Raw genomic sequence first — 54,816 nt, 5'->3', positions numbered from 1 at the left:
CGTGCGCACAAGAAGTGGTCGTCCCCCAGGACGCGGGCTGCTGCGCCTTCGCCGGCGACCGCGGCATGCTGCACAAAGAACTCACGGAATCGGCAACGGCCAAGGAATCCGCAGAGGTGACCGCCCGCCACTTCGACGCCCACCTCTCGGCGAACCGCATGTGCGAGGTCGGCATGGACCACGCCACGGGCGGCCGGGGCTACCACTCGGCGCTAATGGCCCTGGAGCGCGCCACCCGGCCGTAAAAGGCCGCCCCGGAAGGACGCTAAGGAGCCGATCGCAGAGCGAGCTACGAGGACGCCGGCACCGGCGCGATACGGCTCAGCTTCAGCTCGGTCAACGGCTTCTGCCGTGCCGCTTCCCGCAGCTTCCAGCCGTACTCGCCCGCTCGCTGCGCCACATAACCGGCGCCCAGCGCACGGTACTTGCGCAGCGGGATGTCCGTGTGCGGGTCCTTCCACTTGTCCGACCACCGGGCGAGCGCCTTCTCGACCCGCGCCTGGTAGAAGGCCGCATCCCCTTCGTGGCGGAGCTCGGGCAGGGTGACGAACCAGCGGGGCCACCAGGGGAAGACCGCGAACACCACGTCGAACAGCTTCATGTACCCCGCCTCCACGCCGGGTATCCAGCTGATCAGTTCGAGGACGAAGCCGAGGGCCACCAGCGCCAGCGAGAGCACCGTGCACACGGCCCAGTGCACCGGCGCATACACCGTGGTGAGCAGGAACTGACACGTCAGCCGGGTGGTGCCGCGAACGGGCAGCGGATCCCAGGACGGGTCGCGGTGCATGAGTTTCTCCCGGGCAGGGCCTGAACGGACGGACACGGGCCGCCCGGCGCGGGCGGCCCGAACATATTGTGCAGTGCCGTTCTCCGCCCCCCGTGGCGGGGGTGTCTGGCCGGAAAGCCGTGCGGAAGTCCATGCTTCCGCGCGAAGAGTCCATTCGGCACTCTTGTGCCCCGCGCTTCCCAACCGACAAGGTCCTTCCCGAGGTTCACGCATCCGACGCGCACCAACGCTCTCGTGGAGGACCGATGAACGAGACACCGCACCAGCATCAACAGTCCGGAGAGAAAAACGGGCGCGAGGAGGCCGGGCCCAGCCGGCGCTCGGTTCTGTGGGGCGCCGGGGCCGCGGGGGCCGGGCTCGGGCTGGGCGGGCTCGGGGCGGGCAGCGCCGCCGCCTCCCCCAACTCCCCCCGCACCGCGGCCGCCGAGCCCGCCCGCAAGGGCAAGACCATGATCGGCGTACCGTTCGAAAGACGCAGTACGGTGCGGGTCGGCATCATCGGCCTGGGCAACCGCGGCATGGGCATGCTGCCGCTGTACCTGGCCGTTCCGGGCGTGCGCGTGGTGGCCGTGTGCGACCCGGTCAAGGAGAAGGCGGCCAGGGCCGTGAAGGTGGTGACCGACGCGGGCCATCCCGCGCCCGCCGTCTACACCAAGGGCGACCACGACTTCGAGAACCTGTGCAAGCGCGGCGACATCGACCTGGTCTACATCGCCACGCCCTGGGACTGGCACGTGGACATGTGCAAGTCCGCGCTGCACAACGGCAAGCACGTGGGCGTGGAGTGCCCGATGGCCATGCGCCTGGACCAGCTGTGGGAGCTGGTCGACCTCTCCGAGCGCACCCGACGGCACTGTATGCAGCTGGAGAACTGCTGTTACGGCAGGAACGAGATGCGGGTGCTGCGGATGGCGCACGCGGGCCTGTTCGGCGATCTGCTGCACGCGGCGGGCGCGTACAACCACGACCTGCGCCAGCTGATGTTCGACCCCACCTACTACGAAGGCCCCTGGCGCCGCCTGTGGCACACCCGGCTGCGCGGCGACCTGTACCCCACCCACGGGTACGGACCGATCGCCAACTACATGGACGTCAACCGCGGCGACCGGGTCCTGCGGATCTCCAGCTTCGGCACCCCGGCGCTCGGCCTCGCCGAGTACCGCGCGGCGCACATGCCGCCGGGCGACCCGAGCTGGAAGGAGTCCTACATCGAGAGCGACCGCACCTTCAGCCTCATCCAGACCGCCAAGGGACGGGTGCTGCGCCTGGAGCACGACGTGTCCACCCCGCACCCCTACAGCCGCATCAACAGCATCGGCGGCACCAAGGGCGTCTTCGAGGACTACCCGCCGCGGATCTACATCGAGCCGGACCACACCAACGACGAGTGGGGCGACTTCAACCGCTACGCCGACTGGGACCACTGGCTGTGGAAGGAGCACTCCAACCCGCCCGGCGGCCACGGCGGCATGGACTACATCATGGTCTTCCGGCTGATCCAGACGATGCGGCTGGGGCTCGTACCGGACTTCGACGTGTACGACGCGGCGACCTGGTCGGCGCCGGTGCCGCTGAGCCACGCCTCGATCAAGGCCAAGGGCGCCCCGCAGGAGATCCCCGACTTCACCCGCGGGCTGTGGAAGAAGACCCGACCCGGGGTGGACTCGCCCAAGCCGACCACCTGACACGGCGCGCGAGGGCAGGGGCCCGGCCCCTGCCCTGTGCGGTCAGGCCGCCAGGTCGGCCCGGTCCCCCATGACCACCACCGGGTGCTGCGCCGGATCCAGGCCGCGCAGCAGGTGGGCCATCGCCGGCTTGGGGACGCTCACACAGCCCGAGGTGCCGCGCCCGTGGTCCGGATGCAGCCAGATCCCGCCGCCCCTGGACTGCCCGCGGGGCCGCGTCGGATCCAGCGGTGAGGTGCCGCGCAGGCGGTTGTAGTCGATCGCGATCACGTAGTCGAAGTCGTGGCGGGTGTAGGCGGGCCAGTACGGGGGCGGGGTGAAGGCCCGCGAGTGGGTGTACGGGAGCCGGGCACCGGGGTCGGGCAGCACCCCACCCGCGTCGGAGAGGGTGAACACGCCCACGGGGGTGCGCAAGTCGTTCTCGCGGTGGTCGGCACTCCAGCCGTTCCTGCCGTTGTGCCCGGACCAACTGGCTTTCCTCTCCCACCCCTTGGCGTTTCGCTGATACCACGTCACCACGGCTGCCGGGGAGTTCACGCCCTCGCCGCGAACGGTCACCACCTGGCGGGAGTCCTCGGGGATCTGCGCGCCGAGCCGTGGTCCCACGTCCGGCAGCCGGTCGAAGGGGTGCGTACGCGCTGGTGCCCCGGCACCGTGGCCCTTCTGCCCGCCGTCCTCACCACCGCCGCCGCTCCCGCAGCCCGCCACAGCGAGCAGAGCCGCCGCGACCGTCGCCGCCATCCGCACCGCAGGACCCGATATGCGCATGGCCTCCATGGTGACACCGCCCCCGGCCGACCCAGCGGGCAAGTCCGGCCAGTCCGGGCGATCCTGGCCGGTTCCCCCGCGCCCGGCGGAAAACCGTTTGAACTGGCCCCCCTCGGCGCGCCAACCTTCCAGAGCCTTCGACTCGCCGCCCCTCCCCGCTTTCCGTGCGGCCGCTTCGCCCTGCCCGCCTCCCGAACCCCGCCCCCTTCCGAGCCCTGCCCGCCTTCCGACCCCAGTCCCCCACCGAGCCCTGCCCGCCTCCTGAACCCCCACCTTCCGACCGACCCCCTGGGACGTCATGCAGATCCGCGACCTTCCGCACGCCGACCCGGGCGTTCCGGACGTCCGCTCCGGCGGCAAACTCCTGCTGTGGCTGTACCGCAGACAGCTCGGCGGCCAGGCCAAGGCCCTGGTGTGGGGCCTGGTGCACACCGGCGCCGTGGCGGCCTTCCCGCTCCCGGTGGGCGTCGCCGTACAGGCCGTCGTCGACCGCTCCGGTGGCCGACTGGCGCTCGCCGGTGGCCTGATGGTGCTGCTGGGCATACTCGTCTCCCTCGGCGACACCATGCTCCACCGCGCGGCCGTCACCAACTGGATCGTCTCGGTGGCCCGGCTCCAGCAACTGCTCGCCCGCAAGACCACCGAGCTGGGCTCGGCGCTGACCCGGCGGGTGGCGGCCGGCGAGGTCGTCGCCGTGAGCACCGGCGACCTGGAGAAGATCGGCTGGTTCGTCGAGGCCGTCTCGCGCTTCGGCGCCGCGGCCCTGACCTCCGTCGGCGTGTGCGTGGCCCTGGTGGTCTACCAGCCCGCGCTGGGCGGCGTGGTGGCCATCGGCGTCCCCGTACTGGCGCTGGCCGTCCTGCCGCTGCTGCCGCCCGCGACCCGGCGCGCCGACGAGCAGCGCGAGAAGGCCGGTTACGCCACCGAGCTGGCCTCGGACACGGTCGCCGGGCTGCGGGTGCTGCGCGGCATCGGCGGCGAGGAGCTGTTCCTGGGCCGCTACCGCCGCGCCTCCCAGGACGTGAGGCGGGCCGCGGTACGCAGCGCCCGCATGTGGTCGCTGATCTCCGCGGTGCAGGTGGTGCTGCCGGGCCTGCTGCTGATCGCGGTGGTCTGGTACGGCGCCGAACTGGCCCTGGACGGGCGGATCACGGTCGGCGAACTGGTCACGATCTACAGCGCGGTGGCCTTCCTCCTCTACCCGCTGCGGCACTTCGAGGAGATCGCCATGGCGTACTCCTTCTCCCGGCCCTCGGCCAAGCGCGCCGCCCGGGTGCTCGCGCTGAGCCGGCCTGCGGGCGGACGGCTGGAGACCTTTGGCGCGCTGCGCGGCGACCTGTACGACCCGGTGAGCGAACTGCGCGTACCGCAGGGCACGTTGACGGCCGTGGTCTGCGGCGACCCGGACCTGGCCGGGCGCCTGGCCGCCCGGCTCGGCGGTCACCCCGCCGACACCGAGGAAGCCGCCGCCTCCGTCCTGCTGGGCGGCACCGCCCTGGACGATGTGCCGCGCGACGCGGCCCGCGGTGCCGTACTCGTCCAGGACAAGGACCCCGTCCTGCTCTCGGGCACCCTGCGCGAACTCCTGGACGTGCCCTGCGGCGGGAGCGTGGACGCCGACCGGGCACTGGCGGCGGCCCAGTGCGGGGATGTGCTCACCGCGCTGGCCCAGGCCTCCGTCGACGAGACCGGCGACCCGATGCGCAGCCCCATCACCGAGCGCGGCAGGTCGCTCTCCGGCGGCCAGCGCCAGCGTCTGGCACTGGCCCGCTCCCTGGTCACCGACCCCGAGGTGCTGGTGCTGGACGAGCCGACCAGCGCGGTCGACTCGCACACCGAGGCCCGCATCGGGGACGGGCTGCGGGAGATCCGGGCGGGCCGTACGACGGTGCTGCTCACCTCCAGTCCGCTGCTGCTGGACCGCGCCGACCGGGTGGCCCTCCTCACCGAGGGGCGGGTCACAGCGGTGGGCACGCACCGCGAACTGCTGCGCACCGACGCCGGATACCGCGCCGTGGTCACCCGCGAGGCCGACCCCGCCGAGGACACCCCCATCGAACACGCCAAGGTCGCGCAGGGACCCGAGCGCGGCAGCGCACACGACCGTGCCCGGACCACCGCGCACGACCAGATCGAGGAGACCGCATGATCGGCCTGGCGCCGCCGGAGCACGATCCGGACGCCCCGCAGACCGCGACGACCCTGCCGGTCGGCTCGCCCGCGACCGTACGCACCTACGTGGGCGGGCTGATCCGCCGCCACCGCAAGGCCTTCACCCTGCTGGTCACCGTCAACGCCGTCGCGGTCGTCGCCTCCATGGTCGGCCCGTACCTGCTGGGCGGGCTGGTCCAGGACCTGTCGGACGGCGCCCGCGAGCTCCACCTGGAGTACACCATCGGCCTGTTCGCGCTGGCCCTCGCCATCCAGACGGTGTTCGTACGGCTCGTACGGCTTCGCGGGGCGATGCTCGGCGAGCGGATGCTGGCCGATCTGCGCGAGGACTTCCTCGTACGGTCGGTCGCGCTGCCGCCGGGCGTCCTGGAGCGGGCCGGCACCGGCGATCTGCTCTCCCGTATCACCACCGACATCGACCGGCTCTCCAACGCGATGCGCGAGGCCGTGCCGCAGCTGTCCATCGGCGTGGTGTGGATCGCGCTGCTGCTGGGCGGGCTCACGGTGACCGCGCCGCCGCTGGCGCTGTCCGTAGTGGTCGCGCTGCCGGTGCTGATCGTCGGCTGCCGCTGGTACTTCAAGCGGGCGCCGAGCGCCTACCGCAGCGAGGCCGCGGGGTACGCGGCGGTCTCCGCCGTGCTCGCCGAGACCGTGGACGCCGGGCGCACCATCGAGGCGCACCGGCTGGGCGGGCGCCGTATCGCGCTGTCCGAGCGGCGGGTGCGCGAGTGGACCCAGTGGGAGCGCTAACCACACCCGGAGGCACGGCCTGACCTGCGTAAATGCAGAAAAAAGCCCCCGCCCAGCGTCCCGGACGGGGGTGCGAGACTGGCTTATCAGGAGGAGAGCCCCGGCCGTTCGCGACCGGCCAAGGGGCCGCGTTTCCGAACTACACCAGCCCACGCAATGACCACGGTAGGGGCTCGACCCGCCCCCTGTCAGCCGTCTTTCTGGTCGTCGCCCTTCGGCCACGCGACGCCGTCTAGGTGCTCGTCCAGCTCCGCCATTCCGGGCCCCTCGAACAGCCGCGCCTGTGCCTCGTTCGCCGTCAGCTCCTCGCGCGCCGCCTCCTCGATCTCCGCGACGGTCACGCCGACCGCACGGGCCAGCTTCTCGACGTCCACCACGGCCACGCCGCTCGTGCGGATCAGCGCCGCCGTCAGACGCAGGGTGTTCCTGGCCTCCTCGTCGCCGTCCACGTCCCACCCCGCCGACCGGGCCTCACCTAACAGCCAGGCCGTGAACGGGGTGTCATTGATCTTGAATTCGCGCTCCATGACGACAGGCTAGGCGTCCCAGCCGTCCGCCGACAGGAAGAAGTACGCACGTCCGTCCTTGGGGTGCGTGTGCTCCTCCAGGTACCCGTACCGGGCCATAGCCCGAAGCGTCGTCATGTGGCCCACGGCCTGCCCACTGTTGCGGCCCTGCGCCGCCCGGAGGATCGTCCCCCAATGCCGCTCGCTGCTCGTCCCCTTGATCAGCGGTTCCGGCTCGGGCTCCGACCACTCAACCGGGTGCAACTGGACCCACGCGTCAGGGTGGTTGTACGACGTCGTCTTGCCCCGCTTCAACGTCCGCTCCGCGTCCGTCACGAACCGGGCCAGCGGGGGCAGCAGATCCACCGTGGCCGCCGCCCGCGCGTCCTCGTCGGCGATGCCCTCCAGATGGGCCACGAGCGCCCGCGTGAGCGCGTTACGGACGTCGGTCTCACTCTCGGCCACCCCCTCGCCTTCTCCGGCCTCTGGAGCCGCCGTGAACGCGTACGTGTAGCTGATCCGGTAACCCATGCCCCGGAGCATACGAAAGGCCCCGGTCGGCCGTCCGGGGGGAACCGGAATCGGAGGCCAACCGGGGCCGATCCGTGCGCCCGGAAGGGGGGTTGGGCGCTCGGTCCGCGCCGCCGGGGAGGCCGACAGCGCGGGGCTTTCAGACGCGGGCGCTCTGCTCGCGCAGCTCAGCTAGCCGACGCTGGTACAGGGGGCCGACCGCGTGCGCGCCCCTCTCCTGGCTCGGCGTCGCCTGCTCGATCAGGTGATGGGCCGCCGCCTTGAGGTAAGCCGACCACGCCAAGACATGCTGCTGAGCGGGCCGCCCGCACTGCTGAGGCTCGCCGGGGAGGCACAGCGGAAGATCCGGACCGAGCTTGTTGGCCGCGTGCCGGACGTACCGGGCGATCGTGGCCCACTCCTCCTCGGTCCGCTGTACGGCGCTGTGGTTGCCCTCCATGCCCCAGGGGCCGAAGTCGTCGCCGTGATCATGCATCTGTGCTCTCCCTGGTGATCTCAGCCGGGTTAGGCGGGTGCGCCGATCGTAGCCGCCGCCATTGCGGCCTCGGCCTCCTTCGGGTCGCAGTGCCCCACGGACGGGACGCAGGGCCCGCAGGGGCCGCACATGGGGAGGAACTGCGGCGGGGTGCACGCTGCCGCCCCCGGCCCGTGTACGGCCGCGATGTCGGCCGCTACGGCGGTCATCTGCTCCCCGCCCCAGATCTCCGCCAGCGGGGTCTGGAGCACGTTCCCCAGGGTCAGGAAGCGCCCCAGCACGCACGGCCAGACGCCGCCGTCCGGGCCTATGGCGCACTTCTCGTGGGCGCAGTGCCCGCACAAGTCCGCGATGGTCGGAGCGGCCCCCTGACTGGCCCGGCCGAACGCCCGCGTACGGTCCCCGCCGACCTGCGGAACGCCAAGGTCGATCAGGTCTTGCAGCCCCTCGCGGGCCCGCTGCTCCGGCCGCACGGTGACGACGCCGCCGCGCAGCGGGATACCCAGGTCGAGCGCCTTCTTGATGTTGGTGCGGGTCTTCCTGTGGGAGCCCCGGAGGCGGGTCACGTCGTCGTGCTCGGCGGCCTCGTCGGAGTAGTACGACGTGGCCAGCTTGACCCCGTGGGCCTTGAACGTCTCCCACAGCGGTTCGCGGATGTGGGTCAGGTTCGAGAACACCTCGATGCCCAGCCCGCGCCCGTGCGCGTGCTCGATCAGCTCCGGCAGGTGCGGGTACAACGTCGGCTCCCCGCCGATGAACTGGACGTCGAGCGCGCCGATGTCGGCGAGCTGGTCGAGCACGTGCACCCAGTCCTGAACGGTCATCGTGCCGTGCGTCCCCTTGGGGCCGCTGTCCGCGTAGCAGTGATCACAGAACTCGTTGCAGAGCCCCGTGACCTCCAACCATGCGAACTTCAGAGGGTTTAAGGCAGCGGTCATCGCTACTCCCTGCGACTATGGGTGAGTTGGGCCCCGCACCGGGGATCTGAGTCCCCACTGAGCCCCCCGGTGCGGGGGTCTTGCGCCCCTCTTCTAGCGACGGGACTTTCGGCCTCGCCGGCCTCGGGACCAAAGTCCCGGAGCCCTTACCTAGAAGGGGAGTTGAAGCCCGCCCCGGCGCACTCGACCAAGGGTGATCACCGGAGCGGACGCTAGCCCCCTCCCCCAGCGGCCCGACCGTCCAAGCAGGGCACCACTAGGAGAGGGGAGTTGAGCCCCGCCGCCCGCGTTGGACCTCACATCACGACGCGGGCGGCAGGTGTCTAGGTGTGGGCGGTCAGGACGTACCCGACGACGGCCCAGGCGGCGAACTCCCCCACGCGCCATACGAGGGAGTACAGCCGAAGTCCAACGCGCTTCACCGGAACACCGCCAGGCTCATGACGACGACGCCCAGGACGCCGACCACGGTCACGGCCACGGCGTTCAACCGGCTAGCGCTGCGGGCATGTCGCGGGCCCTCACGGTGCCGCGCACGCCGCCCACCCGATGCGGTCGGTTGGGGCCGCTGATCAACCCCGGGTCGGCGTGGCGAATGATCACCTTCTCCGCCACCCAGCGAACGAGCGGGGGCCAGTCGTCCCCCTCCCACACGATCTCGACGCATGGCTTGGCCTCCCGGCCGCTGATGATGTCCACGGTCCCGGCCACGCGCCGGAACTCCCCGCCGTCGAGCACCAGGTGGCCCGGCTCGACGCGCAGCGCGGACGCCGTCGCGATGAATACCCGGCTCACTTGGTGCCGCCCGGTATCTCGCGCGGCATGGCCGTGTGGGCCGGGTGCTCGCGGATCATCCCGTTCGCCAGCGCGACCCGCGACGGGCTCCGCAGCCGGTTGACCGTGCGCACCGCCGACCACGCCTGACAGGGGGTGCACTCAGGAACGCCGACGGGCTCTAACGGCGAGTCGTCGGCCGTGACCACCACGCCCTCAACGGGGGCACTCATCGCGACGACCCGACCGGGGTCGTCAGCATCAGTACGCGGGCCTTCTCCGAGTCGTCCAGCGGGCGCAGCTCGTCGGGGTCGCGCCAGAACTCCACCCCACCGCCGGGCGGTCGGAGACACACCTTGCCCGACACGTGGTCCAGGACTTCGCCGATCTTGCCCTTGTCGTCTGCCCGGTACTCCGGCTGCTCGTCGGTGGCTGCCGCGTGCTGGTCGTCGCTGCTCATCCGTCCCGCCTCCGCGCGTTTCTCTCGCCCTGTCGGGTGTTTCTCCGTGTGTACCCCAGTCAACGGGGCGCGCCGGTACGTTGAGCTGGTCAGGACCATTAAGACCGCGAATTAAAGGGCGGTGACTGCACGTTGGCGACCGACGAACCCCCCACGCTCCGAACACCTGCGCACTTCTTCGGTGAAGAACTGGTCATCCGCCGGGAGTTACTTGGCTGGAAGCAGAACAAGCTAGCGACCGAAGCACGCATGTCGCCTAGCCGCGTCTCGCAGATCGAAAAGGCGCTTATCCCGCCCACCCTCGACAACGCCCGCGACCTTGACCGGGGGTTGAAGGACCCGGCGACCCAGCACACTCCCCCCAAGCCCGGGTTCTTCGAGCGCATGTGGGAGTGGATGCACAGCATCCCGGCCGTGCCCGACTGGTTCGCCCGGTACCGCGAGTTTGAGGGCCGGGCCGTCGGGCTCAGGGAGTACGCGGCAACGGTCGTGCCGGGCATCCTCCAGACCGAGGAGTACATGCGGGCCCTACTCGCAGAGGGCATGATCCGCAGCACACCGGAGAGGATCGAACACGCCGTCAGGAAGCGACTCGACCGGCAAGAGATCTTGCACCGCGAGGAACCGCCGCCGCTCTGGTACCTCCTGGACGAGGCCGTATTGACCCGGCCAGTCGGCGGGCCCGCAGTGATGGCGCGCCAGCTCGGGCACATCCTCGGACTGTCCACGGTCGCCGGTAACGGCCCCGTCGTCGTCCAGGTCGTGCCCTCCGGCATCGGGGCCCACGCCGCCCTCGGCGGGCTCCTCGCGCTCCTGGCCCTGCCGGACGGGCCGAACGTCGCGTACCTGGAAGGCTTCACCCTGGGGCAACTCGTGGAAGACTCGGGGCGGGTAGCCGAGTACGGGCTGATTTACGATCACGTCCAGACGCGGGCCCTCAGCCTCAACAAGTCAGCGGACCGAATCCGCAGCGCCATGGAGGACATGATCAAGATGAGCAAGACAGAGCACGACCTGACCGGGGCCGAGTTCCGCACGTCGTCGTACAGCAGCAACGGACAGGGCCAGTGCGTGAAGGTGGCAACCAACCTCCCTCACGTCGTCCCCGTGCGTGACTCCAAGCTGTCCGACAGCCCGACCGTGACGGCCTCACCGGACGCGTGGGCGGCCTTCGTCGGCCACATCGCGGCCTAGCCCCACTAGCCCCTCGTCGGCCGCCAGGCGGCCAACCACGGCCCTCGACGCCTTCCCTCAACTGGGGGAATGTCGGGGGCCGTTGGCGTTCCCACCCGAGGCCGGCGAATAGCGTAACCGGAAGATCACGTTCCGTATAACTCCCTTACTTCGCCCACGGATTGAAGACCGGGCAGCCACTCCCCCCGCACCCCTCGGCCACGAATTCCAGGAACGCGGCCACGAACAGCAGCCACACGACGAACACGAGCAGGGCCACGACCCCCAGCACCCACCGCACGGGCCGTGACAGCCTCTCCCACGCCCTACGGGCCCGCCCCGGCCTCCTAGGTCCACCCGGCTCACGCTCGGGCCACACAGGGCCGCTCACGGCCTCGCCTCCTGCCTTCAATCGAACTGACGAGCTACAACGGGTCAGCCACCCACACCAGCGGCGTGCGCACGTACTCCCCCGACGGCCCACGCCAGCACCACCAGAAAGCCACCAGCGCCCCCGTGTCGAGCCGATGACACACGAGGCGGAAGTCAGTCGGGAGGGACGCACGCCAGTTCAGCAACGGCAGCCGCATACGCGCTTGCCCCTCGACCACACCCAGGTAAATGCGTAGCTGCTCCGACGTATCGAACTCCGCAACCTCAATGACCGGCACACCCTCCGGGGTCGCCCAGAAAACGAACCAGTTGTTGCCCGTATCGTGGGACCCCTCTAGCCGGGTCTCGATCGCGACCATGCGAAACAGCATCCCCCGCCACTCGTACGGGCGGGTGCAGAAACGAAAAAGGCCCCCTCCCGGATTACCCAGGAGGGGGCCAAATGGAGCACCGTTGGAATTCCAACGCCGCTCGGAATTACTGCGGGGTCAAAACTCGACCCCGGATTACGTGCAGGTCACCGCGCCGCAACTTGTTCACGAACGCATTCTTGGCGTGCCGCGCGCTGGTCGAGTTGTCCGCCGCGTACCGGTCTAGCCACGCCGTGACGGTCGCACCCTGCGCCCGCCGCCACGCTGCCAGCTCACCCGACGCAGCGACGCGCCGGAAATCGTCTTCAAGGTTCATGGTCTGCTCTGCTCTGTCGTGCTTTCACTGTCTGACTGGCCAGCCATGGCCGCGCCCCCGCAGGGGCACGACCAAAGCCGTCCACTCGGTCAGCGCAGGTCGATGACCTCACCGGCCGCCACATCGAAGATCGCAAGCTGACGCTCAAGGTGGCCCATCGCGACCGCTTCCGAACAGTCCTGGACGTTGTACGAGACGTCAAGGTACACGTCGCCGCCGTCCACCCAGGCACCGAAGTACGCGCGCCCGTCGCCCGCCACGCGGGCCCCGTGCTCCATCATGAACAGCGCCACATCCGACGCGCCGAAGTAGTCCAGCGGAATGACCATCTCCGCGCCGTACGCGCTCACCATGTAGCCACCCTCCGGAGCGACCTTGCCGGGGGCCCAGGTCATGCCCGCCGCGTCGATGATCTCGGCGGCCAGGTTGCGGGTGGTGGTGACGTTCATGTTGATCTCTCCGTTCGTTCGTCGCCGTCGTTCGGCGTGACCACACACTGACACACACCAGCGTTGGAATTCCAACGCTGCTCCCGTGACGTGAGCCACACGGGAACACAGAAAGGGCCCGCTCCCCCGAAGGGAAACGGGCCCTGACCTGCGGCGTTCCTACTCGTCTAGTTCGGCCGGTACGACGTCCACCTTGGGGCGAATCGGTGAGTTCGCCCACCGGTTCGCGAACGTCCGACCCGCCTTCTCGGCCAGCTCGTACGTGCTGTGGAACGACAGGATGAACCACTCGTCGGCGTACCGCATACCGATGCGTCGAACCTCCCAGAAGACAGCGCCCGACTCCTCGTAGCCGTTCGTCACAACGAACTGCGACGTCTCCCCGGTCCACTCGGCCGCCAACCTCACGCGTTCCGCGCGGGCCAGCTTCTCAGCCTCGCGCCACCCGGCGGGGGGATTGTGGCGGACGGCCGTACGGTACTTCGGGTACTCGAACGATTCGCCGCGCCAAACCTTCTCCTCCCCGGTCGGCTCGACCGACAGGACTTCCACGGCCGCCTCGTATTCGCGTTCCGTCTGCCGCGTCTGCACATTTCCGGAACTGCTCACAGCGCGGTAAATCCTCTTGGCCACCGGGTCACCCTCTCTTCCGTCGTACCGATGCGCAGAGCGTAGCACCGTTGGAATTCCAACGGTGCTCAATCACGCGACGTTCGCCCGCACCTCTTCCCCGGCCAGATAGCGGGCCAGCTCGATAGCGGCCCCGTGCGTGAACGGGCGTCCGGTCTGCTTGAGGAGTTCGCACGCGCGGATGTACGCGCGCTCAAGGTCGAAGGTTCCAGGCTGCGGAAGCATTGCATCCCCGAACGTCACCGGCTCCGGCTTGGGCTCCTCGACCGGCTTAGCGTGCTTACCCACGGACTCCCCTTCCGTCTCGTTCAGTGCATCGTCAAGCGTTTCGGTCTGCTTCGGTGCATCCTCGGGGCACACGCCGCCGGGACACTGCGAACGACCGAAGCCGTCCACAGCGCAACCCCTCGGCGGGCACTCGCCGTTGAACGCCGCACGCGCATTCTCGCGGGCCTCCTCGAACGAGGGGGCCGCCGGGGGCGACCAGCGGTCAAGCTGCTTGGCCAGCGTGGAGACGTCGGCCGCCCCGAGGTAGACGAGTCGCGGGGTCTCCCCCGCCTCGGCGATCGTGAATCGTACGGTGTTGCCCTCATCCTGACGCACCATCAGCGTGTCGGCGGGGTTCTCAACGCACTTGTATTCCATGGGTCTTGCTCCTGATCAGAATCGGGGGAAACGAGGGGCAGTCGTCTGCGCCTCGCGGAGGTGCCGCGATATGGCCTCCTGCGCCGTGAGCTTGGTTGCCTCGTCGGCGTACCGCAGCAGCAGGGCCGAGAGTTCGCGCGCCTGCCCCGCCGTCAGTCGCGCGCCTCCTCGCTCGCACTCCGCCCGTACGCGGATCGCGCCCGGCTCCTTGTCCGTCATCACGACGACGACCGCACCCCGGTCCACCGTCTGAATTGCCTTCGTCTCGCGCGTCTCACGAATCGCCATGTCTGTCTCTCCTCAGTCGTGGTTAGTTGTGGCAGTCGAAAAGGTCGTTGTCGTCGTCCTCGTACGGGTCGCCGGTCGGCTCGTCCCAGGTGGGGCCGTCGAGAACGGAGAGGCCAGCAAGGGCCGCGTCCTCGGCCGTCTGGTACCGGATCACTTCTCCGCCTCCCTCACGAGACCGGCCAGCACATCGGGGACGTGGTCCCCCTTCGGGGCCGTCCAGTCGTGCGCCGTGCGGGGCTGGTGCTTGACCGCCGGGCGGTCGCGTCGAACTCGTCGGGTAGCTGCCATGGTTGTCTCTCCTCGCTCGTAACTGGTCTGTCAGATCTCGCCGTTGGCGCGCGCTGCGTCGAGCCGCTTGTTGATGCGCTGCGCCGTCTTCTTCACCGTGTTCTGTGCCTTGCCCGTGGCCTCGGCGACCTTGGCCGCAGACACGCGCCCGGCCGCCGTGAAGCCGCCGTCAACGCCCGCCGCAGCCTCGACAACGGCGCGCTCCGCCGGGGTGAACAGGGCGAGGATCTGCGCCGCCTTCACCTGCGCCGCGCCCACGTACCGGGCGTGCGTGTCGGCCTCGGCGTCGCGGTCGATCACCGCGCCGTTCTCCTTCCAGCCGTTGCCCTTGCCCTGGCCGAGCGGGGCGGCCTTGACGAACTCGCCGACCGAGTCGGGACGCTCGTACGGCTCGCCGACCTTGCGGACGCTCACCGCGTAGGCCCGGCCGTCCGTCGCGCGGTCGCGGGCCTTCTCGCCCTTCTGGGCACCCTTGCCGGTCGTGGATATGCCACGGACCTTGACCGCGTCGCGGGATATCTCAAGCGGGTTGAAGCGAAGCGACGGCTGCAACTCGCCCTGTCGCTCAGCCCACTTGTCCGGGGTGGACTCGTCGGCCGCGTCGAGCAGCGACGCCGAACGCTCCGTGTCGCCACCGGCGTTGATGTACGCCGGGCCCTCGAAGGCCGCGCGGATCTGCTCCGCGTAGTCCGGCGACATGCGCCGCTTGGTGTCCTCAAGCGTGGTCATCTCGGCCACGGCGGAATCGTGGTCCCCGCCGTTCCGGCGCAGGGCCCCCGCGTAGCGGGCCGCAGCGTCCACGGCCACGCCGGGGGCGGCCTCGGCGAACATGGCGGCCTGTGCGTCGAGCTTGGCCGTCTGGATCGCGTACGAGGTGAACTCGGCGGTGTTCTCCGCCTCGACGTCCCACGTCGTCACGGCCGACCACACGGCCGCGCGGGCCGACTGCAACAGCTCCTCGCGCGTCTCGTCCTGGCCGGGGGCCTTGAACACCCGGTCCCAGGCAATCGCGTGGGCCGCGCCGTCGAGCGCGCCCATGATGGCCTCGGCCGCAACGCCCTGCGTGTCCGACTCCACCAGCCGCCGCGTGTGCGTCCGGCCCGTGGCCGCCTCCAGGTCGGCGAGCAGTGCCGCGTAATCGTCGCTCTCGCCGGTCTGCGCGGCGACGATCATGCGGTTGGTGACGGTGGCGTTCATGTGCTTCTGCTCCTTGTTCGGGGGGCTCGGGGGTGTTGAGTGGGGGTGGGGGTACACCCGGCCGAGCGGCCGAAAGGGCAGGCAGAAGCGCCCCGTAAGAGGGCAGGTCAAAGCCCCCGATCGGCGGGTTGGCCGGGCGGGGGCATGACGAAATGGCCCCTGCGCCTACGCGGGCACAGGGGCTTTACAGAAAGAGACCCTGCGCGCTACGAGGCGGCAGGGTCCGGGGAGGACGTGCGGGCGAACGATGCGCCCTCGGTTCGTCCACGCTGTGCGGCAGCCACGAGGGCCGCAGCCGCGCGGGCACGGCGCACGATGGCGCGGAGCAGGAAGGTAACGGCGGCCAGCGCGGAGGCTCGCGACAGTCGCGCGACGCGCTCCGCGTCGGCAACCACGCCGCTCACGATGGCACCGGGGGTAAGGCCCATGGCGCGCTCAAAGCTGCGCATCTCGGCTACCGAGATCGAGCCGTACGCCCTACGCCGCAGGACACAGAGGGTGGTAACGGTGCGTGCTCGCGCCGTCACGGAAGAACTGCGGCTGTGTCGGATGTGCACCGCAAATCCTCCCCTCGCTCTGTGGAATATGTGTCGGCCGTCCGGCTGACGAGGTCATTCCTACGTTCGGCCGAACCAAGATCGCAAGCCATCGTTACGTAAGCCGGGCCTAAGTACCGCGACGGTCTGACCGGCGTCATCCTCTGGTATGACGTCGCTGACCTGCGACGTTCCCGGCCGTTACCTAGCAGCGTTGGAATTCCAACGCTGGTCCGACAGTGGGGGCCGTCACACCGAAAAGTCATCCTCCGGTATGACGGCCCCCGCCTAGTGGATCTGTGACCGGAGATCTACAGCCCGTGACAGATACCGGGCCGCACGCTCCATGACCGCCGGATCGTCGCCGAGCAAACCGAGCGCCGCGTTGCACTCCGAGTGCAATAGGCCACGGACGTAGCCGGTGACGTGGTCATGGTCCACCACGAGCCGAACCCCCTTCGGGGCCCGCTCCCCGCAGACGAGGCAGCGCCAACGCTGCGCCGAGCCCATCGCCCGGTACTCCTCCCCCGTGATGCCGTAAGCGCGCCACAAGCGCCGCTCACGCTCTTTCGCGGGGTCGCGGGTACTCCGCCGCCTCACAGCCGCACAGACGCGGCAGCGGGCCGCACGGCCGTCCGCGCTCCTCGCGTGCCGGGGAAACCGGGCGAGCGGCAACACGTCCTTGCAATCGGGGCACGTCTTCACCGCCACGCCCGGTCACCTCCTAGGGTCGGTACTTCATCTCATCCGGCAGGCCGTAGCCATCTGCCCAGCTCGGTCCGTAGACCTCCGAATCGGTGTCCAGCGGGACGCCGAGCAGATCCATGCGCATCACGCCCGCGACCTCGCGGGCCACGTCCGCCGCCTCGTCCGCCGGGGCCGTGCCAACCACCTCGTCATGAATCCAGCCCGTGAGGTAGGGAGTTAGCCCCTTCTCGTCCATCTCGATCAGCGCGCGACCCATCGTGTCCCGCGCCGTCGACTGGCAGGCGTACGCAACGACCTTGTACAGCCGGTCACGGTCCAGGTGCAGCCTCCGGCCGGTAACCGTCGTCAACACGCACCGGTCGGCCAACGCCTCGCGCTGCATCTTCCGAGCCCACCGCTTAATGCCGGGGAACGCCCGCCCGTACCGGGTCAGCGTGTCCCGCATGACCTCTTCCGGCTGTCCGGTCTGCTTGGCCAGCGTCGCCGCTCCGCCCTGGTAGGCGGTGCCAAGTCCCGCGATCTTCGCCAACGTTCGCTGCGGCTTGGTGAACTCGGCCCCGAACATCATTTCCGCCGCGAACGAGTGGAGATCCTTCCCGGCCGCAATGGCGTCGATCATCCGGCGCTCACCCGAGAGAGCCGCCAACACGCGCAGCTCAACGGCAGCTTGGTCAACAGACCAGTACACGTGACCCGGCTCCGCCACGACACACCGCCGGATCGTCCAACCCTTGGAGGGGAGTTGCTGCAACGGCGGGTTACTCACCGACGCGCGGCCGGTCTGCGCCCCAAGAGGGTTGAGGCCGGGGTGCACCCGGTCGTCACTGTCACGGTTCGCCAACATGGCCTGTGCGTACGACGTCGACCACTTGCCCGCACGCTTCGCCCGCAACACGGCGTCAGCCAGCGGGTTAGGGGTGCGCATGTCGAGACGCGCCCAGTCGGTACCCATGTCCGCCATCGGCAAGAGCACTTCCTTGCCGACCGCCAGCGCTCCCCCGGCCGTCCGGTCCGTCAGGGTCTCCCCCATCCCAACCAGCGCCTCGGCTACCTGCTTCGGGGAGTTGACCGACTCGACCCCGTATCGCGCGGCTATCGCCTCGTACTTCGCCTGATCCTCCGCCAGAGCGCCGACGAGACCCGCCGTGTACGTCGGGTCAATGAGCATCCCGCGCCGCTGGATCTTCGCGCAGACTCGCGCAAGGTCGTGCTCATACGGAACCAGGGCCGCACGCCCGCCCTCCTGCTCGAACCGCTCTTGCAGCCTCGGCAGCAGCCGGACACAGAGCACCGGATCAAGTGCGGCGTACCGCAGGAACTCCGGGTTGAACAAGTCGATCAGGGCCCACCCCGTCGACTTGTTGCCGCCCGCCTTCCGGAACTCCGCCTGGAGTGCGCGTTGCGGGTCCTCGACGCTCGGGTCTACGTAGTGCGCCGCAAGCGGCTTGAGCGACAAGCCAACGCCGCCCTCGAAGTCCTGCCGACTGTCGATCAGATGGGCATAGATGCGCGTGTCCGTCATGCGCCGCATGTGGTCGTCAAGGTCCACGCCAAGATGCCGGTCCGCAACCAGCGCGTCATACGTGCCGTTCTGATAGACGAGGTTCGGCAGCGTCCGCAGCGCCCACGCGACCGCTTCCGCGAATGCCGGGCCCAACTCGACCGGCACAACCCACGAGTGGCGGGCCGTCCCGAACTGCCACAGCCGCACCCGAAAGTCAGACGCGTACCAGTCGAGCCCCGTCGTCTCCGAGTCGGAGCCCACCGGGATACCCGACTCGGCCACGGTCACAACCCAGCGCCGAAACTCCCGCAGGTCTTCCGGGCGTTCACACACCCAGTAATGGACTATCTCCCCAGCAACGGTCATGGTGTTGTGCTGCACGCCTGCGCCTCTCCATGCAAAAGGGGCCAGCGTTGGAATTCCAACGCTGACCCCTCAAGTCGTTCTCTCTACTTGTCGCCCCCGAAGATGCCGGGGCCGGAAGTGCGCACCTCGCGCATGTCCCGCAAGTTGCGGAACCCCTTCTGTCCGCGCGTGTTCTGCCCTTCCATCACGCCGGGGAACGTCCGCACGGCGTCATAGAACTTGTTTCGGGTCATCGGGTGCTTGATGCCGCACTCCTCGACCCACTCCCGGTAACGCGCCCACGCGTCCGGCTTGTTTACGAACTCGCCGTCTGCCACCTCGTACTCTTCGCCAATGAACCCGGCCAGCGGGTGTGACGCGTCCCGGTAGTGAGCCGTCCGGCGCTCGACCGCCGACGGGAACGAAAGCCCCTGCCCCGCCTCGTACTTGGCGAACCAGCGGACAGCGCCAGCCACGGCCCACGCCGCGATGCCCTCGCGCTCCCGCTTGAGCGTGCTCTGTAGGTGGCGGTCCTCGCGGCCCCGGAAATCCTGCTCCCACGGGATGACGCGCACACGCTGCCAAAGGGCCGCGTCCGTCGCGTCCACGTCGGGCACGTAGTTGGTATCCACCTGCACCAAGCACGAGGGCTTGAAGGTGATTTCGTTCCGCGCGTACACCCCGCGCGCGCTGATCGTCTGGTCACCCGTGACCGACTTCATCAACGCCTGATCGAGCGGCATGTTGGCGGGCCACTCCGAGGAGATCACCAGCCGCTTACCGCGCAGGCCCACGACGTCGGCACGAGGGCCGCCCGACTCCCGCCGCCGCTGGAACAGCGACGCGTCAACTCGGTGCGCCGCAGCGCCGAACACGTCTTCAAGCGTCGCCGTGAACGTCGTCTTGCCGTTCGTCGTCGGACCGACGTGCATCACAAAGCAGCGTTCGACCGACAGGCCCGACAGGCCGTAGCCGACCAGCTCTTGAAGGAACCCAGGGGTGGAATCCGAGTCCGGGTGACACTCCCGCATGAACCGTTCCCACCGAGGGGCCCGCGCATCCGGCCGATAGTCCACGCCCACATAGAACGTGTTCATGTCCGCCGGTTGATGGTCGGTGACCTCGCCCGTGCGAAGGTTCACCATGCCGTTCCGGAACGCCAGTTGCTCCGGGTTAGCGTCGAACTGGTCCACCGTCGCGTACACGCCGGGGATGCTGGACAGCATGTCCACCATGCCCCGCACCTTCTGCGCATCCTGCGACCGCTGAACCCACTTGCTGTGAGCGTCCGGGTTCGGGTGCCCGGTCTCCTCTCCCATGGCCTTGATGACCGCGCGAACGTCCGCGTACAGCGCTTCCGTTGGGACCTGCTCCCACTTCTTGCCCTGCCACTTGAAGACGCCCGCGCCCGGCACCATGCGGACGTGTCCGCCCAGCCGGTTGAACAGACGCTGCGCGTTGCCCAAGTCGGTCAGCGGGAGGAGGGCAGCGTTGGAATTCCCACGCTGCTCCGGGGCCCGTGCGGGGGGCTCGTCGGCCTTGACCAACTCCGCCCGGCGTACGGCCGCATGGAACGGGCCAGCGAACCCCTGCGGGTCCAGCTCTCGCCAGTCGGTCAGGTCGAGCCCGGCCGGTATCGCCGTCATACGGCGGGCCATCACGCCCTCACGGACGAGGGCCTTGGCCAGCTCCTCCGTGAATGCCTCGCCCGCCTTGTCGCGGTCACCCGCAAGCACAACGTCGGCGTCGCCGAGCCCGGCCGCAATCTCGCGGATCAAGTCCGCGTTCCGAGCCAGCCCGGCACCCCGCACGATCACGACGTTGTACCCGGCCGCCCACGCCGTCAGGCCATCGCTCGGACCCTCGGTCACAAGCCACGTGTCGAACCCCGAATCGTTGCGCAGGACCCCGTACTTGGCCCACACACCGCCGTCATTCGACAGCGACACCCAGCGCACCGGGCAGCGTCCTGACAGGTCCCGACCCTGCGCCCCACGGGCAACGCCCTTGAAGTCGAAGAACGGAACCACCATGCGCGGGTACCGGGCGAACGAGTCAGACACGAACGAGGGGTAACCCGCCTGCGGCGCGAACACCTCAAGGCCCAGGTCGGCCCCCTGCTCCGGGCCTATCCCGAAGCGATTCAGCGCGTACGCCTCCATCTCCGCACGGGAGTTGGAGACGGCCATCTCGTCCAGCCACACCCGCAGCGCAGCCACCTTGCCCGCGTCCACGGGGGCGGGCTTCTCGGCCGAGACCGTCAGCCCCTCCCCCGTCGCGTTGAACAGGTCAGAGAACTGGAGTCCCGCCGCCGACACCACGTCGGCCGTAGGGCAGTTGGCACGGCACGTAAGCCGTACCTTGTGGTCCTCGCCGCGCCAGATTCGCAGCGAGGGGCGCGAGTCCGGATGGGCCGAGCACTTCGCGACGTAACCGCCGTCGGCGTGCTCTGCCACGTCCTCGAAACGTGCCAGGATGGAACGGAACTCCACGGGTCTCTCTCCTTACCCTCGGGTGTCACGGTGGTCTAGTGGGGGCGGGGGTACAGCCCCTATCCCTCGGGGTCATCGAGCCCCAGCAGCCGGGCGCGCACGCGCCGGAATGTGCGGATGTCGAGCACGGCGTAACCGTCCCCAACTCCCTTGCGTGGCCGCTTGATCAGCGCCACACCAAAGGGCATGTCCGCGTTGTCGGCCTCGCGGTTGGCCTGCTCTACGAACCCGGCCAGGTCGTACGACTTGACCGCCTTGCATTCGCCCGTGAAGGGGAACGCGTCCAGGTCGCCAATGTCGTTGACGCCCATCTGTACGTTGCGGCGCACGAGGGCCCGCCGGTCCGTGACACCCTCATTCAGGTACTCACGGCAAGCGGACTCCCACGCCGTCCCCTTGGCCTTAGCCGCGTTCGCCACGACGCCTCACCGCCTCGGCCACCCCGAGGACGAGAGCGGCCGTCAGCGCCCCGAACACGACCAGCGTTACGGCCACGATGAGCGCGACCGCCGAGAACTCCAGTACCGACCCGATCACTCGCCACCTCGCAGCACGACCGCACCGCGCATGAACGCAATGCCGATCGCTTCCCAAACCTTCGGCCAGTCCTCGCGCTCCGTCGCGGACCGGAACAGACAGATCACGTCGCCCTCGCCGAGCCCGCGCAGGTCCCCCAGCGCAGGCGCGTGCGACTCCCGCACCGAGTACGTCACTTGACGTGCGTCCAGCTCGTACGGCGCACGATGTGCCGGGCCGCGCGGACAGAGATCCCGAACGAGGTAGCCAGGTGGGACAAGTTCGCGCCAGCGTCGGCAGCCTGCCGGATCGCGCGCACCTTCTCCTCGTTGAGCTTGGCCGCCGAGTTGCCGGTACCGGCGGACGGATGCAGGTCCGACGCCTTGTCGAAGCCGTCGCAGATGCGCGTCAGCTCCTCGTAACTCATGACCTCCGGGGCCCGGAACGGATACCGCATGATCTCTTCCGCAGAACGCATAGCTGCGCCTCTCTCCTCTGTGTGTCAGCGTTGGAATTCCAACGCTGGGATGCGGGGGCCCGACCCCTTGCCGGGCCCCCAACTGGACTGCCTAGAACGGGACGTCATCCCACGGGGACGCGTCCGTCAGAACGGCGTCAATATCCGCCGGAACCTTGCCGTGAACGTCGATCACCGGCTTGCGGTAGGCGACATCGACACCGGCCTTGGTGGTGAACTGGACGAGTTCGAGCCGCAGCGTGCACAGCGCGGGCCCGCCCACACGGTCAAGCGCGTCCTCGACCTCGTGCAGCACCTTGACCAGCTCCCAAGAGCCGGACACGAACTTGAACTTGCCGAGCTGCGGGTCATCCGCGAGCCGGAACTTGACCTCGATCGAAGGGGCCGGGCCTCGGCCCGACTTGGCCGCCGCCTTACGGTCGGCCAGAAGCTGCGGGCAGCCGCACGGCGTGCCCTTGTCCTCCTCGGGCGACAGGAACTTGACGCCGTCGCACTCGTGGATGGGGCCCTGACGACCCCACAGGACCATGCGGGCCCGGATCGCCGACACACCGTCGATGACGACCTTTACGGCGTCCTTCTCGGTGAGGATTTCCAGCGCGTCTTCGCCGGTCGTCTCCCACTCCTCGGCCTTGCCGCCCATCAGGGCCTCAACGGCCTTGGCCGTCTCCGGGTCCCCCGTGGTCACGCGCCACTCGCTCAGGGACTCCGGGCGGTTGCCGTTCATCCGGCCCGAACGGAAGCGGCCCACCGTGTCGTTGGCGAAGCGGGGGCGCGGCTTGGCGTCGGGGTCGGTGTCGAAGATGGCGAGGGAACGGGACATGCGTGTGTGCTCCTACTGTGCGCTTCTGAAAGGGGAGAGACGCGAGGGGCGGGCCGCCGTAGCGATCCCCGCCCCTCCGTCGAATGTGTTGAGTGGGGGCGGGGGTACAGCCCCTCAGCCCGCTACTTGGCGCGTCGCTGTGTGCCCGTCACCAGCGAGGTACCGCCGGACATCACCGGCTTGCCGATGACCTCCTTGGACGTGTTCCGGTCCCACTCGAACGTCTCGCGCAGCGCGAGGAATTGGGCCATCACTCGGTCCGAGATCTCAACCGGCTTGAGCGCCCACTGTTCGGGGGTGACGTGCAGGACAGCGCCCGCGTCACACACCGGCATGTCGTGCTTGTTGCCGTCCGCGTCGATGATGTGGTCAGCCCGCGCGTAGGCCGTGAGCTGTAGCGACACGTCCGCGTAAGTCGCCTTGCTCGTCTTGTAGTCGAGCATCACGACTTCGCCGCCAATGCGGCAGATCGCATCGAACGAGCCCGCATAGACATGCTTGTCGGACCACGCGACGTCTTCCATGCGGATGAACTCCGGCTGCGCCTGGTCCAGGAACTCAGCGAAGTGCGCCCGATACGGCTCAATGTCCGGGTGTACCCGGCGGACGGTCTCCCCGCGCGCCATGCGCTCGAACATGTCGTGTGCGTCAGAGCCGATGTCGGCCCGCTGCTTCGTGTACCTCCTGGCCGCGCCCTTGAGGTAATCGACCGCGCCCGCACGGTCGTTCATCGCCAGACCCACCAGCGAACCGAGGTTGTCCACGGCGGCCTCGGCCGACATCTTGGCCGCCCAGTGCTGGAGGAAGGGCTTGGGGAGCATCCCGATAATGCTCGTCACGCCGGGGGCCTTGATGCCCGTCTCAGGCTCCACGTAGAACCGCGAGCCGCCCCGCATGATGGTGTTCGCGCCTGCCACTCTGTCCGCCTCTCTCCGGGCCCTTAGCGGGCCGTCTCTCGCTTCGGAGGGGTTGAGTGGGGGCGGGGGTACGTCTCTCCCGTGCAGACAGAAAACGTCTGTCCGTACCTACTTCTCTAACTCGCACATGAGAAAGAAGGAACGGACAGACGTTTTCTGTCTGCTCACGTCGGCCGGAGGGGGAGGGCCGGGCCGCAGTAGCACGAGGGCGGGCGAGCGGGTAGGGACCAAGGTCCCACCCGAGGCCGGCCGTTGGTCCCGAGGCCCTGTGTGCCCGTCTGAGGGCATAAAAAAGCCCCCGCCCTCCCCGAGGTGGGGAGAACGGGGGCGAGGCCGTCAGGCGGCCGTGTGGGGCTTTCTAGGGCTCGTCTCGGCGTACCGGGTCGCCGTCGATTCCATCGGGGAACTCGTACACCGTGCCAGCGTCCGCCGGAATGGAGAGGGTCAGCCGCTCGACCTCTTGCGGCTCGATCTCCTGCCCGGCCTCCCACGCCGCCTCGTACGCAGCGATGCGCTTGCGGAGCCCCCGCGCCAGCATCTCGGTACCTGCGCGCCGGATGCTCCCGGCCTCCTCGTTGGCGGCCTCCTCCTCGTACTTCTCGGCCTCCTGGTACCAAGCCTGACGCGTGACGTTGTAGTCGTCGTACGTCACATCCAGCGTGATACGCCGCGTGTGTTCCGGCGGATACAGACTCATGATCAGCTCTCCCCTTGCTGCTCGTACTCGGCCTGTTCGTTCAGCGTCTCGGCCACGTGCCGGGCCGCCTGTTCATCCACGTACCGCACGAGGACGCGGGAACCCCGCGCCGCCGTCGCCACGACGTCCCACACGGGGGTTCCGTCGTCGGCCTTCTTCTCGTCCACGCCATAGATCGTCATGCGCTGCCTTCCAACGAGCGGGGCCCCGCTCCCCCAGCGAGAGGGAACGGGGCCGGTCCGTGCGGTCTTACTTGTCGTCGTCGGCGTCCGCCTCGTCGGCGGCCTTGATGATCGCGCGCAGGTAGCCAATCATCGACTCGGCGTCGCCCCGGATCTGCTCCCGGCCGTCCTTGTCGGCAGCCTTAACGGTCTCAACCGGCATGGTCTCGAACGCCTTGAGCGCCTGGTTCATGAACGCGACGGCCTTAGCCTCCGGCGCGGTCTTCTTGCTCTTGGCCGTGGCCTCGGCCTCCTTGGCCTCCTTCTCGGCCTTCTTGGTACCGGCCTCAAGCTGGTTGTTCGCGTTCTTGCGCTCAAGCCTGGACATCTCGTCCAAGCCGTAGTGACGGAACACGGCCTTGGACAGCGCTTCGCCCTCGTTGCGCTGGATCTTGCTGTACCGCTTCGCGCGCTCCTCGTCGGCGTCCAGAAGGCGGATCTTCTGCACGCGCACGGTGTCCATCTGCCCACGGATGGAGAGCTGGATCTTGTTGCGCTCGCGGTACTGGTCGCTCTCCTTGTCGAGACCGGCCAGCGAGATACCGCCCTCCTTGTAAGCCTCCTCGGCCGCGTCGCGGGAGCCCTGCGACGTCGCCTTGATGTCGGGGTTGCCGTCCTTGTCGTCCATCTGCTCGCGCATGTCGAAGATGTACGCCGCCGTCTGGTACGCGCCCTGCGCGCCCTTGACGGTGTGCTGCGCCGTCTCCTGCACGGTCGTGGCGGCCTTGCCGACCAGCTCGACCACGCTCGGCAGCTTCTTGTAGTCCTGCGTAGCGAGCGAGGTGGACGTCACGACCTTGGCCGCCGTCTTCTTGGCTGCCGTCTTCTTGGCCGCAGGCTTGGGCTTGGCCTCGGCGATGGCGTTGTTGAGCGGGCTCTTGACCTGCGCCTTGGTGCGAGCGTTCGCGATGCCCTTGACGGCCTCCGCGCCGTCCTTCGCGATCTGCGTAAGGTCGGCGTCCTTCTCCTTGGTCTTCTCGATCAGTTCCGTGATCTTCGCGCGGGCCTCGACAACCGCCGGGTCCTCCGTCGCGTCCTTGCTCGCCGCCGTCTTCTTCGCCGCCGCTGCCATCTGCTTCTCCTCTGTGACCTGAGTCATGCGCTCTACGACATTCTGAATGTGGAACTTGATCTTGCACGGCTTGCACGTCGGCTGCCGCAGCTTGCCCGCCTCAGACAGCGGCCACGCATCCTCGCGGTACGACAGTGGCAGGAACTTCCCGCACAGCGCGTTGCCGTCCGGTATCTCGTTGGACGACGCAGGGCCAGCACCGAAGTGCTCGACCTTGCCGTTTGGTGCCTTGCCGTACCACATGCTGTGTTCCCTTGCTCTGCTTCCGCCTGCCCCGGTCCAGTACCGGGCGGCTCGGGGCCGACGGTACACCCCTCGCAAGATCGCTCGCAAGCAGTGTTGGAATTCCAACGCTGCCGTGTCCCTCGTTCGAGCGAACCCCGGAAACGCAAAAAAGCCCCCGCAGCACCGATCCGAAGATCAGCGCCACGGGGGCAATGGGTCACACGTTGATCGCGTTGTTGATGGACGGAATGCCGTCACGGTAGCCGGGAACGGAGCGCTTCACGCGAGCGTGCGCCGCCTGCGCGTCGGCCTCCTGCTGAATCGCCGTGAGCGGGTTCGGGGCCAGCGTGTCGTACGCGCCCAGCTCCGTCATGGCGTCCTCGTGCTCCTCGCGGGTGACGCCGCCCAGAGCCTTGATAAGTGCCTCACGCATGTGTGATCTCTCCCTTGATGAGTGTGTCAACCTGCTTGTGCAGATCCTGAATCGAGCTGTCGTTCATCAGAACGTGACGGGCCAGCCCAGGCCCGAGCATTTCCGAGGCGTGGCCGCCGCCGACCACGCCCGGCCGGTCCACGTACCAGAGTTGGAAGCCAGCGGCAGCAAGCCGCCGGGCCTCGTTCTCGAAGCGGACGTCAGGCACGACCACCGGCCGAATGTCGTTCGCGACCACCCGCCGGGCCGCGCGCCGTCGTAGCAGCGCCTCAACCCAGTAGTCGGCCCCGAACTCCCGGCGCACGCCCTCGGTTCCGAGACGCTGGAGGAAGCGGCGGGCCTCGGGGTACCGGTCCTTGACCGCCTCCCAGCCCAGCCGCTCGACCGCGTCGGCGAGGTACAGCGGCAGGAAGCCGCTCGCCCCGCCCTCGGCCCCGATCACGGGGTTAATGTCCCGCGCCATGTCCTTGAGCGGGTCGGCAAGTGCCATGCGCTGAAAGCCGTGTTCCTCGACCAGCCGGGCCGCAGCGGTGTCCTTACCGCTACGCGCCCGGCCGATGATCCCTACTCCCACCGGCACCCCGGTACCTCCGTCTCTCGTTGGCTCACCGGGGTTTAGTGGGGCGGGGGGTACAGGTCAGAGGCGGGCCGCATCCTTGCGGGACACGACCACCGGGAGCGGAGCCGTAGACGGCCCGCTAACGGCCTCCGGAGCCGGAGGGCATACCTCGGGCTCGTTCGGCTCCGGCAGGGCGTGAGGACACGCGCAACACGCCTCCTTGGCTTCCTGCGCTACCGCGTCCACCTCTTCGTTGAGGGTGACCCGCTTAGCCGCCCCGACACCCAGCAGGACCGACACGCCCGCGACGATGTGCATGGCGAGCCCTTCCACAAGCCCGTTGTCCGCTCCGGCCAGCGCCGGAACCCACGCGCCCAGAAGCGACAGCACCGCCACCACAAGCGCGCGAAAGCGCACCGGGTTGGCCTCGATCAGTTCTCTCATGTCTCCAACTCACTTGCCCGCAGCGCGGGCGACCTCGATAACGAGTCCCGCCACGGCCGCGACGACCGCAGCGGGAACGCTGTACTTCCACTTCTCGATTGCTCGGATGCGCGACTCGTGGTCGGCGAGCGCGGTCTTGTCGGCGTCCAAGTGGTGCGCCAGGGTCCGCACTTCGCTGCGCATGTCCTTGATCTCGTCGTAGATCTCCCGAGCCGAGATCTGCACGCCCAGCGGGTCGCGCTCATTCATGTCTCAGTAACCACCCTTGTTGAATGCGATCGACTCGAACGAGCCGTAACGGTCGTTGGCGTAGCGGACGCCCGCAACGATGTTGGCCACGGGGTCGTACGGGTCGTTGGCAAGATGCTTGAGCCGGTACGCCTGGAACGTGGGGTCAATGGTCTGGATCAGGCCCTTGGACGGAGTGCCCTTCTTGGCGTTGCTGTCCCACAGGTTGATAGCGCGCGGGTTGCCGCCAGACTCCGTCATGATGCGGGCCTTGATGGCCGCCGCAGACGGGACCTTGTCGCCGTTCTTCGCCAGCTCAGCGCGCGCCGCCTCAATCCAGCCGTCCAGGTTGTTGCCGTACTGCTTGGGGGCCTGGCGCTGCGTCTGCTCGTTCTGCGTCGCCGCGCGGTCGCGCTCCTTCTTCGGCTGCGGCGGGGCCTCGCTCTTGCAAGTGCACGAGGGGGCAGGCTTCTTGACCTTCGGGGCCTCCATCAGCAGCCGCCAAGTGTGCGGGCCCGGCAGGCCGTCGGCCTCGCTCCCCCGCCAGCCCTGCGCCTCCTGGAACGCCTTGGTGTTCGTCCGGTCGGCGTCGCGCCACACCGGGTCAGGTCCGACCGCGTACGCGCCGCCGTGGCCGTGCGCAACCAGCCGCTCCCCGAGCTTGGTGATGTGCGGGCCCGACTTGCCGGGGCCGAACTGGTCAGCTCCGGGGAAGGACTTGCCGTCCCACTTGGCCGGGGGCTTCGGCTTCACCGGGTCCGGCTTGCCGGTCGTCGGCGTGGTCGGCTTGGTGGTCACCTTGTCGCCGCCCGTGCCGGTCGTCGGCTTGCCCTTGTCCGGGTCAGGCTTCGCTGTAGTCGGCTTGGACGTCTCCGGGTTGGGCTTGACCGGCGGCTTGGTCGGGTCCGGCTTCACCGGGTCCGGCTTGCCCTTGGCCGGAACGTTGATCTCCTGGCCCTCGTTGACCCGGTCCGGGTTCTTGATGTCCGGGTTGAGCGCGAGCAGGCCACCCACGGTGATACCGAACAGCGCAGCAATCGCCGTGAGCGTCTGCCCGCGCTTGATGCGGTACTTGCCTCCGCCGGTCGGGGGCTTGGTCTCGCCGCCCCCTCCCCCGCCGCCGGACGAGTAGGCCGGACGCCCCACGCCGAGAATGACGTTGCGCCCACGGGTCTTGTAGCAGACGGAGCCGCCGGAGCCCTGGCCAGCGCCGGAGCCCATGACGGTGTTGCCCTCGACGGTCCGCACCGACTGGCCCGGCGCGCTGTCGTGCGTCACGTAGCCCACGTGGTCAGCGGTCGGCCCACCGTCCCACGAGAAAAAGACGACATCACCGCGCTTGAACTGCGCGTTCCGGCCGAACCACTGGCCCTTGTTCTTGAAGAACTGGACGTGCGACGGGCAGTACGCGAACTTGCCGACCGGCCGCGCCTCGCCGCCCTTCTCCGCGCAGTACGACACGAACATGTCGCAGTAGGGCTGATGGTTCATGGGGTACCAGCGTCCGAACACGCTGTCGTAGTTCTTGCCGTTGGGCGACCGGCCACCTATGTAACGCTGGTCGGCCCACTTCTGCGCCTCGCGCATGACTGCCTCAAGGGACATGGGGCAGCCTCCTTTCCGAATCTGGGCATGAGAAAGCCCCAACCGGCGGGTGCCAGTTGGGGCGGGTCAGCGTTGGAATTCCAACGCTGCTAGGCGCTCAAGTACGCCAACTCAGGGGGCCACACGCGCCCGTGGTACTTGTATGCCTCGTACGGCGTCGGTACGTCGCCGATCTCGTTGTTGTCGAACGCCTCGGCAGGGGTCTGGTACGCCTGCTTTACCTGGACGTCGATGTACGCCCCGTCACGAGGCGAGACGCCCGGCACGTATCCGTGCAGTACGTCGATGTAGTGCAGCTCCTCGCCGTAGATGGCGTTATCCGAGCCCGCGCCAGCGCCAACCTGCCACTCGCCGTTGCCCCCCTTGCTGTGCGGGTAGACGCGCCCGGAGCCCCGGTTACGCAACCGAATCCAGAAGTGCGGGAGTTGCTTGCCGCCCTTGCGCGTCTTGGCCTGCTCGGCCCCGCCGTACCGCAGATGGACAGTCAGCTTGGGGAACCATGTGTCGTTGATGTCGAGCGTGTACCAGGTGACCCAATCCCCGTTGAACTTCCCGCCGTCCTGCGCCACATGGTCCACGACCGGCGGGAGGAGGCCCGACGAATAACCCTTCGGGTTGGCAGGCACGCCGCGCATCTTCACCGGTCGCGCCTCGCTCGTGCCCTTGCTGTCCATCTCCAACGACTTGATCCGGTCCCGAAGATCGGCGATCTCGGACAGCAGGTCCGGGGGCTGGAGTGAATACCTCGTCTGCACAACTCACCTCGTCAGAAAGACCGCAACCGGCGGCCACAAACGGCACCAGAAGCGGTAAGCCTCGCGCGGAGCCAACAGCCGCGCCTGATCCCCGATCGCGGGCCGGTCAGCCTGCCGCACCTCGATCGCAACGGACTTGTGGGAGTCGGGCGATACGCCCGGCACGTAGCCATGCCGCACCCCCTCGAAGTTCAGCGGCTCACCGTTCACCGCCTTCGAGAACCCAGCACCCGAGCCCACGAAGTGCTCTTTCGTGCCCTTGTCGTTCTCGTAGACGACGCCCGAACCCTCGTTGCGCAAGCGGACGTAGAACCCCGGGATCTTGTACTTGACTCCGGCGTTCGTGATCTCCGCGTTCTGCGCCCCGCCGTACCGCAGCCGGACCGTCAGCTTGGGGAAGTTGCGGGCCATCGACTCGTCAAGGTTGAGCCGGTAGTGGGGCCGCCACAGGTGATCCCACGGGGCCCCCATGATGTTGTGGTCAATGACCGGCGATTGGAGCCCGTACCGAGGCCCACCGGCCACATGCGACGTCACCGCAACCGGCGCACCGGCGAACCCCGTTGTGTCGCTCTCCAGCACCCGCAGGCGCTCCCGCAGCTCCGAAAGCTCCGCGTACAACTGGACCGGCGACAGCCGATAACGCGTCTGCATCAGCCGTTCCCCGTCCCCGTCACCTGGAACATGGACTTCTCGATAAGCCCCAGTTCGCACACCGCCGATCCGTCCGTCTCGATGGTCGTCTTGGTCTCCGTGATCAGGTACGAGTCGTTGACCTCGAACCGCGACTTGGCAACGTCGATATGCACGCACTTCCCGTTGTTCGCGTCCAGCGCCGGAATGTCGAGCGTGTCGCCCACGGCCTCGGACAGTCGCGAGTGAACAGTCACGCGCGGAACGCGAGTTGCCCGCTGCCCAAACCGCAGCATCGTGCGGGCCTTGTCCTCAAGGGTGGAGTCGTACTTGATGCCCGAGAACTTCTGATCGACGTCTCGCACCGGCCAACGGTGATCCGGCCACGGGTCGTTGCCCTTCTTCTCCGGGTTGTCCATGCGCTTGACCGGCGCGCCCTTGCCGAACTCCCCAGACTCGCCGTAGGCGTATGCCACTCGCGCCCACGAGGTCCCATCCACGAACACCTCATGCACAACAGCGTTGTAGCCGTCCACGAGCCTGCCCAGGTTCTTCGCCTGAGGCTTCCGCTCCGCCGAGAACCGCATGGTGTGCTCAAGGACGTTGCCCTTGACCACAGCCTCCATCCACACAAAGAACCCGTTGATGTTGTCGGCCATGTCGTACGCCGTCTTGGCCGCCGGGTAGTACCCGTCGTTGTAGTTGAAGTCACGCTGCACGCCGGTTACATCGGTCTTCACGCGCTTCGTGTTGATGCCCCAGTTGGCGTCATTGACGCCGTGGTCGTAGATGATCGCCGTCTGTTCCTTGCGGCCCGCCCGGCCCATCTTGCGGTTCTCATAGAACGTCATGAAGTCGCCAGCCGCGACCGTCACCGTTTCCTGATCGAGATTCACCCGCAGGTTCCAGATGATGCCGCCAAACAGCGTCTCCCACGCCTTCCCCGGCTTCTGGCGCATGACCGCCATGCAGCACTGAAACGGCCTCACCTGGTCCGGGTACGCGCCCTGTTGATGCGCCTGCGCCGAGAGCCGCATGGGAACCTCGACGGTCGCCGTCGCGGGCGCGTCGAGCTTGGTGTTGAGGTTGATCGAGATTGCCCGCGTCGGGTCACCGATCTGCACCGCCTTGAAACCCTTGTCCTTCCGGGACGTGATGGACGTGTTGTCCACTGGCTCCCACTGGAAGAACCGAACCTCGTAGACGTCGCCGTCCGGGTCACGCCAAATGCCAGCCACTCTCAAACCCTCCAAACACCAAAGGGCCGGGCAGCGTTGGAATTCCAACACTGCTCGGCCCCGCCAACTCCTCGTCAGCGCGCGGGATACGCCACCGCGTGCAAGAAGCTGTAGTTCTTGTTCGCGTAGATCTTGCAGTCACCGCCGCCCCGCTCCAGCGAGCCGTACAGGCGGACCCCAACCGCCTTGCCCGCAGGAACGGTTACGTGCGACGTGTGGTCAGCCCCGCCAGCGCGACCGTCCGGCCGCCCGGCCTTGACCGAGGCGTTCCCAACGACCGCCTCCTTGCCGTCGATGTACGTACGGATCTCGACGTTGCACGCCAGCGGAACGGGGCCCGCCTGGAAGTCGCCCCACCAGCAACCCGACCACTCGACCACGCGCGGGTACGGGCGGGCAGGCAGCGACGCACCCGCCAAGTACACCCACTGCAAATGCCCCTTGAGGACATGCGAAGCAGTCGGGTACGCCTCGGCGAAGTCCGCGCCTAGTTCGACGCTCTGCCAGTTCCCCGACTTGTCGGCTACGTACTCGCGGCCGTCCGTGAGGTCCACGTACGTTGCCCCAGGAGTCGCCACCTCAAGCCCCCTTCCGATACAGGGCAACCCGCGCGTGCGTCTGCCCCTTCGCGTCGACTACGTTCCACTTGGACGAGACGCCCGCCGCGTTGATCACCTGACCCATGACGGACACGTCCAGGGTCTTGCCCGCCGGAACGACGATTGCCCCGGCGGTGTCCACGCCGCCGCCGGAGTACCAGGCTGGTACCCGCTGTGCCGCCGTCAGGTAGACCCACCCCGCACCGCCCAGGTTGGTGCGCGTCGCGAGACACAGCGCAACCGCCGTGCCGTTCGTGATGCCACCCCACGCCGTAGCACGTACGACCGCCACCCGGTCGTACGGCTTGGCTGCGATGCGCGGCACGGTGAACATCTGCGTCCAAGCCGCCGACGTCATCACGAGGTTCGCCGGGGCGTACCCCTCGGCGTACTCCATTCGCGGACGGACGAGGGGCCGCCACGCGCCCGCCTTGTCGGCGTAGTAGCGATCCCCCGTCTTCACGTCCGTGTACCGCGCCCCCGGTACCGCCATGTTCACCCCTCCGGATAGCCAGTTGCCCGCAGGAAATTGCGGCTCTGCGGCTCCGCCGTGGCAATCCAGTTGCCTTCAATGTTGTTCGCCGAGACGTACCCGAAGAACGTCACAGGCTGCCCCGCAGGGACCTTGACCCACGTCGTGATCCCAGACCCGCCACCGTCGAGCCAGGACGGCTCACGGATGGCCACTGCGGCCTGAACCTTGGCCCCGTTCCCGAGCTGCATGTTGATGTTGCACGTAGTCGAGTTCCAGCCCTTACCGTCCGCACCGGCCGCCCGCGAGTAGCACCACACCGAAGCGTCAACCGAGAACACGCGCGGGTATGGCACCGCATCGAACGCGAGCTTGGCGAACTCGACCACGGTAGAACCGTTCTCGAATCCGCCCCCTGGCTTCGGGACCTTCTCAACCTTGGCATTGAGCTTGCCGTTGGCGTGCTTGGTGACCGGCGTCCGGTCAGCGCTCTGCCAGCCCTGCACGGTCGAAACCCACACGGAGCCCGGCGAGTTCAGGTCAACGTACATCGCTCCCGGCGTCGCCATCCTCGATCTCCCCTCCCTCGCCGCCAGCGTTGGAATTCCAACGCTGCTCATCCTTTGCCGAGTAGGCCCCGGTCTGTGCGGTCGGCGGACCCTCGCCCGCAAGGACCATGCCGGTAAGCCGGTACTCGGTCTTGCCCTGCCCACGGGCGTACAACTCCCCGCCCTTGGCGTACAGCAGCGCACCCGCCGTGTTCGCCTCGGTCGGAGGGGTCTTGGCGTTCACGAACGAGACGATGCCGCCCGACCCCTTGCCGAAGAAGCCCGAGCCGCCGCCCACGCGCACGTCTTCAAGCGTGGTCTCGGTGTTGGTGACGAGCTGCCCAGCCTTGTTCACTGCCGTGTACTTGGCGGGGTCGGTGCCGGAGAACTTCGCGACGTCGGCGAGCGCACCCGCGTACTTCACGTACATGGTTCCGGTCGCATCGACCGTCCCCGTCAGCTTCACGCCGTCGTGGCTGTCGATGTTGCCAATCGGTCCCACCGGGCCCGTCTTGCCGGTCGGGCCGGTCTTGCCGGTCGCCCCCGTGTCGCCCTTCGCGCCCTTGACGTTGCCGATCGGCGTACTCGTCCACCCCTGGGGCCACCGGTAGAACACGTCGTAAGTGTCCGTCCGCAGCAGGAAGTCACCAACCGGCACGCCCTGCGATGGCATCCCCTTGTCGGAGAAATGCCAGCGCGAGCCATCACGGAACCACTCGCCGTCAGCTCGCCGGACGAACCGCACGCCGGTCGCGAAGTTCGTCCACTGCGTACCCTCGCGGAAGATCGCCGCATCGGACGCGACGGGGTCTCGGCCCGAGGCCGGGCCGGAACGGGTGATGAGGAACTGAACTTGGTTCTTCATGCCGGACGTTGCCGGGCCGCCCGCGAACCGCAGGTCATCGACCACGAACTTGCCGCCCTCGGTGCGGAAGTACGCGAGCCCGAGAGCCTTCTTGTTCGTCAGGTCGTCAGGGCCCGGCCCGTCGGCCGTGAACGTAAGGGAGTTGGCCTTATCGCCTGCCGACACGTCGGAGACCTGCGCGACCACCCAGCCCTCAGAGCGGCCCGGCGGGACCGGTACACGTACGTCCTCGTCCGCCTCGACCCAGTAGACGCCGCCCATGGCCGAGCCGTCCGGCACCCAGGCACGGCCGCGCTTCACGACCAGATAGGCCGTGGTATTGGCGGCCTCGACCTTGAGGCCGTCGAGCGAGTCGAAGCCAACCGCATAGTCCTGGAGGCTGCCGAACATCCGGCGGAACACCTGCGCGGGATACTCCCCGCCGTCCTGAAATCCAACCGTCGTCGCCACTAGACGAACCTCCCGGGCTTCCACTCGACGTAGCCGGTAGCGGCCCCGTCGTAACTCATCTTGGTGTACTCAATCGCGCACTCGACCGTGCGCCCGGCGGGCATCGTCGCCCACTTGGACGCGGTCAACTGCGCCGTCATATCCACGGGTGACTCGTCGTCATCCCGGCGATAGAACAGGGCCGAACCCTTCGCCAACGCCCCCGTGTTCGGGTTGGCCTCGGCGTACAGCTCCAGCCGCTCGCCCCTCTGCAACGAGAACGGGGCACCGTCGGCGTACTGCGTGATGCCCACCCGGCCGACCTCAAGTCCGTTCTCCCGGCATACGAACTGCGGGCCCTCAATGGGGCCGTTGATGACCGCACGCAAGTCGCTGTGGTCCATGCTGCCGTTCGTCGCCATAGCCGTCTGAAAGCCGCCCCAGCCGCCGTTACGAGGGATGCGGAACGGGAACCGCATACCGCCCTGAGTCGGGAACTGGAAGCCGCCCCGGCGGAACACCGAAGTAGCCGCCAGCGGGCGGGAGATCGAGCGCACGGCCTCGATCCACGGCTCTGTGCACTCGAATTGCACGTCAACGATCGGGGCCAGCGCTCCGTACGTGTCGTCAACCGGCGCGCTCCGCTTGCGGACTCGACCATTGACCTTCGCCCAGGCCCCTTGCGCGACACCCGGCAAGTTGAACTCAAGCGGGTGTTCGTCGCGCGAGTGCGTGAAGGCGGTCGACACCTCACCCATCAACAGGTCAAGGTGATTGAAGTTGTCAGCCAGAACCCGGAACGTCATGGTGACCGTGCGCCCGCGCATGTAGTCGCGGCCGGGCAACAGGCCATCCCAGTTGATGAGTTCCAGGTCATGCGCCTTGACATCCGGCATCGCCGCCAGGCCATCCACGGCCAGGGGGACGAGCGGGGACGCGCCGCCGAGCAGCACGCCCCCAAAGCCCAGCGTCCACGGCTCCCCCGCGAACGGGAGGCGAGCCGACGCCATACGGCCCGCATCGCCGTAGCCGAGCCGGGCCCCCGTGGTGGAGCCCTGCGTATACGCCCAGGGGCCCCACCCGACATCCTTCTTTCCGGCGCGCACGCGCACCGTGTACGTCGTGCCAGGGGCCAGCGGGACATCCGTACCCGTAGCGTTCGTGTCGTTGCCGACCCGCGCCGACTTGGACGTTGCCGCGCCCGAGTCGGCGCACACCACCGCGCCCGTGCTGTCGAGCACGTGAATCGAGTACCGATCCGCGCCCGCAACGAGGTTCCAGTTGACGTTAAGCGAGTCCTCACGAGGACCGCTCACCCGCACACCCGTGGGGGCGGGCAGGTTAATCATGGGGAGACTCGGCACAACTCACCTTCCACTAGTACGGATCTGCCACGCGATCTCGCGCCCGATCTCCAACGGGTCAGCGTTGGTCTGCGCGTTGACCGTGATCTGAGGCACCGTTGGAATTCCAACGCTGCCCCCGGCCTTCTTGCCGACCTCGGCCGAGAATCCATCCATGTCGAAGTCGGGCATCTTCGACGTCGCCGCGCCAATGCCCTTAAGGTCACTGGCGACGTTCGCGAACGTCTGCGCCATCGTCGGCGAGGCGTAGCCCATCGGGCCGCCAGCGCCCGCACCTCCGGCCGCGTAGCCGACCGCCACGGGGGCGAACGGGTCCGGCAGCCAACCGCCCGTATCGAGCGACGGATCGAGCGATACGGAGAACGGCAGGAACTTGCGGATGGGCCCCGGGATCGCTCCCTTGATGGCCCCAACGATGTTGCCCGCGATGGACTTTGCGCCGTTGATGAGACCCTGGATCAGGTCCTTACCGGCGTTCCAGAGCGTGCGCCCCAGGTTGCCCACGGCGCTCACGACCTTGCCGGGCAGCGAGCGCATGAACTCGACCACGCGGCCGACCATCTCGCGAACCTTGTTGGTCAGCTCCTGCGGCTTAGACGCGCCGAGCCGGATAGCTGCGACGAACCCGTTGATCGCGCCCTTGACGATCGAAACGCCCGTGTTGAACGCCGACTTGATCGCCGACCAGACAGCCGACACGATCGAGCGCAGGGTGTTCATGACCGAAGTCACCACCGACCGCACGGCGTTGAACACCGTCACGACGATGGGTCGCAGGAAGTTGACCGCAGCCGACCACGCCGCCTTGATCGCGCCCCAGACGGTCGAGATCACCGACGCTACGGCGCGCATCACTGAACTCACAACGGAGCGCACGGCGTTGAACGCCGCTGTCACCGGCGGGCCCAGGAACGCGACCGCAGCCGACCACACGGCCTTGATGACCGACCAGACAGCCGAGATCACCGCAGAGACCGCGTTCATCGCGGCTTCAACTCCGGCGCGCACCAGCTCGAACGCTGCTTGCAGAGGCGGCCACAGCCACGTAACGACCAGGTCCCAGACGGCCTTGATGCCAGCCCAGGCCATCTCAATGACCCAGCGCACGGCCGCCATCACGGCCTCGACCGCGACCTTGCCGACGTTGAACGCCGCGACGATCACGGCCCACAGGCCCTGAACGATCGGAACGACGATCGCGGCCAGGACGTCCCAGACTCCGAGGACAACGCCCTTGACCACCGCGACGATTACCGTCACGAGATCGACGCCGAACTTGAACGCCGCAACGATGCCGTCCCAGATCGACTTGACGACCGGTAGCACGTTGTCGCGTATCCAGGACCAGACCGCAACGGCCCCGTCCTTCACGGTGTTGTACACCGCGAGGACAACCCCGATGTAGAACTTGAAGTACGTGACGATGCCTTGCCAGATCGCCACAACGACCGGCCAGACGTTCGCGCGTATCCAGTCCCAGACGGCCAGCGCCGCCGTCTTGATGGCCTCCCAGACCGCGTTCACCGCGTCGCGGAACCACTCACACTTGGTGTAGAGCAGCACAAGCCCCGCGATGACAGCGACGATCGCCGCCACGATCGGGTTGGACATGATGGCCAGCCCGATAGCCCGGATGCCGAGCGCGAAGATGCGCAGGGCGGGCCCCGCCAGCGTCGCCACCGACGACCCAGCCCGGATGATCTGAAAGAAGTTCTTGAGCTTGCCGCCCATAAGGGCCATGGCCGACAGGCCACTTGTCGCCGTTCGCACCGACTTGAAGCCAGCCACGAACAGCGCGATCCCTCGGGACGCCCCAACCATCCCCGTGCCGACCGTCGTTACCGCCCGGCCAACGCTGATCAGCGGGCCGAACAGGACCCGGACCACGAGCCCGAGCTTGGAGAACAGCAGCAGCGCCGGAGACAGCACCCCGCCGACGGCCAGGAAGACGGCCATCAACTGATGCACCGGCTTAGGGGCGTTGGCCAGGCCCCGGATGAACTCCGAGACCTTGTTGATTGCCTTGGTGAAGGCGTCGAGTAGACCGCTCTCGCCGATGGCGATTGCCAGGCCCTCGATCGCCGACTTGAAGCCCTGCATCCCGGCTTTGGCCGTGCCGGACATCGTTTCGGCGAACTTGTCCGTAGTCCCCTGGGAGTTCTCCAACTCCTTAGTCAGAGACCGGAGCTTGTCCGTGCCCTGCGAACTCAGCGCGTCGTACGCGCGGATGCCCTCGGCACCGAACAGCCGGATCTTCTGCTCGTTCGTGAGGTTGGCCTTGCCGACCTCGTCAAGGATCTGCGGAAGCGGCTTCATCTTGCCGCTCGCATCCTGGAACGACAGACCCGTCTTCTCCATGATGTCCTTGACACCACGGGCGGGCTTCATGAGGCTCCGCAACATCGCCTGCATCGCGGTACCGCCCATGGACCCTTGCAGGCCCGCGTTACCAAGCAGGGTGTACGAGGCCGCCGCCTCCTCGATCGAGAGACCGGCGATCTTCGCCATGGATGAGCCGTACTTGAACGACTCGCCCAGCATCTCGACGTTGACGTTGCCCTTGGTGCTCGCCGAGATCAGGAGGTCAGTTGCCCGGCTCGCGTCCGTCGCCGCCAGCCCATAGCCGGTCATGATGTTGGACACGATGTCCGACGTACGGGCGAGGTCCATACCGGCCGCCGCAGCGCCGTTGAGCACCGCAGGCAGCGCCTGGTACACCTCCATGGGCTTGAAGCCCGCCATAGCCAGGTAGCCCATTGCGTCAGCCGCCTGCGTGGCGCTGAACTGCGTTGAGGAACCTAGCTCCTTGGCCTTCGAGTTCAACATCTGGAACTCGGTGCCCGTCGCCCCCGAGATCGCCTTGACTCGCGTCATGGCGTACTGGAAGTCAGACGAGGACTTGATGACCCCGGCGAACGCGCCAGCCGATACGACAGACATCGTCTTCATGGACTGGCCCGCGCGGTCGATGGGTTGGGCCCACGTCGTGAACCGCTGCCCCATCTGCTGACCGGCGCGGCCTACCGCCTGCATCCGGTTGCCGACGCCGACCATGCCGGAGCCCAGGCGCGTCATGCCGCCCAGGGCCGCCGCAGAGGCCGCGTTCATGCCCCGCATACCGGTCTGAACACCACGCGACAGCGCGGCACCTGACGCAGCGCCAACGCGTGACGCCGTCGTCTGGATCTGGCTAAACAGCTTGTCGCCGCGAGCCTGCAACTCGATAAAGGCCGTGCCGACCTTCATGGCCCCGGCCATGTTGCGCCCCTCCTAGGTGATACGGGGGCGGTGCCCCATCTTCGCCGCCAAGGACAAGAGGCCCTTGTTGGCCTTCTTGGGTGCCTCAACACCCGGACGAGGCAGCGGCTCAGGCTTCGGGATCGGGTTTTCCTTCGCCCCGTGCGCCTGCAACTGCGCGCCCAACAGGTAGTTGGTCACGCGCAATTGGTCGATCAGACCCGCAGACAGATGAACGTCAAGCGATGACCACTCGGCCCAGTCGTGGCCCTGTGTGGCCCGCGCAAACCAGGAGTCGCGCGGGAGTCGTGACACGAGGGCGGCGAACCGGCCCCACGTAAAAGCGGACCCCCCAACGTCGTTCAGGTCGAGCCCGAACGTCGCCAGGAAGTCCGCGTCAAGGTCGTCGCCGTGACGGTCGATCAGCCCTGCGAGCCAAGCGATTCCCCCAGCGTGGCCCCCTGCTCCTCGGCGTACGCCTCAAGGATCAGCAGGAGGTCACCGGAACGGCCGCCGCCGCCAATGAACTTGTCGTAAGCCTCACCCAGAAGCGCACGGCCAACGCCGGGGATGTCCTCGCCGGATGCAGCGGCGTGCGCCTCGTCCGGCCAGAACTGCGGGGCCGGAATCTCGTATGTCTCGCCGTCCACGCCCTCAAACGGGATCGTGGCGTTGCCCTTCTCCTCCGCGCGGGTGCGCAGGGTGGCGAGCTTGAATCGGGACTTGTTGGGCTTGCTCATGTCGTCATCTCCGTTGGTGGGTAGGTGGATTGCCGGAGCCGCCCCCACCTAGGACGGCTCCGGAAACTCGACTCTCCAGGGACTAAGGTCCCGAGGCCGGCGAGGACCTTGGTCCCACCGGCGGGAGGCCGGGCACCCGAAGATGCCCGGCCCCTATCGCTCAAACCACGTCGAGCGTCTGCGTGTTGGACGGGGCCGACTCCTTGCCGTCCGCGTCCACGGCCACAACCGCGAGGGTGTGGTTGCCCCTTGACGGGGCCGCGCCGTGCTTCTGCGCCTGGTCAAGGTCCACGAGAACCGATGTTTCCGCGCCCTCGTACCAGACGTCATGACGGCCGGTCTCGTCGCCCTCAATGTCGCCACGCAGGACATAGAGCCGGTACTTGACCGGCGTCCCCTCGTCGGGGGCCTCCCACTTGGCGTTGAAGAACCAGAAATCACCGGTCTTGGTGATCTCGAAGTCCTTCGGGGCCCCGAGCGTTTCGTGGGTCTCGCGAGCCTTCGCGATCACCGCGACAGCCGTAGCCGTCTCGGCCTTCTCGCCGCTAAGCACGACGTGATAGCGGCGATCCTCGACCGCCTCCGGGTAGGTGTGCGTCAGCGTCTTATCCGCCTTCACGTCCTCCCGGGTGCCGTCTCCCCAGGACAGGGAAAGGGACTTGGCACCGTCAGTCTTGACGCTGACGGTTGCCACCTGCCCCTCGACCTTGTCCACCGTGAGGGACGGCTTTAGAGAGGGTCCACGGGGGCAACCCCCGCAATCGCCTGGTCGTGGATCTCCCACGTACCCAGCGGCTTGCCCGACTGGCCAAGGGCCTTGACGGTCATACCCCAGGTGATGGCCTCGCTATTGGCGAACTTCGGCGACTCGACCTCGGAGACCTGCGCCTTGTCCATGTGCAGCGCCCACTGACGCTTGGTGGTGCCGTCGGCCTCCATGCCGTCCTCAATGACGAACAGGGCCGAGAACGGTGCACGCGACGCGGCGGCCTGGATCTGCATCTTGAGCACGCCCGCCGTGGTGGAGGTGTCAAGTTCCTTGTCCGTCAGGCCGTAGTACGCCTGGAACACAGCCTTGGACGACTCCAGAGCCGCGAACTTGAGGGTGAGGTCACGACCCGTGATGATCGTGCGAACCACGCCCGCCTGCCAGGACTTGATGTCCTCGGTCTCCTCCGAGAACTCGTGTTCCACGCCGTCCTCGGTGAACAGACCCAGGGTCTTGAACCCGGCGGTCTTGATTGCCTCATCGGTCAGCGTGGCCGGTATCGCGGTGTTGACCTTGCCGATGTACATGGTGCCGGTTGAGGCAACACGCGTGGTGTCTACCGGGGCCGCAGCCTCGCCGGTGTCGTACTTGTCGAACTCAGGCACTGCCGAGCCCCTTTCGTGCGGGCCGCACGGCAACGCCAACAGACGCGTACCAGCGCGGGGAATCAGTGAGCGGATCGGGGACAAACTGAGCGCCCGCGATCGTGTAGGTACGCGAGACACCCGGCACCCGGCCCGGCATCGCGTACAGATGCGCGATGACCTCTTGAAGCCGGTCATGCGCGGAGGCACGGTCAGAGCCGTGCACGTAGAGGGCCAACACCGCCTGATCAAGCGCAGGCCACCGGGTCACCCCGCCGTTCCGCTCAACCGTCGTGAACGGGAGCCGGTCGGCGAAGTCTGCGGGCAGGTCTGGCCCACCCTCGAACCCCGGTATCACCTTGCGTAGATGAGCCAGCGTCAGCGCCTCCACGTCGGGAAACGTGACGACCGGACGCACCATCAGCCCCCGAAGTCGCCCAGGTTGAACACCTTGTGGCGCTTGCGGTTGGACTTCTTCGAGCCCAGGACGATGACGTTGGCGTCCTTGTCCTTGGCGAACACGCGAGTAGTCACGTACTCGCCGTCACGGGTTCGGCGAACCTTGGTGGACACGCTGAACCCGGCCGACTTGAAGTCGCCCGTACGCACCGGGGCGCGGCCCGCAGCGGCACCCGCCGCCGACTTGCCCTTGCGGTGTAGGAACTTCTGAACGCCGTCCGCCTTGGCCAGCGACTCAATCGCCCGGCGGTCGAGCTGAACGCGAGCAGGCATCAGCCCTCCACCTTCTTGACTCGGATCTTGAGCAGCCCGGGACCGAACGCCCGGCGCTGCATGAGTGGGGGCCCGTCGACTTCCCAGACGGAGCCCAGCGTTGGAATTCCAACGGTGCCGCCCGGCTCGACGCGCACGCGGTCGCGGCCGGTCACGTCGGCATGGGGAGGCAGGAGGATGGAAGCGCCGAACGCCTGCGCGTCGCGCTCCGTCGTCTCCTCGCGCCCGGAGGGATAGACCAGACGGCCCCTGTACGCCCCTGAGTCGCCCCAGGAGTGCACGGGAGCCCCGTACCGGTCCTTTCCCTCCTCGGAGCGCCGAACGACCGTCACAACGTCACACAGGAGGTTTGCGGAGATCATCCGTCACGCTGCCAATCGACCCGGCCCTTGTCGGTCTTGCCGATCGGCGCGAACAGCCGGAACCGGTCGTCGTCGTAGCCGATGCCGACAGGCACCGACCAGATGGGCGACAGGCCCACGGCCGCCTCAATCTCGGCCCGCTCCTCCGCCGACAGCGCGAGGCCGTTCGTAGCGTGGCGAGCGAGCCGGTACGAGGCATCGCCGATGGACTCGGACGCAACCCCGTTCGGGTTGTCGATCGCCCGGCCCGCAAGCCGCATGACGATCTGTCGTACGGCCTGCGGCATGTCCTCGTCGGCGAGGCCCGCCGGACGGGCGATGTCGCGGACGAGGGCGGACGCGTCGCCAAGGATCAACTCGGCGCGCTTCCGCTCCCTCTCCCCCGCGAACGGCTCCGGACGACGCGCCTCGAACTCGTCAATGGAGACAAGCGCGTTCACCGGTCCCCCTAGCTGCCCTTGGCCTCGTCCTTGGCCGGGTTGAGCTTGGCGACGACGGCCACGGCGCGAACCATGGTCGCGAGCGCGGACACCTCGTCCAGGCCCTTCGCGGCCTCGGTGGCAACGGTGCCGTCCGAGAACTTCTTGAGGGGGATGTCACGCGTAGCGCCAACACCGAGGTAGGTGTTGACGATGGAGCGCTCAACGCGCTTCGACGGGTCGTAGTCCTTCTGAACGGTCAGCGAGACGCCGCCGTGAGCGGAGGACGAACCGACGGGGCCACCGGCCGGAACGATCGGGGCCCGCGTGATCAGGGTGTACGCGGTCGGGTGGAAGGCAACCATGCGCATCTCGTCCAGGCCCTGCACGACGACGATTCGGAAGCCGTACAGGTCGCCGATGGTCGCAGCGCGAAGGGTCGCCGAGCCGCCAGACTCGTTGACCTTGGTCAGGTGGTCGTCACCCAGGAGGGCGGACTCAATGGCGGTGCCGATAGCCAGGATTCGGCCCTGCATGGGGACCGACTCGCTGTTGAGCTTGGCGCGAAGCTGGACCATGAGCTTGCGGACGTGCTTGCCGTCAATCTCGGTCGCGCCCTTGGCGTCAACGTACTTGTCAACGATGGTCGCCGGAGCATCCTTGGCCGCATCGAGACCCAGAGGGGTGTACTTCGGAGCCTTGCCGTTCAGGATGTCGGTAAGGGTGCGCTCAACAGACAGAGCGACAGCCGCAGTCTGCGGAGCGAGAACCTGCGCACCGTAGTTGGTGACGTCAAGGTCCAGCTCAGCAGCGGTGAGCGCAACGGCGTTGTAGACCTCGCGCTTGAGGCTGACCGTGATCTTGTGCTCGTTCAGCTTCTGGAGGTTGATGTTGCCCGACTGACCTTCGCCGGTCCCGTGGTTGCGAGACTCAGAAAGAGCCATCTCGTCAGCCTGGAGCTTGGACGGCCGCTTGATGCTCACGGTGTCACCCTCGGCACCGGTGAAGTCAGCGCCAGCGTCACGGGCAACGAGACCGGTGATGATGGTCTCGTCCTCCAGGAGGCCCAGGGCCTGAGAGGCCCAAATCTCGTGCTTGATGGCACCCTTAGAGCCGGTGCCGGTTGCGTAGGAAGCCACGACGGCTACCCCTTTCGGTAGTTACGGCAGCCGTCAGAAGGAAAGCTGCTTGCGGATGGCAGCCGCGAGCTTCCGGGGGTCCGTGACCTCCGGCGCGTCAGGCACACCCTGGCCGGTCTTGACATTCGGCTGAGGCCGGGACGGAAGACCGCCGCCCCTCTTGGCGGACAGCTCCGCCGCAATCTCCTTGGCAGCCGCAAGGAGTTCGTCCTTGCCTGCGCCCTGGAGCTTCGCCACCGACGCGGCCGAAAGGCCCGTCTCCTCGGCGACCTCGCGCAGCGTCAGCGAGCGGGCAGCCTCGGCCGCCTCGGCCTTCGCCGCGTCCAGCGCTTCGCGCAGCTTCTCGGCCTCGCTCTTGCGGGCCTCCTCGGCCTCCGCGTGCGCGGCGAGAATCGGCTTAGCCGCCTCAAGTTCCTTGCGCAGACGCTCCAGTTCGGCCGCCTGCTCCGCAGCAGCGTTGGAATTCCCACGCTGCTCCTCGGCCGCCTCAACGACGCCCGGAATCTCTCCCTGTACCGGCTCCGGGGTAACCGGGGCCTCGACCTGCTCAGACAACGCAACTCTCCTTATGCGCGGCCCTCAATGAGCCGCCGGAACTGAATGGGATCTCCGCCCGCCGCGCGCCACAGCGCGTCATACCGGGCTGCTCGGGGATCGACTCGACCCGAGCGGGAATAGACCGGCTCCATCTGGCACTGACAGGCGCGATGAACACCCGCGCCCCGGTCCTGCGACTTGCCCAGTCTTGAAATGCCGCCCTGGCGAACGCCCATGGCGGACTTGGCGGACTTGTAGACCGCGCCACGCGTCGCGAGCATCGCGCAGAACGAGCAGCACGAACCCGACGCGACCCGTCGCCAGCCGATGCAACGGCGGTCATTGCGAATCGCGTTGGTGAGGAATCCCCGACCGCCACCGGCCACCAGGTCCACGGCGTTGCCGGTCTGCCCGGCCAGCGCCAACCGGCGGGCCTCGGCGAGCGGAACACCCCGCTCACGCATGATGCGTTCGACGTAGCCGGGGCCGAACTCGTCCAGAGCCGCCCGCGACTCCGCCGCCGACCATGCCGGGCGGTGCGCGACGTCGAGCGCCTGGCCCAACTCCGCGCGCCGGAAGTCCCGGAAGTACCGGGCCGAAGCCTCCGCACCGGCGGTGTGTGCCGCCTTCATGATGCGTTCAGCCTCGGCCAGGTACTCCAGCCACGTCACGGGGTCCGTGATGTCAACGCGCCGCCAGGCCCTCGCAAGCCGCCGTACGGCCGCCTGAGAGAGCCGCCGTTGGGCGACGCGGTGAGCCTCCGTCAGAGCCTCCCCGGCCCGCGTGTCCGCCATCAGGCGGCCTTAGCGGGCTCGGTCGGCTCCTCCGGCGTGGCCTCCCCCGGCAGCAGCTCCGATGTGTGCTGTCCGGTGAGGAGTTGGGCGGCCATGTCGTACTCGGCCTCTTCCGCCTTGGCCTTCTTCCAACGCTCCACATCGAAGGTAGTAATGCCGGGTACGCGCTCCCACAGGACTTCCTGTGGCACTCCCAACATCTGATGCAGCTTCCCCAGCGCGTCCACCGTCGCCGACAGTGAACGAGCCTCGGCGTCATGCCAGATGACCCGCGCTTCGGTGTCCTCGGCGTTCGCTGTGTCGCCCATGGCATACGCAGCGAGCCGGAACACCTGACCCCACGACTCCCCGAAAATGGTCTGCCTCTCGTGCACCTTTCGCGAGAGGCCGGACTCAAGAGCCGTGAGCGCGTCGGCGGAAATATTCGCGATGCCTGACGCGAACATGTGCGGGGGTACCTGCGCGATGGCGGCCATAGCCTTGATCGCGGCCTCGCGGCTCTTGAGGTACCCCGACAGGTCAGTTTCCGAGAACTCCCCGAACTTCACCTTGTCGCCGGGAGTCGCCCACACGCGGTCTACAGCCGCCTGGAACGTCTCGATCGGCCGTCCGGTGACGGGGTCTTTCGGAATCTGAATGCCGGTCGCCCAACGCTGCCGAAACGCGCTGTACGACTGAGCAACCAGCATGTCGAACGTGGTCGAGTTGATCCGGTCCTGAATGGCCATGAGCGGGGCGACCTCGCCCAGCTCATGCGCCATCGTGTCCGGCGAGTCGGCCCACCGGTTCCGGAACTGGACGATGGGGCAACGGCCCATGCCGTGCGGGCTCGACTCCTTGACGATCATCTCGTCCGGGTCGGCCACATCCTCCGGCGTCCAGATCTCCGTAACGGCCTCGTCGTCCCAGAACTCCCAGCGGTCGAAGGTGTCGTCACCGACCTTGACCTTGCCCAGGAACTTGACAGCGTGGTCCAGCCAATCCGCGTCCGAGTCGGCCGCGTAGCCGGTCACGGCCAGCGGGGACATGGGGCGGATGACCGGCGCGGCCTCCCCCGTGATCGGGTTGGTGCCCTGCACCACCGACACGTACGACCGGCCGAAGGTCAGCGCCGAGCGGTGTACCTGCGCCTGCCGGGAGTCCATGAGGTTGTCGGCCCAATAGCCCCACGGTTCAAGGTCGTCGGGCTCGTCCGACCGGCGGTAGCCCTCCACCCGGAGGTTCTGCGCCACGGACGCGACGATCAACGGGAGCCAGTTTTCTAGGCTCTTGTGGATCATCTGCCCGAACTCAGCTTCGGCCTTCTTCGGGATGTAGGGCCGCTCCTGGATGCCGCGAACGTACCGGTCAACCCGGCTTAGCTCCGGCATCTCCCGGCGACGCTGAACGAGGGTCCCGGCGAGGGCATGACGAATATCCCCTTCCACCGGGGCACCTCCATTGATGGTTGATCAGAAGCCGTAGACAATCCCCGGCTCGGTGGTCCACTTCTCCAGGACCCCGGCCTCAAGCGCCTTGCGGCGGGCCTCGCGCGCGAGCACGAGACAGACGGCCGCATCGACCTTGCGGGGGCTCTCGCGGGACTCCTTGCCGAGCGTCACCCCGTACGCGTTCACCTTCCGGCGCGCGTTCTTGAGGTGAGAGACAAGCAGCGTGTCCGGCGCGATCGTGAGGCCCTTAGCCTCGAACGCTCCGGCGACACCCTCGGCGGCCTGCGTGAAGTCCCGTTGCCTGCGCCGCATGTCGAACGCGACGGAGTGGCCGGGACCGGCCTTGATGAACAGGTCGTCGCGGTAGTCCTCGGCCCACTTGTCCACGTAGGACTCATAGAAGGCGAGGTCAGCAAAGAACGCCGCAACTCGCCAGCGCTCGAAGGCCGTACGGACCATGCCGTCAACCTCGTCGCGCGGGACCTCCCAGCCCTCACCCTCCGGGCCGTCCGGCCGCTGCCAGATACCCAGGGGCCACACGTAACCCGTACGAACGTCGCACGCCACAAGGGCGGTTGCGTCCGAGTAGTGGTGGGAGCCGCGCGCACCGTCGAACCCGAGCGTGATGATTGCGCCGTCTTCCGGCAGCGTTGGAATTCCAACGGTGGCAGCGTCCACGTCTTCCGGCTTGAGCCACGAATCGGACGCCGCGACCACGCGCGAGAAATAGAAGCGGTACGCCTCTTCCCGCGTCGTGCCGGGGTCGTAGATCTCCTCGACCAGGCGGTCAATCGAGATCCACGGGCAGTGCTCGTAACAGACCTTGAGGGCCGCCCTCACCGACTCCTCGTCGGCGAGATCCGTTTCCGGCGGAGCCTCCAGCGCGGAGTACAACAGGCCAGCACCGAACGGGACATCGGCCACCTTCAAGTAAGCCTCGTAGGTGTCCTCCGCCACCGACGCCTCACCGGGCGCGTGTGCGTTGGTCGTCTCGATGCCCCGGCCCTCGACCTTGGCCGCGTTGCGCTTCAAGACCCTGGCCAGCTTGTGGCCTCCGTTGGTCTCGCGAAGGTGGTGCGGCTCGTCCAGGACGTAAAACGATGTCCGGTTGCCCTCCAATGAGGCGGACGCCGTCGTCACCGGCTCCAACTTCCCTCGGCGGACGCGCCGTCCATCCTGAATCTTCATCAGGATGCGGGTCTGGCCGATGTCGAGCCCCAGCACCTCGGCGCGGTCGCCCGCCACCATGGCCCGGATGCTCGCGAAGGTGTTTTCCGTCTGCGAGTAGCTGACCGCAGCGAGCTGGACGAGGGGCGCGGGATGCACCTTCCCGACCGCTACGCGGACGCCTGACGCCGTTTCAACGACCTTGTGGGGTATGCACGGCCCGCAAAGCTCAAAGAGGCAGAGAGCGCCAGCAAACGGCCCCTTGCCCCAGCCCTTCGACCGGCGGAGCGCGGCACGGCGGAACCGGAACCGGCCCCGCTTGTCGATCGCGTAGAACCACGCGATGAAGTGCTCTTGCTCGGGGGTCGGGTGGAACGGCTCGCCCGCGCGGTCCCCGTCGGGGTTCACCAGGTTGGCGCGCATCCACGCGACGGCGGCATAGCCGATCGACTCGTCTAGCGCGGGCCAGTTCTGCGGGTGCGTCTCGCGCGGCTTGTACTCCGGGATCGTCCCAACGTGCATCAGGCACCCCCGAAGAGGGCCACGACGTTCTCAGCGTCCACGGAACCGGCCACGCCTCCGGCGGGCCCTTGCGATGCCTGGCCGACGCTCAGACGGCCTCTCAGCCGGTCTGTGTGCGTCGCCCCAAGCAAGCTCTCGTTCTGCCGGATCTCGGACAGCACGTCCTTACCGGCCCGGAGCTTGCGCGGGTCGTCGGCCGCCTTGGACATCAGCCGGTTGTAACCGTCCACCATCGGCAGGAGACTGACCAGCCGTTGCCAGTCAGTCGCCTGGAAAACAGCGGCCTGGGGCGAGTTGGTCCACGCCTCCCACCAAGTGCGAGTAGCCGTAAGCCACTTCTTGGGGGTCGGCAGGTCCGGAGCCGGGACGCCCTCGACGTCGGCGGGCTCAACAGCGCTGCCAAGGTTCGGGGTTCGCCCGTGCTTCTCTTCCTTCGGAGGCGGGCCCATGCCAGCCATGGGGCCACCTCCTCGGCGGTGTCACGGAACCGGCCTTTCGTGACCGGAGGGCAAAAAAGGGGATGCCCTCGCGTGCGCGCGTGTGCGCGTGCGTAGGGCTGTCCGCCAGCGGGGCGGGAAATCGGGGGAAAGCCCAGCTCACAGAGCGTGAGGGGCGGGGGCGACGTGGCCGGGGCGCAAACCCCCAGACCTGTACGCAGGGCGGCGCGCTATTTGGCACCGGGGAGGATCGCTCTTCGGAGGGGGGTACCCCCCACGTCCCTCGTCACGGTAAGTGAGCATTCGGCGAGCGACGCGCACGCAAAGTTGCCAGCGCGCCAGCACCGCAAGCGACGTCACGACGACTCAACTAGTCGTTGATTCGCTCGCGTTCAATCGCTCACGCACAGCGCTGCGCGCGTGCATCAAGCACGCCTCAACTGTCGTGCCTCGTACGGTGACAGCTCACGCGCACGCTCACGAGTAGGGCGAACAGCGTTGCTCGCGCTCGCACCTTCACGCGCGCTCTTGCGTGTGTGGTGCCACTCGCATAGGGCCTGGAGATTGTTGGGTGAGTGGTCGTCACCAGCGTTGATGTGATCGCACTGGTTGGCGTACCGCCCACACAGGGCCCCCGTGTCATGGCGTACCCACTGGCAGGCATAGCCCGCAGCGGACAGCACACGCTCACGGATGAGTGGCCAGTCGGAGGGGAGCCGGGACCGGCGGTCACTGGTAGCCCACGCCATATAGGCCCCCTCTCATAGGGCCCCCTTGCCAGGGCCCCCAAATGCGGGCCCCTATGCAGGGAACCCCAGTTGAGGCCCCGTCACAGGGGCCCCGACGTGAGGCCCCCCGTGTGGGAACCCTTAGACCGCCTGGTTGATGTGCACCTGGTGCGACGGAAGGAACGGGGTCACGAAGCTAACGCCGACCTCCACCTCATCCGACCGCGTGTAGCACTTGACACCCTCGCCAGGCTCCAGCGTGTAACTGTCGGTGCTGCGGTTGATCGTGACCCTGATGTCCAGCTTGTAGGCGGTCCGGTTCGTAACCCGGATCGACTCGTGGTCGAGCCGCTGAATGTCCATCAGCTCGGCAGGCCGGAACAGCCACTGCGCCAGAACTGCCAGTTCTGCAACTGGCGTGTTCTCCAGCGCGGCCACCCGATCGGTAATCGCCTTGAACTCCTCAGCGGACGGCAGGCCGTCAATCGCGAAGTCGGCAGGGATGTTGATACGGCCGTGAAGCGACACGCGGGCCCTTTCGGTAGTGCTCACCGTTGGAATTCCAACGGTGCGTTTGCTGGTCGGGCAGGGATCGAACCTGCGGCCTCCGGGACTGTCGCCCGACGCTCTACCAACTGAGCTACTGACCATCGCGCCACCCCGTCCGGTGACCACCGGCCTTGCCAGGCTGCGTGTCCCAACCGAAGTTGGTAGCGCCTCCCTTGGGGCCAGCGTCCGCCGAACGAGGCAGACAACCGCGCTCACCCTGGCTTGAGGGATCATTGCGCGGCCTAGTGCGTATGCGGCCGGTACCGACCCTGCCCGCGTCCACGGCAGCCCCCACAATGCGGCTCGGTCCAGCCTGACCGGCTATCCGTAAGGGGGAGTTGAACCCTCGCGAGGCCCGGAGCGAATCACGGGACAGGCGAGGAAGCGAAAGGGCCCCCGTAGGTGCTCGACCGGGAGAGAGTCGGGAGCGTTGCCCTACGGGGGCCAGGAGGCGAGCGAGTGGCCTACGCGGGCCGCTCATCACTCAAGCGCCAGCCTCGCGCACGCGCGCGGGACTCTCTCGCCTCACCCCTATTAAGTGGGGGCAGGGGTACGCCAGTTGAGGACGCTTGCACCCTCCCCCGGAGCGAACAGACAGAAAACGTCTGTCCGTACCTACTTCTCTAATGCACACATAGGAAAGAAGGTACGTACAGACGTTTTCTGTCTGCACTTCGTCACGGAACGCGAAAAAGGCGACCCTCTCGACTCCGGAGAGTGAGGGGGCCGCCCTTGCTGTCTGCGCGGGTAAGCCTGAGCCTGTGGCGCGCATCACTTGCCCTTCTTGGCCTTGACCAGCGGAACGACCTTCCCGCCGGGCGTCTTACGGGTCTTGACGCGCCGTCGATTCGGCGGCTCACCATGCCAGTTGATCGTTACGCGCTTCTCGCCGTCGAACGGCTGGCCCGTGTAATCCGCCTTGCTGATCCAGATCTCGTCAATGGCCAGCCGCAGCAGCGTGCGCCGTGTCGCCTCGTCGGCACGCTCCCACGTCTGCCGCACAAGGTCCGCGTCGAAGATCCACGACACGTCAACGCCGTTCGATCCGCCCCGGATTCGCTCAAGCTCGGTCTTGATTGCGTTCACGCGCTCCGTGGCCTCGTCAAGGTCCGGCTTGAAGAACTCTTCCGACGGGCCGTCGTACCTGTTTGCCTTACGGTCCGCCCACACGCGCTTGAGGGCCATCTCAGCGCGTGCCAGCGCTTCTAGGGCCTCCGCCTCATCCTCGCTGGTTTCGGGGCTCCTAGCGGCCCTGTAGCGCTTCGCCACCTCGATCATGATCGGGTCGTCAGCCTCGGCGTGAACCAAGCGGTTCTGCCACTGCATCCCCACGTACTCCTCGGCGGACTTACGCGCCAGGAACGCGGGCTTTTCGCACGCCGACCGCTGCCCGCTCTTGGTCTTCCAACAGCCATACCCCGTACCGGCCCACGGCATCGACCCTTCGCACCCCTCGCAGTACGAGGCATCCGTGAGCAAGTGCTTGGCCTTGATGCTGTGTTCCGACCCGTCTGCGGGCTTCCCAATGCCCTCCTCGCCCCGGACGGCCTCCTTGGCCGCTAGCTGCTCCTCGTCGGTCACCAGGGCCTCGCCGACCATGACCGACACCTTGTCGCCGTTCTCGTCGCGGAACACTCGCCGTCGCTGGTTCTGGTCCTCCTGACGGCCGGTCGTCTGCCACCCCGCGTACGCCGGGTTGTGGATGATGTCGCGGCCGGTAGCGAACGCCCAGCCATCGGCCCCCGTAGGGCTCGGTACGCCCTCGTCACTCAAGCGCTGCGCAATGGCCCGCAGCGAAAGCCCCTCGGTCACCGGCAGCGTGTGCCACAAGCGCGCGATCTCCGCCTTGGTACGCCCCTGGGGGTCCCCTGACAGCTCGTCAGAGACTCGCAACTTGCGCTCGTCGTACAGGTCCCCTTCTTCGTCCAGGGTCTCGACAAGCACCACCTCAAGCCCGTACGGCGCACGCGCGTTGACCCATTCGCCATTCGCCCGTTGATGGTCCTTGGTGTTCTTGATGCGCTCCGACAGGATCTCGGTTTCCTCGCGCGCACGCTCCGCCGACCGGATCAGCTCGCCTCGGTCGCGCTTGTTGGACGAGTCGAGTTCGGGCCGTCCCGTCTCCTCGTTCCACCCGAACAGGATGCGGCGAGGGATGCCGTCCTCGGGCTCGATGATGTGCAGGATTGCGCCCGCGCCCCGGCGGTCCCAGCGGTCGAGCCGGTAGCACCACAGCCCGCCGACCTCGCCCTTGACGACGGCCGCAAGCGCTTGGTCCTGGTCCGTGCGCGCGCCCTTCCGGCGGAAGCGTGACGCGCTGCCCACCTCCTTCCAGACGTGCCGCACCTGCTTGCCCAGAAGGGCCGCCACACGACGGCCTAGCGTCTCCTGTGCCGCAATGCTGATCTCCTGCTTTCGCCCCCGGCTCGCCTTGCTCTTGACCGCCTGCGACTTCCGGCAGAACAGGTCGATCCAGTCGGCCGGGTCGTAGTCCGTTTCTGTGCTCATGGGGGCATTATCCCACGTCAGAGGCAGGGTTAGGGTGTGCGCAACGCTCATGGGAGCGCTACACCCTCTTCCTGCGCTCGGTCCTCTTCCCCGTCATCAACATCACCCATGTCCTGCTGCTCGGCTCGGTGCTGGTCATCGGCGGCGTCTTCGTCCTGCGGGGCTGGATGACGCCGGGCGAGCTGACGACCGGGGCGCTGCTGGCACAGATGATGACCGAGCCGATCGGCATGATCCTGCGCTGGTACGACGAGCTGCAGGTGGCCCAGGTCTCCATCGCGCGCCTGGTGGGCGTGCGCGAGATCGAGCCGCACGCCGCCGACGAGACGGTGGGGCCCCAGGGCCGGGACGTGCACGCCGACGAGGTCCGCTTCGGCTACCGCGCCGGCGTCGACGTCCTGCACGAGGTCTCGCTGCGAGTGCGCCCCGGGACCCGGCTGGCGCTGGTGGGCCCCTCGGGCGCGGGCAAGTCCACGCTGGGCAGGCTGCTCGCCGGGGTCTACGCCCCGCGCACCGGCGCGGTCACCCTCGGCGGCGCGCGGCTGTCCCAGATGCCCGCCGAGCGCGTCCGCGAGCACGTCGCCCTGGTCAACCAGGAGCACCATGTCTTCGTCGGCTCGCTGCGCGACAACCTGCTGCTGGCCCGTACGGACGCCCAAGACGCCCAGCTGTGGGCGGCACTGGGCGCGGTCGACGCCGAGGACTGGGCGCGCGCCCTGGACGACGGGCTGGACACCGAGGTCGGCTCCGGCGGCCACACCCTCACCCCGGCGCAGGCCCAGCAGATCGCGCTGGCCCGCCTGGTCCTGGCCGACCCGCACACCCTCGTGCTGGACGAGGCCACCTCGCTGCTGGACCCCCGTGCGGCCCGCCACCTGGAACGCTCCCTGGGCCGCGTCCTGGACGGCCGTACGGTCGTCGCCATCGCCCACCGCCTCCACACCGCCCACGACGCCGATGTGATCGCGGTCTGCGAACAGGGCCGCATCACCGAACTGGGCAGCCACGACGAACTGGTCGCGGCCCAGGGCGCCTACGCGGCACTGTGGAGGTCGTGGCACAGCTGAGGGATGGGTGGGGCGGGCGGGACGGCTCGTGATGGGCCGCCCAACAGGCAGGCTTTGTTGGCCAGTTCGCACCGGGGGCTCGGTGCCGTCGTAGAGGTAGCTTCTGCGCATGCCGCGCTGATGCGGACGGGGGTCGGGGGGGCTCACCACGGCCACGGTCGCCGCTGCGCGCTGTGACACCACAGGGCGCCTGGAGGAAACCGGTGACGCGTGCGTCAGCCGCGTCGGGTGCCGCCCTACGACTCGGAGGGGGAATCGCATGCGACCGCGCGTTGTGGTGAGGGCACTCGTCAGTGTCACTGCCGCTGCCGGGATCGCCGCCGGGGGCCTGACGACTGCGAGCTTCGCGGCTACCGCGATGTCGAGCCCGGCGGTGAGCTCCCGCACCGCCGCCCCGCTCGCGGTGGTCAACCTCGGCCTGAACGCGACGCAGGCCAGATACGTCCAGTGCTGGCTGAAGGCGAACTGGGGCTACACCGGCGCGCTCGACGGGCAGTTGGGCACCAACAGCTGGAAGGCGTTCCAGCGCGACCTCAAGGCGCACTGGGGCTACACCGGCGCCATCGACGGCATCGTCGGAAGCGGCACGATCAAGGCGTTGCAGCGCCTGCTGAAGGACAGCTGGGGCTACACCGGCGCGATCGACGGCATCGCCGGGGACGGCACCAAGGCCGCGTTCAAGCGGTTCGCCAATGCGTGCAGCGGGTGGTGCTGAGCGGTCGGTGTTCCGCCCGCGGGCGCGTCGTGGCTGGTCGCGCGGTTCCCCGCGCCCCTTTGGGGTGCGGGGAAC

66 protein-coding genes, 1 tRNA gene and 2 pseudogenes (1 of these 69 only partly in view) are annotated in these 54,816 nt (G+C 67.9%); 7 read left to right on the top strand and 62 right to left on the bottom strand.

Annotation, left to right across the window (positions count from 1 at the left end; all coding sequences use genetic code 11):
- Positions 1 to 245, top strand: partial view of an FAD-binding and (Fe-S)-binding domain-containing protein gene (locus AC4IJH_RS00345; protein WP_490849362.1) — the final stretch only. 2,683 nt of this gene lie to the left of the window's left edge; only the last 245 of its 2,928 coding nucleotides appear in the window; the start codon falls outside the window, past its left edge; its stop codon occupies positions 243 to 245.
- 44 nt (positions 246 to 289) lie between these two features.
- Here AC4IJH_RS00345 and AC4IJH_RS00340 read toward each other — a convergent pair whose 3' ends face one another.
- Entirely contained in the window at positions 290 to 790 is a 501-nt protein-coding gene (locus AC4IJH_RS00340) for a hypothetical protein (protein WP_490849361.1), read from the bottom strand.
- A gap of 245 nt (positions 791 to 1,035) precedes the next feature.
- Between AC4IJH_RS00340 and AC4IJH_RS00335 the strand changes: the two genes are divergently transcribed.
- The gene (locus tag AC4IJH_RS00335; RefSeq protein ID WP_490849360.1) at positions 1,036 to 2,475 is read left to right on the top strand and encodes a Gfo/Idh/MocA family protein; all 1,440 of its coding nucleotides are present in this window, start codon (positions 1,036 to 1,038) and stop codon (positions 2,473 to 2,475) included.
- A gap of 42 nt (positions 2,476 to 2,517) precedes the next feature.
- On the opposite strand, the gene AC4IJH_RS00330 is transcribed toward AC4IJH_RS00335, so the two are convergent.
- Complete coding sequence (locus AC4IJH_RS00330; RefSeq protein ID WP_490849359.1) at positions 2,518 to 3,243, bottom strand: L,D-transpeptidase family protein; 726 nt, start codon at positions 3,241 to 3,243, stop codon at positions 2,518 to 2,520.
- Positions 3,244 to 3,541: 298 nt separating this feature from the next.
- Between AC4IJH_RS00330 and AC4IJH_RS00325 the strand changes: the two genes are divergently transcribed.
- Both AC4IJH_RS00325 and AC4IJH_RS00320 read left to right on the top strand, forming a co-directional pair.
- Positions 3,542 to 5,392 (top strand): ABC transporter transmembrane domain-containing protein, encoded by a 1,851-nt coding sequence (locus AC4IJH_RS00325; RefSeq protein ID WP_490849358.1) that lies wholly within the window; start codon positions 3,542 to 3,544, stop codon positions 5,390 to 5,392.
- Positions 5,389 to 6,162: pseudogene (locus AC4IJH_RS00320) on the top strand (ABC transporter transmembrane domain-containing protein); the annotation flags it as partial. The gene AC4IJH_RS00325 and the pseudogene AC4IJH_RS00320, both read left to right, overlap by 4 nt.
- Before the next feature lie 191 nt (positions 6,163 to 6,353).
- On the opposite strand, the gene AC4IJH_RS00315 reads toward AC4IJH_RS00320, so the two are convergent.
- From AC4IJH_RS00315 to AC4IJH_RS00285, 7 genes are all read right to left on the bottom strand, one after another.
- Positions 6,354 to 6,692 carry a hypothetical protein gene (locus AC4IJH_RS00315; RefSeq protein WP_490849357.1) on the bottom strand — a complete coding sequence of 113 codons (339 nt, stop codon included), beginning with the start codon at positions 6,690 to 6,692 and terminating at the stop codon, positions 6,354 to 6,356.
- Between the two features lie 9 nt (positions 6,693 to 6,701).
- Positions 6,702 to 7,202 carry a hypothetical protein gene (locus AC4IJH_RS00310; RefSeq protein WP_490849356.1) on the bottom strand — a complete coding sequence of 167 codons (501 nt, stop codon included), beginning with the start codon at positions 7,200 to 7,202 and terminating at the stop codon, positions 6,702 to 6,704.
- 139 nt (positions 7,203 to 7,341) lie between these two features.
- Entirely contained in the window at positions 7,342 to 7,677 is a 336-nt protein-coding gene (locus AC4IJH_RS00305; RefSeq protein WP_490849355.1) for a hypothetical protein, read from the bottom strand.
- Between the two features lie 29 nt (positions 7,678 to 7,706).
- Positions 7,707 to 8,615 (bottom strand): radical SAM/SPASM domain-containing protein, encoded by a 909-nt coding sequence (locus AC4IJH_RS00300; RefSeq protein ID WP_490849354.1) that lies wholly within the window; start codon positions 8,613 to 8,615, stop codon positions 7,707 to 7,709.
- Positions 8,616 to 9,101: 486 nt separating this feature from the next.
- Positions 9,102 to 9,410 (bottom strand): hypothetical protein, encoded by a 309-nt coding sequence (locus AC4IJH_RS00295; RefSeq protein ID WP_490849353.1) that lies wholly within the window; start codon positions 9,408 to 9,410, stop codon positions 9,102 to 9,104.
- Complete coding sequence (locus AC4IJH_RS00290; RefSeq protein WP_490849352.1) at positions 9,407 to 9,622, bottom strand: hypothetical protein; 216 nt, start codon at positions 9,620 to 9,622, stop codon at positions 9,407 to 9,409. The genes AC4IJH_RS00295 and AC4IJH_RS00290 overlap by 4 nt, the downstream gene beginning before the upstream one ends.
- Positions 9,619 to 9,849 (bottom strand): hypothetical protein, encoded by a 231-nt coding sequence (locus tag AC4IJH_RS00285; RefSeq protein ID WP_490849351.1) that lies wholly within the window; start codon positions 9,847 to 9,849, stop codon positions 9,619 to 9,621. The genes AC4IJH_RS00290 and AC4IJH_RS00285 overlap by 4 nt, the downstream gene beginning before the upstream one ends.
- 132 nt (positions 9,850 to 9,981) lie before the next feature.
- On the opposite strand from AC4IJH_RS00285, the gene AC4IJH_RS00280 reads away from it, so the two are divergent.
- Positions 9,982 to 11,043 (top strand): Scr1 family TA system antitoxin-like transcriptional regulator, encoded by a 1,062-nt coding sequence (locus AC4IJH_RS00280; RefSeq protein ID WP_490849350.1) that lies wholly within the window; start codon positions 9,982 to 9,984, stop codon positions 11,041 to 11,043.
- 145 nt (positions 11,044 to 11,188) lie between these two features.
- On the opposite strand, the gene AC4IJH_RS00275 is transcribed toward AC4IJH_RS00280, so the two are convergent.
- From AC4IJH_RS00275 to AC4IJH_RS00015, 53 genes are all read right to left on the bottom strand, one after another.
- Entirely contained in the window at positions 11,189 to 11,323 is a 135-nt protein-coding gene (locus AC4IJH_RS00275; protein ID WP_490849349.1) for a hypothetical protein, read from the bottom strand.
- A gap of 124 nt (positions 11,324 to 11,447) precedes the next feature.
- Positions 11,448 to 11,774: a hypothetical protein gene (locus AC4IJH_RS00270; protein ID WP_490849348.1), complete on the bottom strand. Its 327-nt coding sequence runs from the start codon at positions 11,772 to 11,774 to the stop codon at positions 11,448 to 11,450.
- 417 nt (positions 11,775 to 12,191) lie between these two features.
- Positions 12,192 to 12,551, bottom strand: a complete 360-nt coding sequence (locus AC4IJH_RS00265) for a hypothetical protein (protein ID WP_490849347.1) — start codon at positions 12,549 to 12,551, stop codon at positions 12,192 to 12,194.
- A 159-nt stretch (positions 12,552 to 12,710) separates the two neighbouring features.
- Entirely contained in the window at positions 12,711 to 13,184 is a 474-nt protein-coding gene (locus tag AC4IJH_RS00260; RefSeq protein ID WP_490849346.1) for a hypothetical protein, read from the bottom strand.
- Between the two features lie 69 nt (positions 13,185 to 13,253).
- Positions 13,254 to 13,826 carry a hypothetical protein gene (locus AC4IJH_RS00255; protein ID WP_490849345.1) on the bottom strand — a complete coding sequence of 191 codons (573 nt, stop codon included), beginning with the start codon at positions 13,824 to 13,826 and terminating at the stop codon, positions 13,254 to 13,256.
- A 15-nt stretch (positions 13,827 to 13,841) separates the two neighbouring features.
- The gene (locus AC4IJH_RS00250) at positions 13,842 to 14,114 is read right to left on the bottom strand and encodes a hypothetical protein (RefSeq protein WP_490849344.1); all 273 of its coding nucleotides are present in this window, start codon (positions 14,112 to 14,114) and stop codon (positions 13,842 to 13,844) included.
- Between the two features lie 22 nt (positions 14,115 to 14,136).
- The gene (locus AC4IJH_RS00245; RefSeq protein WP_490849343.1) at positions 14,137 to 14,268 is read right to left on the bottom strand and encodes a hypothetical protein; all 132 of its coding nucleotides are present in this window, start codon (positions 14,266 to 14,268) and stop codon (positions 14,137 to 14,139) included.
- On the bottom strand, positions 14,265 to 14,402 hold the full coding sequence (locus AC4IJH_RS00240) for a hypothetical protein (protein WP_490849342.1): 138 nt from the start codon (positions 14,400 to 14,402) through the stop codon (positions 14,265 to 14,267). Before AC4IJH_RS00240 ends, AC4IJH_RS00245 begins: the two co-directional genes overlap by 4 nt.
- 30 nt (positions 14,403 to 14,432) lie before the next feature.
- The gene (locus AC4IJH_RS00235; protein ID WP_490849341.1) at positions 14,433 to 15,599 is read right to left on the bottom strand and encodes a hypothetical protein; all 1,167 of its coding nucleotides are present in this window, start codon (positions 15,597 to 15,599) and stop codon (positions 14,433 to 14,435) included.
- 206 nt (positions 15,600 to 15,805) lie between these two features.
- Positions 15,806 to 16,048: a hypothetical protein gene (locus AC4IJH_RS00230; RefSeq protein WP_490849340.1), complete on the bottom strand. Its 243-nt coding sequence runs from the start codon at positions 16,046 to 16,048 to the stop codon at positions 15,806 to 15,808.
- Between the two features lie 375 nt (positions 16,049 to 16,423).
- Entirely contained in the window at positions 16,424 to 16,735 is a 312-nt protein-coding gene (locus tag AC4IJH_RS00225) for an endonuclease VII domain-containing protein (protein ID WP_490849699.1), read from the bottom strand.
- Positions 16,736 to 16,859: 124 nt separating this feature from the next.
- Positions 16,860 to 18,728 (bottom strand): DNA polymerase, encoded by a 1,869-nt coding sequence (locus AC4IJH_RS00220; RefSeq protein WP_490849339.1) that lies wholly within the window; start codon positions 18,726 to 18,728, stop codon positions 16,860 to 16,862.
- A gap of 68 nt (positions 18,729 to 18,796) precedes the next feature.
- On the bottom strand, positions 18,797 to 21,184 hold the full coding sequence (locus tag AC4IJH_RS00215) for a phage/plasmid primase, P4 family (RefSeq protein ID WP_490849338.1): 2,388 nt from the start codon (positions 21,182 to 21,184) through the stop codon (positions 18,797 to 18,799).
- A 59-nt stretch (positions 21,185 to 21,243) separates the two neighbouring features.
- Complete coding sequence (locus AC4IJH_RS00210) at positions 21,244 to 21,603, bottom strand: hypothetical protein (protein ID WP_490849337.1); 360 nt, start codon at positions 21,601 to 21,603, stop codon at positions 21,244 to 21,246.
- The gene (locus AC4IJH_RS00205; RefSeq protein ID WP_490849336.1) at positions 21,587 to 21,721 is read right to left on the bottom strand and encodes a hypothetical protein; all 135 of its coding nucleotides are present in this window, start codon (positions 21,719 to 21,721) and stop codon (positions 21,587 to 21,589) included. Before AC4IJH_RS00205 ends, AC4IJH_RS00210 begins: the two co-directional genes overlap by 17 nt.
- Positions 21,718 to 21,897 (bottom strand): hypothetical protein, encoded by a 180-nt coding sequence (locus tag AC4IJH_RS00200; RefSeq protein ID WP_490849335.1) that lies wholly within the window; start codon positions 21,895 to 21,897, stop codon positions 21,718 to 21,720. Before AC4IJH_RS00200 ends, AC4IJH_RS00205 begins: the two co-directional genes overlap by 4 nt.
- Positions 21,894 to 22,178 carry a hypothetical protein gene (locus tag AC4IJH_RS00195; protein WP_490849334.1) on the bottom strand — a complete coding sequence of 95 codons (285 nt, stop codon included), beginning with the start codon at positions 22,176 to 22,178 and terminating at the stop codon, positions 21,894 to 21,896. Before AC4IJH_RS00195 ends, AC4IJH_RS00200 begins: the two co-directional genes overlap by 4 nt.
- 91 nt (positions 22,179 to 22,269) lie before the next feature.
- On the bottom strand, positions 22,270 to 23,001 hold the full coding sequence (locus tag AC4IJH_RS00190; protein ID WP_490849333.1) for a recombination directionality factor: 732 nt from the start codon (positions 22,999 to 23,001) through the stop codon (positions 22,270 to 22,272).
- 122 nt (positions 23,002 to 23,123) lie between these two features.
- Positions 23,124 to 23,918: a PD-(D/E)XK nuclease family protein gene (locus tag AC4IJH_RS00185; RefSeq protein ID WP_490849332.1), complete on the bottom strand. Its 795-nt coding sequence runs from the start codon at positions 23,916 to 23,918 to the stop codon at positions 23,124 to 23,126.
- Between the two features lie 358 nt (positions 23,919 to 24,276).
- Positions 24,277 to 24,615: a hypothetical protein gene (locus tag AC4IJH_RS00180; protein ID WP_490849331.1), complete on the bottom strand. Its 339-nt coding sequence runs from the start codon at positions 24,613 to 24,615 to the stop codon at positions 24,277 to 24,279.
- 2 nt (positions 24,616 to 24,617) lie between these two features.
- Complete coding sequence (locus AC4IJH_RS00175) at positions 24,618 to 24,797, bottom strand: hypothetical protein (protein WP_490849330.1); 180 nt, start codon at positions 24,795 to 24,797, stop codon at positions 24,618 to 24,620.
- Positions 24,798 to 24,864: 67 nt separating this feature from the next.
- Positions 24,865 to 26,151, bottom strand: a complete 1,287-nt coding sequence (locus AC4IJH_RS00170; protein WP_490849329.1) for a hypothetical protein — start codon at positions 26,149 to 26,151, stop codon at positions 24,865 to 24,867.
- Positions 26,152 to 26,350: 199 nt separating this feature from the next.
- A complete protein-coding gene (locus AC4IJH_RS00165; protein WP_490849328.1) occupies positions 26,351 to 26,566 on the bottom strand; it encodes a hypothetical protein in 216 nt (71 codons plus the stop codon).
- A complete protein-coding gene (locus AC4IJH_RS00160; RefSeq protein ID WP_490849327.1) occupies positions 26,559 to 27,146 on the bottom strand; it encodes a deoxynucleotide monophosphate kinase family protein in 588 nt (195 codons plus the stop codon). Before AC4IJH_RS00160 ends, AC4IJH_RS00165 begins: the two co-directional genes overlap by 8 nt.
- A 57-nt stretch (positions 27,147 to 27,203) precedes the next feature.
- On the bottom strand, positions 27,204 to 27,569 hold the full coding sequence (locus tag AC4IJH_RS00155; RefSeq protein WP_490849326.1) for a hypothetical protein: 366 nt from the start codon (positions 27,567 to 27,569) through the stop codon (positions 27,204 to 27,206).
- A 9-nt stretch (positions 27,570 to 27,578) separates the two neighbouring features.
- On the bottom strand, positions 27,579 to 27,818 hold the full coding sequence (locus tag AC4IJH_RS00150; RefSeq protein WP_490849325.1) for a hypothetical protein: 240 nt from the start codon (positions 27,816 to 27,818) through the stop codon (positions 27,579 to 27,581).
- Positions 27,819 to 27,821: 3 nt separating this feature from the next.
- The gene (locus tag AC4IJH_RS00145) at positions 27,822 to 29,384 is read right to left on the bottom strand and encodes a peptidoglycan-binding protein (RefSeq protein WP_490849324.1); all 1,563 of its coding nucleotides are present in this window, start codon (positions 29,382 to 29,384) and stop codon (positions 27,822 to 27,824) included.
- Between the two features lie 107 nt (positions 29,385 to 29,491).
- Complete coding sequence (locus tag AC4IJH_RS00140; protein WP_490849323.1) at positions 29,492 to 30,157, bottom strand: hypothetical protein; 666 nt, start codon at positions 30,155 to 30,157, stop codon at positions 29,492 to 29,494.
- 3 nt (positions 30,158 to 30,160) lie between these two features.
- A complete protein-coding gene (locus AC4IJH_RS00135; RefSeq protein ID WP_490849322.1) occupies positions 30,161 to 30,811 on the bottom strand; it encodes a hypothetical protein in 651 nt (216 codons plus the stop codon).
- Positions 30,811 to 32,028, bottom strand: coding sequence for a hypothetical protein (locus AC4IJH_RS00130; protein ID WP_490849321.1), 1,218 nt, complete (start codon positions 32,026 to 32,028; stop codon positions 30,811 to 30,813). The genes AC4IJH_RS00135 and AC4IJH_RS00130 overlap by 1 nt, the downstream gene beginning before the upstream one ends.
- Before the next feature lie 74 nt (positions 32,029 to 32,102).
- Positions 32,103 to 32,606, bottom strand: coding sequence for a hypothetical protein (locus AC4IJH_RS00125; RefSeq protein WP_490849320.1), 504 nt, complete (start codon positions 32,604 to 32,606; stop codon positions 32,103 to 32,105).
- A gap of 1 nt (position 32,607) precedes the next feature.
- Positions 32,608 to 33,120, bottom strand: coding sequence for a hypothetical protein (locus AC4IJH_RS00120; protein WP_490849319.1), 513 nt, complete (start codon positions 33,118 to 33,120; stop codon positions 32,608 to 32,610).
- A gap of 2 nt (positions 33,121 to 33,122) precedes the next feature.
- Positions 33,123 to 33,668 carry a hypothetical protein gene (locus AC4IJH_RS00115; RefSeq protein ID WP_490849318.1) on the bottom strand — a complete coding sequence of 182 codons (546 nt, stop codon included), beginning with the start codon at positions 33,666 to 33,668 and terminating at the stop codon, positions 33,123 to 33,125.
- Entirely contained in the window at positions 33,640 to 34,962 is a 1,323-nt protein-coding gene (locus AC4IJH_RS00110; RefSeq protein WP_490849317.1) for a hypothetical protein, read from the bottom strand. The genes AC4IJH_RS00115 and AC4IJH_RS00110 overlap by 29 nt, the downstream gene beginning before the upstream one ends.
- Positions 34,962 to 36,290 (bottom strand): fibronectin type III domain-containing protein, encoded by a 1,329-nt coding sequence (locus AC4IJH_RS00105; protein ID WP_490849316.1) that lies wholly within the window; start codon positions 36,288 to 36,290, stop codon positions 34,962 to 34,964. The genes AC4IJH_RS00110 and AC4IJH_RS00105 overlap by 1 nt, the downstream gene beginning before the upstream one ends.
- Positions 36,291 to 36,308: 18 nt before the next feature.
- Positions 36,309 to 39,563 (bottom strand): phage tail tape measure protein, encoded by a 3,255-nt coding sequence (locus AC4IJH_RS00100; RefSeq protein ID WP_490849315.1) that lies wholly within the window; start codon positions 39,561 to 39,563, stop codon positions 36,309 to 36,311.
- A 12-nt stretch (positions 39,564 to 39,575) separates the two neighbouring features.
- Positions 39,576 to 39,743 carry a hypothetical protein gene (locus AC4IJH_RS00095; protein WP_490849314.1) on the bottom strand — a complete coding sequence of 56 codons (168 nt, stop codon included), beginning with the start codon at positions 39,741 to 39,743 and terminating at the stop codon, positions 39,576 to 39,578.
- Between the two features lie 221 nt (positions 39,744 to 39,964).
- Positions 39,965 to 40,282 carry a hypothetical protein gene (locus AC4IJH_RS00090; RefSeq protein WP_490849313.1) on the bottom strand — a complete coding sequence of 106 codons (318 nt, stop codon included), beginning with the start codon at positions 40,280 to 40,282 and terminating at the stop codon, positions 39,965 to 39,967.
- Between the two features lie 160 nt (positions 40,283 to 40,442).
- The gene (locus AC4IJH_RS00085) at positions 40,443 to 40,997 is read right to left on the bottom strand and encodes a hypothetical protein (RefSeq protein WP_490849312.1); all 555 of its coding nucleotides are present in this window, start codon (positions 40,995 to 40,997) and stop codon (positions 40,443 to 40,445) included.
- 14 nt (positions 40,998 to 41,011) lie between these two features.
- Positions 41,012 to 41,656 carry a phage tail tube protein gene (locus tag AC4IJH_RS00080; RefSeq protein ID WP_490849311.1) on the bottom strand — a complete coding sequence of 215 codons (645 nt, stop codon included), beginning with the start codon at positions 41,654 to 41,656 and terminating at the stop codon, positions 41,012 to 41,014.
- A complete protein-coding gene (locus AC4IJH_RS00075; protein ID WP_490849310.1) occupies positions 41,649 to 42,026 on the bottom strand; it encodes a hypothetical protein in 378 nt (125 codons plus the stop codon). The genes AC4IJH_RS00080 and AC4IJH_RS00075 overlap by 8 nt, the downstream gene beginning before the upstream one ends.
- A gap of 29 nt (positions 42,027 to 42,055) precedes the next feature.
- Positions 42,056 to 42,367 carry a hypothetical protein gene (locus tag AC4IJH_RS00070; protein WP_490849309.1) on the bottom strand — a complete coding sequence of 104 codons (312 nt, stop codon included), beginning with the start codon at positions 42,365 to 42,367 and terminating at the stop codon, positions 42,056 to 42,058.
- Positions 42,367 to 42,729: a hypothetical protein gene (locus AC4IJH_RS00065; RefSeq protein WP_490849308.1), complete on the bottom strand. Its 363-nt coding sequence runs from the start codon at positions 42,727 to 42,729 to the stop codon at positions 42,367 to 42,369. The genes AC4IJH_RS00070 and AC4IJH_RS00065 overlap by 1 nt, the downstream gene beginning before the upstream one ends.
- Positions 42,726 to 43,169, bottom strand: a complete 444-nt coding sequence (locus AC4IJH_RS00060; protein ID WP_490849307.1) for a hypothetical protein — start codon at positions 43,167 to 43,169, stop codon at positions 42,726 to 42,728. The genes AC4IJH_RS00065 and AC4IJH_RS00060 overlap by 4 nt, the downstream gene beginning before the upstream one ends.
- 8 nt (positions 43,170 to 43,177) lie before the next feature.
- A complete protein-coding gene (locus AC4IJH_RS00055; protein ID WP_490849306.1) occupies positions 43,178 to 44,287 on the bottom strand; it encodes a major capsid protein in 1,110 nt (369 codons plus the stop codon).
- Between the two features lie 33 nt (positions 44,288 to 44,320).
- On the bottom strand, positions 44,321 to 44,842 hold the full coding sequence (locus AC4IJH_RS00050; RefSeq protein ID WP_490849305.1) for a hypothetical protein: 522 nt from the start codon (positions 44,840 to 44,842) through the stop codon (positions 44,321 to 44,323).
- 11 nt (positions 44,843 to 44,853) lie between these two features.
- Positions 44,854 to 45,618, bottom strand: a complete 765-nt coding sequence (locus AC4IJH_RS00045) for a VG15 protein (protein ID WP_490849304.1) — start codon at positions 45,616 to 45,618, stop codon at positions 44,854 to 44,856.
- Positions 45,618 to 47,045: a phage portal protein gene (locus AC4IJH_RS00040; protein ID WP_490849303.1), complete on the bottom strand. Its 1,428-nt coding sequence runs from the start codon at positions 47,043 to 47,045 to the stop codon at positions 45,618 to 45,620. Before AC4IJH_RS00040 ends, AC4IJH_RS00045 begins: the two co-directional genes overlap by 1 nt.
- A gap of 24 nt (positions 47,046 to 47,069) precedes the next feature.
- A complete protein-coding gene (locus AC4IJH_RS00035; protein ID WP_490849302.1) occupies positions 47,070 to 48,737 on the bottom strand; it encodes a terminase in 1,668 nt (555 codons plus the stop codon).
- Positions 48,737 to 49,195: a phage terminase small subunit gene (locus AC4IJH_RS00030; RefSeq protein WP_490849301.1), complete on the bottom strand. Its 459-nt coding sequence runs from the start codon at positions 49,193 to 49,195 to the stop codon at positions 48,737 to 48,739. Before AC4IJH_RS00030 ends, AC4IJH_RS00035 begins: the two co-directional genes overlap by 1 nt.
- 848 nt (positions 49,196 to 50,043) lie before the next feature.
- On the bottom strand, positions 50,044 to 50,454 hold the full coding sequence (locus AC4IJH_RS00025; RefSeq protein ID WP_490849300.1) for a hypothetical protein: 411 nt from the start codon (positions 50,452 to 50,454) through the stop codon (positions 50,044 to 50,046).
- 25 nt (positions 50,455 to 50,479) lie between these two features.
- Positions 50,480 to 50,552 (bottom strand) — tRNA-Cys (locus AC4IJH_RS00020).
- A 670-nt stretch (positions 50,553 to 51,222) separates the two neighbouring features.
- Entirely contained in the window at positions 51,223 to 52,959 is a 1,737-nt protein-coding gene (locus tag AC4IJH_RS00015; protein WP_490849299.1) for a recombinase family protein, read from the bottom strand.
- 47 nt (positions 52,960 to 53,006) lie between these two features.
- Here AC4IJH_RS00015 and AC4IJH_RS00010 point away from each other — a divergent pair.
- Both AC4IJH_RS00010 and AC4IJH_RS00005 read left to right on the top strand, forming a co-directional pair.
- Positions 53,007 to 54,026: pseudogene (locus AC4IJH_RS00010) on the top strand (ABC transporter ATP-binding protein); the annotation flags it as partial.
- Between the two features lie 259 nt (positions 54,027 to 54,285).
- Positions 54,286 to 54,741, top strand: coding sequence for a peptidoglycan-binding domain-containing protein (locus AC4IJH_RS00005; RefSeq protein WP_490849298.1), 456 nt, complete (start codon positions 54,286 to 54,288; stop codon positions 54,739 to 54,741).
- The last annotated feature ends 75 nt before the right edge of the window (positions 54,742 to 54,816 follow it).

Source organism: Streptomyces sp. UF-297, assembly GCF_058245575.1.
The sequence above is the reverse complement of the archived record's forward strand: the minus strand, read 5'-3'. Positions and strand labels throughout refer to the sequence as shown.

Bases quoted from the DNA above. Each gene is read 5' to 3' on its own strand.
- AC4IJH_RS00340 (WP_490849361.1), bottom strand. From the start codon at position 790: ATGCACCGCGACCCGTCCTGGGATCCGCTGCCCGTTCGCGGCACCACC.
- AC4IJH_RS00335 (WP_490849360.1), top strand. From the start codon at position 1,036: ATGAACGAGACACCGCACCAGCATCAACAGTCCGGAGAGAAAAACGGG.
- AC4IJH_RS00330 (WP_490849359.1), bottom strand. From the start codon at position 3,243: ATGCGCATATCGGGTCCTGCGGTGCGGATGGCGGCGACGGTCGCGGCG.
- AC4IJH_RS00325 (WP_490849358.1), top strand. From the start codon at position 3,542: ATGCAGATCCGCGACCTTCCGCACGCCGACCCGGGCGTTCCGGACGTC.
- AC4IJH_RS00315 (WP_490849357.1), bottom strand. From the start codon at position 6,692: ATGGAGCGCGAATTCAAGATCAATGACACCCCGTTCACGGCCTGGCTG.
- AC4IJH_RS00310 (WP_490849356.1), bottom strand. From the start codon at position 7,202: ATGGGTTACCGGATCAGCTACACGTACGCGTTCACGGCGGCTCCAGAG.
- AC4IJH_RS00305 (WP_490849355.1), bottom strand. From the start codon at position 7,677: ATGCATGATCACGGCGACGACTTCGGCCCCTGGGGCATGGAGGGCAAC.
- AC4IJH_RS00300 (WP_490849354.1), bottom strand. From the start codon at position 8,615: ATGACCGCTGCCTTAAACCCTCTGAAGTTCGCATGGTTGGAGGTCACG.
- AC4IJH_RS00290 (WP_490849352.1), bottom strand. From the start codon at position 9,622: ATGAGTGCCCCCGTTGAGGGCGTGGTGGTCACGGCCGACGACTCGCCG.
- AC4IJH_RS00285 (WP_490849351.1), bottom strand. From the start codon at position 9,849: ATGAGCAGCGACGACCAGCACGCGGCAGCCACCGACGAGCAGCCGGAG.
- AC4IJH_RS00270 (WP_490849348.1), bottom strand. From the start codon at position 11,774: ATGGTCGCGATCGAGACCCGGCTAGAGGGGTCCCACGATACGGGCAAC.
- AC4IJH_RS00265 (WP_490849347.1), bottom strand. From the start codon at position 12,551: ATGAACGTCACCACCACCCGCAACCTGGCCGCCGAGATCATCGACGCG.
- AC4IJH_RS00255 (WP_490849345.1), bottom strand. From the start codon at position 13,826: ATGGAATACAAGTGCGTTGAGAACCCCGCCGACACGCTGATGGTGCGT.
- AC4IJH_RS00250 (WP_490849344.1), bottom strand. From the start codon at position 14,114: ATGGCGATTCGTGAGACGCGCGAGACGAAGGCAATTCAGACGGTGGAC.
- AC4IJH_RS00240 (WP_490849342.1), bottom strand. From the start codon at position 14,402: ATGGCAGCTACCCGACGAGTTCGACGCGACCGCCCGGCGGTCAAGCAC.
- AC4IJH_RS00235 (WP_490849341.1), bottom strand. From the start codon at position 15,599: ATGAACGCCACCGTCACCAACCGCATGATCGTCGCCGCGCAGACCGGC.
- AC4IJH_RS00230 (WP_490849340.1), bottom strand. From the start codon at position 16,048: ATGCGCAGCTTTGAGCGCGCCATGGGCCTTACCCCCGGTGCCATCGTG.
- AC4IJH_RS00195 (WP_490849334.1), bottom strand. From the start codon at position 22,178: ATGCGTTCTGCGGAAGAGATCATGCGGTATCCGTTCCGGGCCCCGGAG.
- AC4IJH_RS00190 (WP_490849333.1), bottom strand. From the start codon at position 23,001: ATGTCCCGTTCCCTCGCCATCTTCGACACCGACCCCGACGCCAAGCCG.
- AC4IJH_RS00180 (WP_490849331.1), bottom strand. From the start codon at position 24,615: ATGAGTCTGTATCCGCCGGAACACACGCGGCGTATCACGCTGGATGTG.
- AC4IJH_RS00175 (WP_490849330.1), bottom strand. From the start codon at position 24,797: ATGACGATCTATGGCGTGGACGAGAAGAAGGCCGACGACGGAACCCCC.
- AC4IJH_RS00170 (WP_490849329.1), bottom strand. From the start codon at position 26,151: ATGTGGTACGGCAAGGCACCAAACGGCAAGGTCGAGCACTTCGGTGCT.
- AC4IJH_RS00165 (WP_490849328.1), bottom strand. From the start codon at position 26,566: ATGCGTGAGGCACTTATCAAGGCTCTGGGCGGCGTCACCCGCGAGGAG.
- AC4IJH_RS00155 (WP_490849326.1), bottom strand. From the start codon at position 27,569: ATGAGAGAACTGATCGAGGCCAACCCGGTGCGCTTTCGCGCGCTTGTG.
- AC4IJH_RS00150 (WP_490849325.1), bottom strand. From the start codon at position 27,818: ATGAATGAGCGCGACCCGCTGGGCGTGCAGATCTCGGCTCGGGAGATC.
- AC4IJH_RS00145 (WP_490849324.1), bottom strand. From the start codon at position 29,384: ATGCGCGAGGCGCAGAAGTGGGCCGACCAGCGTTACATAGGTGGCCGG.
- AC4IJH_RS00135 (WP_490849322.1), bottom strand. From the start codon at position 30,811: ATGCAGACGCGTTATCGGCTGTCGCCGGTCCAGTTGTACGCGGAGCTT.
- AC4IJH_RS00120 (WP_490849319.1), bottom strand. From the start codon at position 33,120: ATGGCGGTACCGGGGGCGCGGTACACGGACGTGAAGACGGGGGATCGC.
- AC4IJH_RS00115 (WP_490849318.1), bottom strand. From the start codon at position 33,668: ATGGCGACGCCGGGAGCGATGTACGTTGACCTGAACTCGCCGGGCTCC.
- AC4IJH_RS00105 (WP_490849316.1), bottom strand. From the start codon at position 36,290: ATGATTAACCTGCCCGCCCCCACGGGTGTGCGGGTGAGCGGTCCTCGT.
- AC4IJH_RS00100 (WP_490849315.1), bottom strand. From the start codon at position 39,563: ATGGCCGGGGCCATGAAGGTCGGCACGGCCTTTATCGAGTTGCAGGCT.
- AC4IJH_RS00090 (WP_490849313.1), bottom strand. From the start codon at position 40,282: ATGAGCAAGCCCAACAAGTCCCGATTCAAGCTCGCCACCCTGCGCACC.
- AC4IJH_RS00070 (WP_490849309.1), bottom strand. From the start codon at position 42,367: ATGCCTGCTCGCGTTCAGCTCGACCGCCGGGCGATTGAGTCGCTGGCC.
- AC4IJH_RS00065 (WP_490849308.1), bottom strand. From the start codon at position 42,729: ATGATCTCCGCAAACCTCCTGTGTGACGTTGTGACGGTCGTTCGGCGC.
- AC4IJH_RS00045 (WP_490849304.1), bottom strand. From the start codon at position 45,618: ATGGCGGACACGCGGGCCGGGGAGGCTCTGACGGAGGCTCACCGCGTC.
- AC4IJH_RS00035 (WP_490849302.1), bottom strand. From the start codon at position 48,737: ATGCACGTTGGGACGATCCCGGAGTACAAGCCGCGCGAGACGCACCCG.
- AC4IJH_RS00030 (WP_490849301.1), bottom strand. From the start codon at position 49,195: ATGGCTGGCATGGGCCCGCCTCCGAAGGAAGAGAAGCACGGGCGAACC.
- AC4IJH_RS00015 (WP_490849299.1), bottom strand. From the start codon at position 52,959: ATGAGCACAGAAACGGACTACGACCCGGCCGACTGGATCGACCTGTTC.
- AC4IJH_RS00005 (WP_490849298.1), top strand. From the start codon at position 54,286: ATGCGACCGCGCGTTGTGGTGAGGGCACTCGTCAGTGTCACTGCCGCT.